The 57671-nt window shown below is 63.8% G+C and carries 50 protein-coding genes (1 of these 50 running past the window's edge); 17 read left to right on the forward strand and 33 right to left on the reverse strand.

Annotation, left to right across the window (positions count from 1 at the left end; genetic code table 11):
* Nucleotides 1-266: 266 nt before the first annotated feature.
* From ABID26_RS28020 to ABID26_RS28070, 11 genes are all read right to left on the reverse strand, one after another.
* Nucleotides 267-896, reverse strand: a complete 630-nt coding sequence (locus ABID26_RS28020) for a sarcosine oxidase subunit gamma (RefSeq protein ID WP_354417179.1) — start codon at nt 894-896, stop codon at nt 267-269.
* Nucleotides 889-3834: a sarcosine oxidase subunit alpha family protein gene (locus ABID26_RS28025; protein WP_292375178.1), complete on the reverse strand. Its 2946-nt coding sequence runs from the start codon at nt 3832-3834 to the stop codon at nt 889-891. The genes ABID26_RS28020 and ABID26_RS28025 overlap by 8 nt, the downstream gene beginning before the upstream one ends.
* Nucleotides 3835-3947: 113 nt before the next feature.
* Nucleotides 3948-4256, reverse strand: a complete 309-nt coding sequence (locus tag ABID26_RS28030; protein ID WP_126085532.1) for a sarcosine oxidase subunit delta — start codon at nt 4254-4256, stop codon at nt 3948-3950.
* Nucleotides 4257-4272: 16 nt separating this feature from the next.
* A complete protein-coding gene (locus ABID26_RS28035) occupies nt 4273-5526 on the reverse strand; it encodes a sarcosine oxidase subunit beta family protein (protein ID WP_126101808.1) in 1254 nt (417 codons plus the stop codon).
* Nucleotides 5527-5603: 77 nt separating this feature from the next.
* A complete protein-coding gene (glnT, locus tag ABID26_RS28040) occupies nt 5604-6947 on the reverse strand; it encodes a type III glutamate--ammonia ligase (protein WP_292375170.1) in 1344 nt (447 codons plus the stop codon).
* 26 nt (nt 6948-6973) lie between these two features.
* Nucleotides 6974-8302 (reverse strand): FMN-binding glutamate synthase family protein, encoded by a 1329-nt coding sequence (locus ABID26_RS28045; protein ID WP_126101810.1) that lies wholly within the window; start codon nt 8300-8302, stop codon nt 6974-6976.
* 8 nt (nt 8303-8310) lie between these two features.
* Nucleotides 8311-9048, reverse strand: coding sequence for a GltB/FmdC/FwdC-like GXGXG domain-containing protein (locus ABID26_RS28050; protein WP_459077269.1), 738 nt, complete (start codon nt 9046-9048; stop codon nt 8311-8313).
* A 5-nt stretch (nt 9049-9053) separates the two neighbouring features.
* Nucleotides 9054-9953, reverse strand: a complete 900-nt coding sequence (locus ABID26_RS28055; RefSeq protein WP_292375167.1) for a class II glutamine amidotransferase — start codon at nt 9951-9953, stop codon at nt 9054-9056.
* A 488-nt stretch (nt 9954-10441) separates the two neighbouring features.
* Complete coding sequence (locus ABID26_RS28060; RefSeq protein ID WP_435528616.1) at nt 10442-11185, reverse strand: helix-turn-helix domain-containing protein; 744 nt, start codon at nt 11183-11185, stop codon at nt 10442-10444.
* A 228-nt stretch (nt 11186-11413) separates the two neighbouring features.
* On the reverse strand, nt 11414-12976 hold the full coding sequence (gene guaA, locus ABID26_RS28065) for a glutamine-hydrolyzing GMP synthase (RefSeq protein ID WP_292371921.1): 1563 nt from the start codon (nt 12974-12976) through the stop codon (nt 11414-11416).
* Between the two features lie 56 nt (nt 12977-13032).
* The gene (locus ABID26_RS28070) at nt 13033-13515 is read right to left on the reverse strand and encodes a MarR family winged helix-turn-helix transcriptional regulator (RefSeq protein ID WP_292371923.1); all 483 of its coding nucleotides are present in this window, start codon (nt 13513-13515) and stop codon (nt 13033-13035) included.
* 87 nt (nt 13516-13602) lie between these two features.
* Between ABID26_RS28070 and ABID26_RS28075 the strand changes: the two genes are divergently transcribed.
* Nucleotides 13603-13920 (forward strand): hypothetical protein, encoded by a 318-nt coding sequence (locus ABID26_RS28075; RefSeq protein ID WP_292371924.1) that lies wholly within the window; start codon nt 13603-13605, stop codon nt 13918-13920.
* Nucleotides 13921-13932: 12 nt separating this feature from the next.
* On the opposite strand, the gene ABID26_RS28080 is transcribed toward ABID26_RS28075, so the two are convergent.
* The 3 genes from ABID26_RS28080 to ABID26_RS28090 form a co-directional block, all read right to left on the reverse strand.
* The gene (locus ABID26_RS28080) at nt 13933-14568 is read right to left on the reverse strand and encodes a 5'-methylthioadenosine/S-adenosylhomocysteine nucleosidase (protein WP_292371925.1); all 636 of its coding nucleotides are present in this window, start codon (nt 14566-14568) and stop codon (nt 13933-13935) included.
* A 3-nt stretch (nt 14569-14571) separates the two neighbouring features.
* Nucleotides 14572-15030, reverse strand: a complete 459-nt coding sequence (locus ABID26_RS28085) for a PaaI family thioesterase (RefSeq protein WP_126101892.1) — start codon at nt 15028-15030, stop codon at nt 14572-14574.
* 96 nt (nt 15031-15126) lie between these two features.
* Nucleotides 15127-16416, reverse strand: a complete 1290-nt coding sequence (locus tag ABID26_RS28090; protein WP_292371926.1) for an RsmB/NOP family class I SAM-dependent RNA methyltransferase — start codon at nt 16414-16416, stop codon at nt 15127-15129.
* A 339-nt stretch (nt 16417-16755) separates the two neighbouring features.
* Between ABID26_RS28090 and ABID26_RS28095 the strand changes: the two genes are divergently transcribed.
* Nucleotides 16756-17433, forward strand: coding sequence for an MIP family channel protein (locus tag ABID26_RS28095; protein WP_292341416.1), 678 nt, complete (start codon nt 16756-16758; stop codon nt 17431-17433).
* 68 nt (nt 17434-17501) lie between these two features.
* Here the strand turns inward: ABID26_RS28095 and katG are convergent, their stop codons facing one another.
* Nucleotides 17502-19715, reverse strand: coding sequence for a catalase/peroxidase HPI (gene katG, locus ABID26_RS28100; RefSeq protein WP_292341415.1), 2214 nt, complete (start codon nt 19713-19715; stop codon nt 17502-17504).
* A gap of 140 nt (nt 19716-19855) precedes the next feature.
* On the opposite strand from katG, the gene ABID26_RS28105 reads away from it, so the two are divergent.
* From ABID26_RS28105 to ABID26_RS28120, 4 genes are all read left to right on the forward strand, one after another.
* The gene (locus ABID26_RS28105; protein WP_292371927.1) at nt 19856-20764 is read left to right on the forward strand and encodes a hydrogen peroxide-inducible genes activator; all 909 of its coding nucleotides are present in this window, start codon (nt 19856-19858) and stop codon (nt 20762-20764) included.
* Between the two features lie 101 nt (nt 20765-20865).
* The gene (locus ABID26_RS28110) at nt 20866-21690 is read left to right on the forward strand and encodes an N-formylglutamate amidohydrolase (protein ID WP_292371928.1); all 825 of its coding nucleotides are present in this window, start codon (nt 20866-20868) and stop codon (nt 21688-21690) included.
* Nucleotides 21687-23555 (forward strand): flavohemoglobin expression-modulating QEGLA motif protein, encoded by a 1869-nt coding sequence (locus ABID26_RS28115; RefSeq protein WP_435528617.1) that lies wholly within the window; start codon nt 21687-21689, stop codon nt 23553-23555. The genes ABID26_RS28110 and ABID26_RS28115 overlap by 4 nt, the downstream gene beginning before the upstream one ends.
* Before the next feature lie 13 nt (nt 23556-23568).
* Nucleotides 23569-24615, forward strand: a complete 1047-nt coding sequence (locus tag ABID26_RS28120; protein ID WP_292371929.1) for a glutathione synthetase — start codon at nt 23569-23571, stop codon at nt 24613-24615.
* Between the two features lie 90 nt (nt 24616-24705).
* Here ABID26_RS28120 and ABID26_RS28125 read toward each other — a convergent pair whose 3' ends face one another.
* The 5 genes from ABID26_RS28125 to ABID26_RS28145 all read right to left on the reverse strand — a co-directional run bounded on the left by ABID26_RS28125 (nt 24706) and on the right by ABID26_RS28145 (nt 29833).
* Nucleotides 24706-25809, reverse strand: a complete 1104-nt coding sequence (locus tag ABID26_RS28125) for a calcium:cation antiporter (RefSeq protein ID WP_292371930.1) — start codon at nt 25807-25809, stop codon at nt 24706-24708.
* A 161-nt stretch (nt 25810-25970) separates the two neighbouring features.
* On the reverse strand, nt 25971-26777 hold the full coding sequence (locus ABID26_RS28130) for an amino acid ABC transporter ATP-binding protein (protein ID WP_292371931.1): 807 nt from the start codon (nt 26775-26777) through the stop codon (nt 25971-25973).
* On the reverse strand, nt 26774-27715 hold the full coding sequence (locus ABID26_RS28135) for an amino acid ABC transporter permease (protein WP_354417185.1): 942 nt from the start codon (nt 27713-27715) through the stop codon (nt 26774-26776). Before ABID26_RS28135 ends, ABID26_RS28130 begins: the two co-directional genes overlap by 4 nt.
* A 151-nt stretch (nt 27716-27866) precedes the next feature.
* Entirely contained in the window at nt 27867-28724 is an 858-nt protein-coding gene (locus tag ABID26_RS28140; protein WP_126101903.1) for an ABC transporter substrate-binding protein, read from the reverse strand.
* Between the two features lie 95 nt (nt 28725-28819).
* Nucleotides 28820-29833 (reverse strand): isopenicillin N synthase family dioxygenase, encoded by a 1014-nt coding sequence (locus ABID26_RS28145; protein WP_292371933.1) that lies wholly within the window; start codon nt 29831-29833, stop codon nt 28820-28822.
* A 92-nt stretch (nt 29834-29925) separates the two neighbouring features.
* Here ABID26_RS28145 and ABID26_RS28150 point away from each other — a divergent pair, with 92 nt between their 5' ends.
* The 4 genes from ABID26_RS28150 to ABID26_RS28165 all read left to right on the forward strand — a co-directional run bounded on the left by ABID26_RS28150 (nt 29926) and on the right by ABID26_RS28165 (nt 35256).
* Nucleotides 29926-30870 (forward strand): nucleoside hydrolase, encoded by a 945-nt coding sequence (locus ABID26_RS28150; protein WP_292371934.1) that lies wholly within the window; start codon nt 29926-29928, stop codon nt 30868-30870.
* Nucleotides 30871-31077: 207 nt separating this feature from the next.
* Entirely contained in the window at nt 31078-31752 is a 675-nt protein-coding gene (locus ABID26_RS28155) for a TetR/AcrR family transcriptional regulator (RefSeq protein WP_292372226.1), read from the forward strand.
* Nucleotides 31753-32162: 410 nt separating this feature from the next.
* Complete coding sequence (locus tag ABID26_RS28160; protein ID WP_292371936.1) at nt 32163-33932, forward strand: type I secretion system permease/ATPase; 1770 nt, start codon at nt 32163-32165, stop codon at nt 33930-33932.
* On the forward strand, nt 33919-35256 hold the full coding sequence (locus ABID26_RS28165) for an HlyD family type I secretion periplasmic adaptor subunit (protein ID WP_292371938.1): 1338 nt from the start codon (nt 33919-33921) through the stop codon (nt 35254-35256). The genes ABID26_RS28160 and ABID26_RS28165 overlap by 14 nt, the downstream gene beginning before the upstream one ends.
* Nucleotides 35257-35302: 46 nt before the next feature.
* Here ABID26_RS28165 and ABID26_RS28170 read toward each other — a convergent pair whose 3' ends face one another.
* The 6 genes from ABID26_RS28170 to ABID26_RS28195 form a co-directional block, all read right to left on the reverse strand.
* Nucleotides 35303-36670 (reverse strand): calcium-binding protein, encoded by a 1368-nt coding sequence (locus ABID26_RS28170; protein ID WP_292371940.1) that lies wholly within the window; start codon nt 36668-36670, stop codon nt 35303-35305.
* Between the two features lie 404 nt (nt 36671-37074).
* On the reverse strand, nt 37075-38835 hold the full coding sequence (locus tag ABID26_RS28175; RefSeq protein ID WP_292371942.1) for an AMP-binding protein: 1761 nt from the start codon (nt 38833-38835) through the stop codon (nt 37075-37077).
* A gap of 230 nt (nt 38836-39065) precedes the next feature.
* Nucleotides 39066-39767, reverse strand: coding sequence for an ATP phosphoribosyltransferase (gene hisG / locus ABID26_RS28180; RefSeq protein ID WP_292371944.1), 702 nt, complete (start codon nt 39765-39767; stop codon nt 39066-39068).
* Nucleotides 39764-40885 (reverse strand): ATP phosphoribosyltransferase regulatory subunit, encoded by a 1122-nt coding sequence (locus tag ABID26_RS28185; protein WP_292371946.1) that lies wholly within the window; start codon nt 40883-40885, stop codon nt 39764-39766. The genes hisG and ABID26_RS28185 overlap by 4 nt, the downstream gene beginning before the upstream one ends.
* Before the next feature lie 178 nt (nt 40886-41063).
* A complete protein-coding gene (gene hisS / locus ABID26_RS28190) occupies nt 41064-42569 on the reverse strand; it encodes a histidine--tRNA ligase (protein ID WP_292371948.1) in 1506 nt (501 codons plus the stop codon).
* Nucleotides 42570-43161: 592 nt separating this feature from the next.
* Entirely contained in the window at nt 43162-43800 is a 639-nt protein-coding gene (locus ABID26_RS28195; protein ID WP_292368978.1) for a DNA-3-methyladenine glycosylase I, read from the reverse strand.
* A 218-nt stretch (nt 43801-44018) separates the two neighbouring features.
* On the opposite strand from ABID26_RS28195, the gene ABID26_RS28200 reads away from it, so the two are divergent.
* A complete protein-coding gene (locus ABID26_RS28200) occupies nt 44019-44762 on the forward strand; it encodes a L,D-transpeptidase (RefSeq protein ID WP_354417188.1) in 744 nt (247 codons plus the stop codon).
* A gap of 359 nt (nt 44763-45121) precedes the next feature.
* Nucleotides 45122-46042 carry a bifunctional 5,10-methylenetetrahydrofolate dehydrogenase/5,10-methenyltetrahydrofolate cyclohydrolase gene (locus ABID26_RS28205; protein ID WP_292371952.1) on the forward strand — a complete coding sequence of 307 codons (921 nt, stop codon included), beginning with the start codon at nt 45122-45124 and terminating at the stop codon, nt 46040-46042.
* 151 nt (nt 46043-46193) lie between these two features.
* Here the strand turns inward: ABID26_RS28205 and glcF are convergent, their stop codons facing one another.
* The 5 genes from glcF to ABID26_RS28230 form a co-directional block, all read right to left on the reverse strand.
* Entirely contained in the window at nt 46194-47519 is a 1326-nt protein-coding gene (glcF, locus tag ABID26_RS28210) for a glycolate oxidase subunit GlcF (RefSeq protein WP_292371954.1), read from the reverse strand.
* A gap of 10 nt (nt 47520-47529) precedes the next feature.
* Nucleotides 47530-47919, reverse strand: a complete 390-nt coding sequence (locus ABID26_RS28215; RefSeq protein ID WP_292371956.1) for a DUF4870 family protein — start codon at nt 47917-47919, stop codon at nt 47530-47532.
* Complete coding sequence (gene glcE, locus ABID26_RS28220; protein ID WP_292371958.1) at nt 47916-49172, reverse strand: glycolate oxidase subunit GlcE; 1257 nt, start codon at nt 49170-49172, stop codon at nt 47916-47918. The genes ABID26_RS28215 and glcE overlap by 4 nt, the downstream gene beginning before the upstream one ends.
* Before the next feature lie 239 nt (nt 49173-49411).
* A complete protein-coding gene (locus tag ABID26_RS28225; RefSeq protein ID WP_292371959.1) occupies nt 49412-50908 on the reverse strand; it encodes an FAD-linked oxidase C-terminal domain-containing protein in 1497 nt (498 codons plus the stop codon).
* Between the two features lie 286 nt (nt 50909-51194).
* Nucleotides 51195-52517, reverse strand: coding sequence for a DUF3422 family protein (locus ABID26_RS28230; protein ID WP_292371960.1), 1323 nt, complete (start codon nt 52515-52517; stop codon nt 51195-51197).
* Nucleotides 52518-52731: 214 nt separating this feature from the next.
* On the opposite strand from ABID26_RS28230, the gene ABID26_RS28235 reads away from it, so the two are divergent.
* From ABID26_RS28235 to ABID26_RS28245, 3 genes are read left to right on the forward strand one after another with little or no spacing between them, the layout of a single operon-like run.
* Nucleotides 52732-53535 carry an FCD domain-containing protein gene (locus ABID26_RS28235; RefSeq protein WP_292302143.1) on the forward strand — a complete coding sequence of 268 codons (804 nt, stop codon included), beginning with the start codon at nt 52732-52734 and terminating at the stop codon, nt 53533-53535.
* A gap of 22 nt (nt 53536-53557) precedes the next feature.
* Complete coding sequence (locus tag ABID26_RS28240; RefSeq protein ID WP_292302145.1) at nt 53558-54694, forward strand: alpha-hydroxy acid oxidase; 1137 nt, start codon at nt 53558-53560, stop codon at nt 54692-54694.
* A 60-nt stretch (nt 54695-54754) separates the two neighbouring features.
* Entirely contained in the window at nt 54755-55525 is a 771-nt protein-coding gene (locus tag ABID26_RS28245) for a metallophosphoesterase (protein WP_126101926.1), read from the forward strand.
* 52 nt (nt 55526-55577) lie between these two features.
* Here ABID26_RS28245 and ABID26_RS28250 read toward each other — a convergent pair whose 3' ends face one another.
* Complete coding sequence (locus tag ABID26_RS28250; protein ID WP_275955501.1) at nt 55578-55709, reverse strand: hypothetical protein; 132 nt, start codon at nt 55707-55709, stop codon at nt 55578-55580.
* A gap of 295 nt (nt 55710-56004) precedes the next feature.
* Nucleotides 56005-56703, reverse strand: a complete 699-nt coding sequence (locus ABID26_RS28255) for a type 1 glutamine amidotransferase (protein WP_292371961.1) — start codon at nt 56701-56703, stop codon at nt 56005-56007.
* An 86-nt stretch (nt 56704-56789) separates the two neighbouring features.
* Here ABID26_RS28255 and ABID26_RS28260 point away from each other — a divergent pair, with 86 nt between their 5' ends.
* Both ABID26_RS28260 and ABID26_RS28265 read left to right on the forward strand, forming a co-directional pair.
* On the forward strand, nt 56790-57452 hold the full coding sequence (locus tag ABID26_RS28260; RefSeq protein ID WP_292302151.1) for a hypothetical protein: 663 nt from the start codon (nt 56790-56792) through the stop codon (nt 57450-57452).
* Between the two features lie 31 nt (nt 57453-57483).
* On the forward strand, nt 57484-57671 hold the start of the coding sequence (locus ABID26_RS28265; protein ID WP_292371963.1) for a 16S rRNA (uracil(1498)-N(3))-methyltransferase. 547 nt of this gene lie beyond the right edge of the window; 188 of the gene's 735 nt are visible here — the first part of the coding sequence; it begins with the start codon at nt 57484-57486; its stop codon lies off the right edge, out of view.

A 57671-nucleotide genomic window follows, 5' to 3' on the forward strand; every position in this document is an offset into this window, starting at 1 on the left:
AGCCGCAAAAGCCAAAATCCAGCCCGATCAGACAAAACCAATCCGATAAATGTCATCAAAATCGAAAAGGGCGCGACTTTTGCAGCGGCCTGTTAAGTCTTGGCACATCGTGCCAAGACTTTCTTGTTGGGGTGGTTGCCAGGATGTCGGCTAAGTCAGATCAACACAACAACAGCGAAACCACCGCTGCGCGGTCAATGCGCAACGGCGAATCGCCGCGTCGAAATGGGTTTTGTCTCAGCCGAGGTGCAAACGGCTCAGCAGGACTATGCGGCGTGAGCCGAGGATGCCTGAACCCCATATTCAAGGGAAGAGTCCAGGATCGTGTGCCAAAGGCTGTCGGCGAAGCTGGTGAAGACGAGCATGTTGAGGACGGGGTGTCCATCCAAGCCATCAGCCCCGCGCCAGATATTCATCGCCGTATGGTCGATCGAGGTTGTCGCCGCGGCGCCCAGCGGAAACGCCTTGTCATCTAGGTCCAACGAGCAGAACTTCGCAAGCGCCTGGCGAGCGCGAGGTCCGCCAATCCGGATGAGGCAGCGACCGTCCGACTGATCGGAGAGCGACGCGATGCCGGCAAACGCCTTTGACACTTTGGCAAATTGTCCGTCTGCCTGTCGTGCAGAGAAGACAATGAACTGGTCTGGGCCAGACCAGATCAGCGTAGCATTCCGGGCCACTGCTGCGCCGGGAGCACGGGGCGGCTCAATGCCAAATAGCTTCTTGGCGGCCTTTGCGGTCTCGGCCGCTCTGCCGCGCCGCGCCATCACCTGAACGAGGCTGATGTCGCGCACTTCCTCCAGCGTGACGCCTACCTGCGTGCCGGCCACGCCGTGACGACCGGGGACGAGCGCCTTCTCCAGCGCCGATTGGGTGTTCCAGGAAAAATCAGCCACGCTGACGCACTCCTTCGGGATCGTAGAAGACCGGGCTGCAGATCTCGGCCTCGTAGTCCTCGCTCCGCAGCGGATCAAGGATGCGAACGATCTCGCCGATGCGCTCGCGCCCGCGCTCGACCAGACCAAGGCCGATCCACTGGTCAAGCACCGGCGAGAAGCAGACCGAGGTGACATAGCCTTGATCCGTTTTCGGCCCAGGGGTCTCGCCCCTGGGGACAACGTGCGCGCCGGAACGCAGGCGCCGCGCCTTGTTCGTGGGCTTGACGCCGACGACCACCTGCCGGTTCGGCGCAATCAGCGCTTCGCGCCCGGCCATGACACGGCCGATAAAGTCCTTCTTCTTCGACATCATCTTACCAAGGCCAAGGTCGTCAGCGGTGGTCGTGCCGTTGAGCTCGGGCCCGGCGACATGCCCCTTTTCGATGCGCATGACGCCGAGCGCTTCAGTCCCGTAAGGCGTTACGCCATAGGGCTTGCCAGCGATCATCAGGTTCTCGGCCATCGCCGCGCCGTAGCGCGCCGGCACCGAAATCTCGAAGGCCATTTCGCCGGAGAACGAGATGCGGAACAGCCGAGCAATCACGCCACCGCGCAGCTTGACTTCACGGGCGCCCATGAATGGGAAGCCTTCGTTGGTGAGATCTTCCGACGGGTCGACCAGATCCTGCAGCAGCTTGCGGGCGTTCGGCCCAGCGATGGAGAACTGCGCCCACTGGTCAGTGGCACTGGTCAGCTGAACATCGAGGTCCGGGAACAATACCTGCCGGCAGAATTCCAGATGCTGCATCACCAGACCGGCCTTGGCAGTGGTGGTGGTGAGAAAATAGTGATCCTCGGCGAGCCGCGAGGTCGTGCCGTCGTCATAGACGATGCCATCTTCGCGCAGCATGAGGCCATAGCGCGCCTTGCCCACGGCGAGAGAGGAAAAGGCGTTGATATAGACGCGATCGAGGAACACACCTGCATCCGCGCCGCGGACGTCGACTTTGCCGAGCGTGGAGACGTCGCAGAAGCCGACGCCGTTGCGCACGGCCAGCACTTCGCGGCTTACCGATTCCAGCCAGTCCTTCTCGCCGGCACGCGGGTACCATTGCGCACGCTTCCACAGCCCGGTGTCGACGAACACCGCGCCTTGCTTGGCGGCCCAATGATGCGACGGTGTCAACCGCCAAGCATGGAAGTTCTCGTCGCGATGATGGCCGGCGAAGGCGCCTATGGCGACGGGTGCGTAGGGCGGCCGGTAGATCGTCGTGCCGGTTTCCGGGATCGTGCGGCCGGTCGCTTCCGCCATGATTGCGAGGCCGTTGATGTTGGACGTCTTGCCCTGGTCGGTCGCCATTCCGAGCGTGGTGTAACGCTTCAAATGCTCGACGCTCTCGAAGCCTTCGCGCTGCGCCAGCGTCACGTCGGACGCGGTAACGTCGTGCTGGAAGTCGACGAACGCCTTGCCCTTACCTTTGACATGCCAGAGCGGCGCGATTCCGTAGCCCTCTTCGTCGGCTTTCGATGCCTCCCCCGGCTTTCCGGCGGCACCGCATTCGGCGGCCGCCTTGGCACCCGCGCTATGCCCGTCGCGAAGGCAGGCGCCGAGTGAGAGCTCGCCATTGGCAGCACCAGCCGTGGCCATCCCCTTTGGCGCACCGCCCGGCACGAAGGCCGCGATGTCCTCGCGCCAGATCGGCTTGCCACGATGGAAGCAAGATAAGCCGACATTCGGATTCCACCCTCCCGAAACGGCAAGGCAGTCAGTTTCGACCCGTTGCGTCTGGCCATTTCTGTCGTTGGTCACGACGATGCTGCGGACGCCGTCAACGCCACCCTTTACATCGGACACGACGCCAGCAAGCACGCGCAGATCGTAAGTATCGACAAGCCTCCGGTGCTGCGCCGGCACCTCGCGGCGGGGGTCGATCACCGCCACGATGTGGGCGCCAGCCCGCTGGATGGTCTCGGCCGTGCGCCAGCCATCATCATTATTGGTAAACAACGCCACACGCTTGCCTGGCAGAGCCGCGAAGCGATTGACATAGGTGCGGACGGCGGAGGCCATCATGACGCCTGGCCGATCATTGCCAGGAAAGACGATCGGTCGTTCAATCGCACCGGCGGTCACCACCGATCGCCTTGCGACGATGCGCCAGAGCCGCTGTCGCACCTGATGGCGATCCGGCATCGCGACGTTGTCGCTGACGCGCTCGAGCGCGGCGTAGGTACCACCATCGTAGACGCCGAACATGGCCGTCCTGTTCATGATCCGGACATTGGGCAGAGAAACGAGTTCGCGTGTTGTGCTACGCAGCCACTCCCTGGCATCCATGCCATCGATCTCGCCGCCGTCACCGAGCAGACGACCGCCCAGCAAGGTATCCTCTTCCACGAGAATGACACGCGACCCGGCGCGGCCGGCAGCAAGCGCCGCCGACAGGCCGGCGGGACCGCCCCCGACAACCAGCACGTCGCAATGAGCCCAGGCCTTGTCGTAGTGGTCTGGGTCAGGCAATTCGGCACTCTTGCCGAGACCGGCGGCGCGGCGGATCATCGGCTCGTAGATCGATTCCCAGAACTTCGCCGGCCACATAAAGGTCTTGTAGTAGAATCCGGCGACGAAGATCGGCGCGAACAACTGGTTGATCGACATCAAGTCGTGACGCAGCGATGGCCAGCGGTTCTGGCTGTTCGCGATCAACCCGTCATACAGTTCCTGCGTGGTCGCCCTCGTGTTCGGCTCGCGTCGGGCGCCGGTGCGCATCTCTACCAGCCCGCTCGGCTCCTCAGAACCGGCGGTGACGATGCCGCGCGGGCGATGATACTTGAACGACCGCGCCACGAGCTTGACGCCATTGGCGACGAGTGCGGAAGCCAGTGTGTCGCCGGCAAATCCGGTCATGGCCTTGCCGTCGAAGGAGAACCGGAGCGGCGACCGTCGGTCGATCATGCCGTCACCGGGCAGCCGGTGCGACTGGCTGGCGGACGTGACCGCCGTGCGGATGCTGGCCTCCTCCCGCGCTGTTCTGGCGAGCGGCTCGGATTGCGAATACCCCGACATGGTCATTCTCCTGCCCGCGCCGCCAAGGCAGCGCCCGCACCCGGTGCCGCCGTCACGGAAACAAATTCATGGGTGACGGTGTTGCGCTCGGCCACGAGCCAGGAACGGCAGCCGCCGCCGTGGTACCAATACTCGCGCATCACACCCGCCAGATTGTCGCGCAGGTAGACGTAGTCGTGGAAAGCATCCTCGACACGTTCGGGGCTCTCCCCGCCATCGACGGCGAAGTTGGGCCGCTTGGGCGAGGCATCGCCAAGATAGGTGAACTCGCCGTTCTCACGCTCACCGCAGAAAGGACATGCAATACGCATTCAACCGGTCTCTCTTTCAGTGAAGGTTCGGCTGGGCGCCCTGGCCCTTTTCATCGATCGTCGCGCCACGGCGGAACCGGTCGAGGCGGAACAGCGCGGCCTCCGAATGCGGTTCGTCGCGCGCCAGAAGATGGGCGAAGACGAGTCCCGATGCCGGCGTTGCTTTGAAGCCGCCATAGCACCAGCCGGCGTTGAGATAGAGGCCGTCGACCGGTGTCTTGTCGATGATCGGCGTGCCGTCCATCGACATGTCCATTATGCCACCCCACTGCCGCAGCATGCGCACGCGGCCGATCATCGGCATGATGGCCATGCCGCCCTCGCAGACATCCTCCATGACCGGCATGTTGCCGCGCTGGGCATAGGAATTGTAGCCGTCGAGGTCGCCGCCGAAGACCAGCCCGCCTTTATCCGACTGGCTGACATAGAAGTGGCCGGCGCCGAAGGTGATGACACCCGGGATGAGCGGCTTGATAGCCTCGGAGACAAAGGCCTGCAGCACGTGGCTTTCGATTGGCAGCTTCATGCCGGCCATCGCCGCGACCCGCGACGAAGAGCCGGCGACCGCCATACCGACCTTGCCGGCGCCGATCCTGCCGCGCGAGGTCTCGACACCGGTCACCCTGCCGCTGGCGTCGCGCACGAAACCGGTGACCTCGCAATTCTGGATGATGTCGACGCCGCCTTCACTGGCGGCGCGCGCATAACCCCAGACGACGGCATCATGGCGAGCGGTACCTGCGCGCCGCTGCAAGAGACCGCCCATGATCGGGAAGCGGGCATTGTTATAGTTCAGGAACGGCAATTCCTTGCGGATTTGCTCGGCGTCGAGCAACTCGGCATCGATGCCGTTGATTCGCATGGTGTTGCCGCGGCGGGCGAAGGCATCGCGCTGCGCGTCGGAGTGGTAGAGGTTGATGATGCCGCGCTGGCTGACCATCGTGTTGTAGTTGAGGTCCTGCTCCATGCGCTCCCACAGCTTCATCGACAATTCGTAGAAGCCGGTATTGCCGGGCAGGCCGTAGTTGGAGCGGATGATGGTGGTATTGCGGCCGGCATTGCCGGAGCCGATCCAGCCCTTCTCCAGCACGGCGACATTGCGGATGCCGTATTCACGGGCGAGGAAATAGGCCGTCGCCAGTCCGTGGCCGCCGCCGCCGATGATGACCACGTCATACCGGCTCTTGGGTGCCGGATCGCGCCACGCCCGCGTCCATCCCTTGTGTCCGGACAGTGCCGCCTTGGCGAGCGAAAAGATCGAATATTTCATCGCAGTTGTTCCGGCGAAATGTCATGTGGTGCGCCCAGCGCCCAATTCGTAGATCGGACGCTGGGCCTGGCAAACAGCTAGACGTCCAGCGTGTTGTCGCGCTCCCACTGGGTGAAGTGCGAGGCGTAGGCGTTCCACTCCTGGGTCTTGAGCTTGATGTAGGCGGCGGAAAATTCCTCGCCCATAGCAGCCTTCAACTCGGCGTCATCGTCATAAGCGCGAAGCGCGTCGAGCAGATTGAGCGGCAGCTTGGCGCCATGCGTGACGGTGTGTCCGTCCTTGTACATGTCGATGTCGCTGCGTTGACCTGGATCAGCCTTGGTGCGGATGCCGCTGAGGCCGGCGGCGATGATGGCCGCCTGCATCAGGTAGGGGTTGGCCGCGCCGTCGGGCAGGCGCAGTTCGAAGCGGCCGGGACCGGGCACGCGCACCATGTGGGTGCGGTTGTTGCCGGTCCAGGTCACCGTGTTGGGCGCCCAGGTGGCGCCCGAAACGGTGCGCGGCGCATTGATGCGCTTGTAGGAATTGACCGTCGGGTTGGTGATCGCGGCCAGCGCCGAGGCATGCTTCATGATGCCGCCCAGGAAGTGTCTGCCCTTTTCCGACAGACCCAACTCCATTTCCTTGTCGGCGAAAGCATTGGTCTTGCCGCTGAGATCCCATACCGAGATATGGGCATGGCAACCGCTACCCGTGAGGCCCTGGAAGGGCTTCGGCATGAAGGTCGCTCGCAGGCCGTGCTTTTCGGCAATCGACTTGACCATGAATTTGAAGAAGGAGTGCTTGTCGGCTGTGGCCAGCACATCGTCAAATTGCCAATTCATCTCGAACTGGCCGTTCGCATCCTCATGGTCGTTCTGATAGGGCTGCCAGCCAAGGTCGAGCATGGCGTCGCAGATTTCGGCGATAACGTCATAGCGACGCATCACCGCCTGCTGGTCGTAGCAGGATTTCGAGGCCGTATCGTACTCGTCGCTGATCTGCTTACCGTCGGGCGTGACAAGGAAGAATTCCGGCTCGACGCCAGTCTTCACGCGCATGCCTTCCTTGGCGCCTTCGGCAACGAGCCGCTTGAGGGTATTGCGCGGCGCCTGAGCGACGCCCTTGCCCTCCATCAGGCAGTCCGAAGCGAGCCAGGCGACTTCCGGCTTCCACGGCAGCTGTATCACCGAAGAGGCATCCGGCACCGCCAGCATGTCGGGGTGCGCCGGCGTCAGGTCAAGCCAGGTGGCGAAGCCGGCGAAGCCGGCGCCCTCCTTCTGCATGTCCCCAATGGCCTGCGCCGGCACCAGCTTTGCGCGCTGGCCGCCGAACAGATCCGTATACGAGACCATGAAATACTTGACGTTGCGAACCCTTGCGAACTCTTGGAGATCAGTCCCCTCAGACTGATCGATTTTGGCTTCAAAGGCCTTATTCATTGTCTACTGCTCCCATTCGTCTGGTTTTAGAAGCCACCCTGCCCTGGTACCCAATTCGTCCCCGCGAGCGGCACACCGGCCATGGCCGCTGCTTCGATCGAAAGAGCACAGAGATCCTCGGGCTCGAGATTGTGCAGGTGATTTTTGCCGCAGGCACGTGCGATGGTCTGCGCCTCGAGCGTCATGACCTTCAGGTAATTCGCCAGCCGCCGTCCGGCGACGACCGGGTCGACCCGCTTCATCAGCTCGGGGTCCTGTGTGGTGATGCCCGCCGGATCCTTGCCCTCATGCCAGTCGTCGTAGGCGCCGGCGGTCGTGCCAAGTTTTTGGTATTCGTCCTCCCAATGTGGATCATTGTCCCCGAGCGCAATCAATGCCGCGGTGCCGATCGATACGGCATCGGCGCCAAGCGCCAACGCCTTAGCGACATCGGCCCCGTTGCGGATGCCACCGGAGACGATGAGCTGGACCTTGCGATGCATGCCGAGGTCCTGCAGCGCCTTCACAGCGGGCCTGATACAGGCGAGCGTCGGCTGGCCGACATGTTCGATGAATACTTCCTGCGTGGCGGCCGTGCCGCCTTGCATGCCATCGAGCACCACGACATCAGCTCCGGCCTTAACCGCAAGCGCGGTATCGTAATAGGGCCGCGCGCCGCCGACCTTGACGTAGATCGGCTTTTCCCAGTCGGTGATCTCGCGGATTTCCAGGATCTTGATCTCAAGGTCGTCAGGGCCGGTCCAGTCGGGATGACGGCAGGCTGAGCGCTGGTCAATGCCCTTGGGCAGAGTGCGCATTTCCGCCACGCGATCGGAGATCTTCTGGCCAAGCAGCATGCCGCCGCCGCCGGGCTTGGCGCCCTGGCCAACGACGATCTCAATGGCGTCGGCGCGGCGCAGGTCACGCGGGTTCATACCGTAGCGCGACGGCAGGTATTGATAGACCAGTTGCTTGGAATGGCCGCGCTCTTCCTCGGTCATGCCGCCGTCGCCGGTGGTGGTCGAGGTGCCGGCGATGGTTGCGCCGCGGCCGAGAGCTTCCTTGGCCGGACCGGAAAGCGAGCCGAAGCTCATGCCGGCAATGGTGATCGGGATCTTCAGTTCGATCGGCTTCTTGGCGTGGCGCGAGCCTAGCACAACTGAGGTGTCGCAGCGCTCGCGATAGCCTTCCAGCGGATAGCGCGAGATCGAGGCGCCAAGGAACAGCAGGTCGTCGAAATGCGGGACCTTGCGCTTGGCGCCGGAGCCACGGATGTCGTAGATGCCGGTTGCCGCGGCGCGGCGGATTTCCGACATCGCGTAGTCGTCGAAGGTCGCTGACTTGCGCGGCGTCGTTGGAGGATTGTGGTAGGTCATGGTCGCCCTCAGTATGCGTCAGCGTTGTCGATGTTGAAGTTGTAAAGCGTACGGGCCGAGCCGTAGCGAGTGAACTCTTCCGGCTTGGCATCCTTGATGCCGGCACGGTCGAGCAGATCCTGCAGGAGCGCGATGTGCTCGGGACGCATCTCCTTTTTGATGCAATCCGCGCCCAGGCTCTTGACCTTGCCACGGACGAACAGCCGCGCCTCATAGATCGAGTCGCCGAGCGCATCGCCGGCATCGCCCAACACCACCAGATTGCCCGACTGGGCCATGAACGCCGACATATGGCCGATATTACCGCGGACAACGATAGTGATGCCCTTCATCGAGATGCCGCAGCGCGACGAGGCGTTGCCCTCGATGACCAGCAGACCGCCGCGGCCGGTGGCGCCGGCGTATTGGCTGGCATCGCCTTTGACCACGATCGAGCCCGACATCATGTTCTCGCCGACGCCCGGGCCTACGGAGCCGTGCACGGTTATGGCGCCGCCGGCATTCATGCCGCCGCAATAGTAGCCGACGCTGCCGCGCACATCGATAGCGACCGGCTGGTCGACACCGACGGCGACGGAATGGCTGCCTTTCGGGTTGAGCACTTCCCAGGAGGTTTCGTTCGAGCCGGGGCCAAGATTGTGCAGCGCCTGATTGAGCTCGCGCAGTGAATTTTCGCCAAGGTCGAAGACACGCCGCGCGAAGTCCATTTCACGCGATGGCGCCGTGGCAACATTCGAAATATTCATGATCCTCAGTGCTCCCAGAAATAGACGGTGGACGGCTCCGGTTCCCAAACCCTCGCATTGTCAATGCCGGGCAGGTTGGCGAGCGCGCGGTATTCGGACCCGAAGGCGACATACTGGTCGGTCTCGGCCATGACGGCGGGCTTGCAGGAGATCGGATCGCGCACCACGCCGAAGCCGTTCTTGGTGCCGACCACGAAGGTGAAGAAGCCGTCGAGGTCGTCGAGGCTGCTCTGCAGCGCCTCGCCGAGGTTCTGACCATGAGCGATTTTGGACGAGAGATAGGCGGCGGCGACTTCGGTGTCGTTTTCGGTCTCGAAGCGCATGCCGTCGCGGATCAGTTCACGGCGAAGATTGTTATGGTTCGACAGCGAGCCGTTATGCACCAGGCATTGGTCCGGGCCGGTCGAGAAGGGGTGCGCGCCCAGCGTGGTTACGGCGGATTCGGTCGCCATGCGCGTGTGACCGACACCGTGGCTGCCGGTCATCTTGGTCACGTCGAAACGCTTGACCACTTCGGCCGGCAGGCCGACCTCCTTGTAGATCTCGATCGCTTCGCCGGCGCCCATGACACGCACATTCGGGCGCAGTTCGGCGATCGCGGCACGGGCTTCGTCGAGCTTGCCGGCAGGGATGTCGAGGACGGCGTGGGTAGACTTCACCGTCGACGAAACTTTGGCTTCTATCTTCTTGCCAAGCTCGGCTTCGAGACCAGGGAAATCCACTGCGGGAGCCGAAGACTGAATGGTGATCCTGGCACGCCCCTTCGCTGCTGCGCCGTCATATATGGCTATGCCGGCGCTGTCGGGGCCGCGGTCGGTCAATGAGACCAGCATTTCCGACAGGAGGGCGCCCAGTCGCGGCTCAAGTGATTTGTCTTTCAGAAAGAGTCCAACAATCCCACACATATCCCGGTCACCTCGATTGATTGTTACCCATGGCAATGCCTAGCAGGTTCCCAGTCACAATTCAACTGTCATGAATTTTTTTTTCCTGTAGAAAAACATCGTCGCTTGAGGTGGAAGGAGGCCCGGGTAATCCTTTTCAACGGCCGCAGGTCTTGCCGACGCGCGCGGCATGTCGGCGCGGAGCCACGCCAACTATAAAGGAAGCCATGGAAATCGAGGCGCCTGGCGACGATCGTCCAAATGCGCAAAGGCGCCCAAATTGGTGGCCAGTCGAGCACGCTTGAATGGCGGTCGCAACAGCGCCGACCGCGCTCTTGGACGCCAGGGATGTTGTAGTGCTTGATTTTTGCGCATGATCTTTTCCGAACCTCCGGCTCGAGGTCATGCGCTAATCAGAGTCATTCGCCGGTCGCAGAGATCAATCCGTTGAGGCCAAGGCGATCAATACCTCAGCATGGTCCTGCGGGGGGAATCGCCCCTGGCGGGCTTCAGCCTTTTCCGCGCCCGCCGGGATAGGAGATGATCGACAGGTATCGCATCGGCAAGTGCGTCAGTTCTTCGGGACCGTGCGGTGCATCGGCGTCGAAGAACAAACTATCGCCTGGGGTCATGCGATAGAGATTGCTGCCATGGCGGTAAACCACCTCGCCTTCCAGCATGTAGAGGAACTCCATGCCATCATGCTGAAAGGTTGGGAAGACGTCCGAGTCTTCAGTCAGCGTAATAAGGTAGGGTTCAACAACGACGTTGGTGTCCGAAGCGATATGGCCTAGCAATGTATACTGGTGTCCCGCGCGCGTGCCGCGCCGTTCCACATCCACGCCCGATCCGGCCTTGACGAAGACGGCCTTACGCTCTTCCTCGAAGCTGCGGAAGAATGCGGTGAGCGGTACTCCGAGCGCGTGCGACAACAACTTCAGTGTCGTCAATGACGGCGAGGTGATGCCATTCTCGATTTTGGACAGCATGCCGAGCGAGAGGCCTGTGGTCGCGGCAAGGTCGGCAACGGTAATGCCGAGCTTCTTGCGAAAGGCGCGAACCTCGTGGCCAATCGCGACTTCGAGCACGTTCTCGCGCATGTCGCGAACGGCGTGGGGATCCTGAATGAGGGGAGTGCTGCGCGGCAGCGCGCTAAGTGTCGCCGCGCCCGATGTTTTGACGGGAGCCGGCGATCTGCCATTTTTCCTTGCTGCTTGAGTCTTCGCCATGTCGCCGCCACCCGCTGATTCCATTTTATTTCCTAACAGTAAACATTTTCGACGCGCGGCACAACTACGGATATTCGGGGCAGACCATGCGATAAATCGCAAGCACCCGGCATGGCCGGGTAAGTGGGTGCCTTGAGCGGGCTATTACATCAGCAATATTTGCAGGTCAGCGACATTGATACCGGTAGAAACCGCCAGGCAACAAGTCACCGAACGACGCCTGCACATAGGCGGCGTTTGGGTGGGCCTGAATCATTCCCACTCGATCGTCCCAGGCGGCTTCGACGTTACGTCGTAGACGACGCGGTTGATGCCTTTCACCTCGTTGATGATGCGGGTGGCGGCGGCGCCGAGGAAGTTCATGTCGTAGTGGTAGAAGTCGGCCGTCATGCCGTCGACGGAGGTCACGGCGCGCAGCGCGCAGACGAATTCGTAGGTGCGGCCGTCGCCCATCACGCCCACGGTCTGTACCGGAAGCAGCACGGCGAAGGCTTGCCAGATGGCGTCGTAGAGGCCGGCCTTGCGTATCTCGTCGAGATAGATGGCGTCGGCCTGGCGCAGGATCTCCAGCTTCTCGCGGGTGATGCCGCCCGGGCAGCGTATGGCAAGGCCGGGGCCCGGGAACGGATGGCGGCCGATGAAGCTTTCGGGCAGGCCGAGCTCCTTGCCGAGCGCCCTCACCTCGTCCTTGAACAATTCGCGCAGCGGCTCGACCAGCTTCATGTTCATGCGCTCGGGCAAGCCGCCGACATTGTGGTGCGACTTGATCGTCACCGACGGGCCGCCGGAGAAGGAGACGCTTTCGATCACGTCGGGATAGAGCGTGCCCTGCGCCAGGAAGTCGGCGCCGCCGAGCTTCTTCGCCTCTTCCTCGAACACCTCGATGAACAGCCGGCCGATGGTCTTGCGCTTCGTTTCCGGATCGGCCTCGCCTTCGAGCGCCGAGATGAAGCGGTCGGAGGCGTCGACCAGGATCAGCGGCAAGTTGTAGTGCTGGCGGAACATCTCCACCACGCTCTGCGCCTCGTCCTTGCGCATCAGGCCATGGTCGACAAGGATGCAGGTCAACTGATCGCCGACCGCTTCGTGGATCAGGAGCGCGGCGACCGAAGAGTCGACGCCGCCCGACAGCGCGCAGATCACCTTGCCCTTGCCGACCTGCTTGCGGATCGCCTCGACGGCATGGTCGCGATAGGCGGCCATGGTCCAGCCCTTGGCGAGGCCGGCGATGTGGTGGACGAAGTTGCTGAGCAGCTTCGCGCCATCCGGAGTGTGGACGACTTCGGGATGGAATTGCACCGCGTAGAACTTGCGCGCCTCGTCGGCAATCGCGGCAAAGGGCGCGCCGGTGGAGGTGCCGACGATCTTGAAGCCGGCGGGAATGGCGGTGACGCGGTCGCCATGGCTCATCCAGACCTGGTGACGCGTTCCCCTGGCCCAGATGCCGTCGAATAGCGCGCAATCGTCCTCGATCTCCAGGAAGGCCCGGCCGAACTCACGATGATGGCCGGCCTCGACCTTGCCGCCGAGCTGGGCGCACATGGTCTGCTCGCCATAGCAGATGCCGAGCACCGGAACGCCGGCCGAAAACACCTCGTCGGGCGCGCGGGGCGAACCGATGTCGACGGTCGAATGCGGGCTTCCCGACAGGATGACGGCTTTCGGCCGAATGCGGCGGAAGCCCTCGGCGGCGGACTGGAACGGCACGATTTCACAGTAGACGCCGGCTTCACGCACGCGCCGCGCAATCAGCTGCGTGACCTGGCTGCCGAAATCGATGATGAGAACGGTGTCGGGATGATTGGCTGTCGTCATGGCGAGCCTTTAGAGAAAGAAACGAGTCGACGCAATGGGTTGCTGGGTCGCACCGCTCACTCCGGTTCCGATGCTTCTTCCGATGCGTCGGCCCGTCCGGCGTCGAGCGAGCGCAAGGCGTCCATCAGCGCCGCGAACCGCTGCTCGCCGATACGATCGATGTAGCCGCGCTCGATCTGAAGCTTGATGCGGTCGCCGTCGCGCAAGGCATCCAGACCCTTGCGCGTATAGCGCACAAGCTTGCCGCGCCCATCCCGTGGGTCGGGAAACCGCTCCAGCACGCCTTCCGCCTCCAGCCCGTCGAGCAATTGCTGAACCGCCTGCTTGGAGGTGGCCGCGCGCTCGATCAATGCCGACTGGCGGGTGCCGTTGCGGGGGATGTGCCCGAGCAACCCGGCGCGCGCTTCGCTGAACCAGGCGTGGCCGGCGGCCCGCATGGCCGCAGCGAATTCCGCCTGCCAGGCGCGGCTCGCCTGCCATAGCCGCCAGCCGACATGATCGGCCAACGCCTCGATTTTTTCGTCAAGCTCCTTGACCACCTGATTCAAGCTCCATATAGTCAAGATACTTGACGATACTCGCGCCGTCGAGGCTCTTTCGAAAACGCGAACCCGCGGACAGGGACAATGACGATACTGAACAGGGACACGCTGGCCATTATCATGGTCGGAACCACGCATGTCATCGACATGGGCGGCAAGAACGCCTTCATCCACTATGAAACCGACGATCGAGCGCACATGCTCCTGCCGGATGGCACGCGCTTCCACGGACTTTGGACGCTGTTGGACGACGGCTACAGGGTCGAATGGAAAGACGGACCCGCCGGCGCGTGGAAACTGGACCATACACCGGGAGCGATCGACTATCTCGATGCGACCGGCGCCGTCCGTGGACGCATTGCACGCATCGATTTCGGCGATCCGCAGCGCCTGGCTGCTTGATCCGGGCAGCAATCAGCCGTCCAGCAGACCACCGCCGATCGCCTGCTCGAGCAGACCTATTGCCGCAGCCAGCTTCGCGTCGATGATATGGAGATATTCCGTCCAGTCGCCGACATGCCTGAGATCGGCGGCGCCATCGGAAATGCCGCGCAGGCCGATCAGCGGCACGCCGAACAACTGGCAGGCGCGCAGGCAGGCGAAGGTCTCCATGTCGACCATGTCGGCGTCGATCGCGTCATAGGCGATGCCGGTGACGATCGCGCCGCCGGTCGAGAGCGTGGCGCTCTTGATGCCCGGGATGACGAACGGCAGCGGCACGGTCACCGGCAGGTCGAGGAAGGGCGTGGCGCCCTTCTCGAAACCGAGCGGCGAAGCGTCCATGTCGCGATAGCCCACCGACACGGCCTGGTAGATTTCGGTCTGCTCAAGCGTGCGGCTTCCCGCGGAGCCGAGCGAGACGACGAGGTCCGGCAGCGCGCCCTCCGCCTTCAGCGTCGCAAGCTCGGCACCAAGCCGAACGGCGGCCTCGACCGGACCGACCCCGGTCATCAGCGGCGTGAACAGTTCTTTGAGGTGCGGGCCGTATTCGGCCTCCGCCGCCATGACGAAAAGAATGGATTTTCCCCCTGTCCGCGCAGCGCTCGCCATGGATCATCCCTCTATGCCGTCGCGGCCGACCACCGTCATCATCGTGCCGGTCATGGTGGCGATAAGCTTGGCCTCGCCGTCGGCGGCAAAGGCGTAGGCCTGGCCGTCGGCAACGATGATGGTGCGGCCGGGCTTTGTCACCGAGCCGCGAAACAGGAAGCGCTCGCCCCTGCCCGGCGCCAGCAGATTGACCTTGAATTCGATGGTCAGCACGCCGGAATTTTCCGGCATCAGCGAGAAGGCGGCATAACCGCAGGCCGAGTCCAGCGCGGTCGAGATGACGCCGGCATGCAGGAAGCCGTGCTGCTGGGTGAGCGAAGGCGCATAGGGCATCTCGATCTCGATGATGCCGGGCGTGACCAGCGTCAGTTCCGCGCCGATGGTGGCCATCGCCTTCTGGCGGGCAAAGGAAGTCCTGACGCGATCCTCATAGTCGGGGGCGGGTACGATCTTGGCTGCCATGGCCCTTCGCCTTCACTTTTGCTGGCGAAGCTTATTGCAGAGGCTGGCAGGACAGGCAATCTCTTATGTTGCAGCGCAGCAAAACACCGACTGCCCTCAGGCCACCCTGCGCAAGGCGTGAAAATAAAATCCGTCGGTGCCGCTGAGCGCCGGCGACAGCGAGATGCCGCCGGTGCCGGCGATGCGCGCGGCGCCTTCATGGCCGGGGAAATGGACATCCCAAAGCTCTCGATGGTCGACGGGCGCAAAATCGCCGTGGCGCTCGCGGAAGGCCGCGACCTGCTCGCCGTTTTCGGCATCGAACACCGAACAGGTGATGTAGACAAGCAGCCCGCCGGGTTTCACGAAGGCCTGCGCCGTGTCGAGGATCGCCAGTTGCTCGCCCTTGCGGGCGTCGAGCTGCCTGTCGGTCAACCGCCATTTGGCGTCGGGCCGCCGCCGCCAGGTGCCGCTGCCGGTGCAGGGCGCGTCGATCAGCACGATGTCCATATGACTGGACAGCGGCGCGAGTTCCGCAGGCTTGCTGACGATCTGGACATTACGGCTGTGCGCGCGGCGGATGCGCTCGAAGATCGGCGCCAGCCGCACCTTTTCCGCGTCATGGGCGAACACCTGGCCTGTATTGCCCATCTCGGCCGAAAGCGCCAGCGTCTTGCCCCCAGCGCCGGCGCAATAATCGAGCACCTGCATGCCGGGCGCGGCACCGGCAAGTGCCGCGGCAAGCTGCGAGCCCTCGTCCTGCACCTCGAACCAGCCCTTCTGGAAGGCGGGCTCGGCCTGCACGTTCGGATGCCTGCCGTCGCCGTCGATCGGCGGGATGCGGATGCCGTGCGGCGCGATCGCGGCAGGTGCCGCACCCGTGCCCTGCAGTTCCGCCAGCACCTTGCCGCGGTCGGCCTGGAGCGCATTGACCCTGAGATCCAGCGGCGGGCGCATCGCGAGCGCCGCCCCTTCCCTGACCCAGGCATCGCCATAGGACTGCTCCAGCAGCGGCGCGCACCAGTCGGGCACGTCCGCGCGCACGGCATCTGGCGCATCGGCGAACCGGCGCCCCGCGACCGCCTTCAATTCGGCGGCGCTGAGCAGCGGCGGCGCGAACTTGTCGCCGTCAAGCGCATCGTTGAGCGACTGCGCCGTCTGGCCCCATTCGAGCAGCAGCGCGCCGAAGCCGATGGCGCGCGGCGTGTCTTCGCCGAAAAACCAACCGGCCGAGCGCTTGCGGCGCAGCGCGTCGTAGACGATGTTGCCGATCGCCGCCCGGTCGCCGCCGCCGGCAAAGCGGTGCGACAGGCCCCAGTCGCGCAAGGCGTCGGCCACCGGCCGGTGGCGCCGGCTAATGTCTTCCAGAACTTCGATGGCCGCCGCCAGCCTTCCGCCCAGTCGCATCCTGTCTACCTGCAAATTGTTTTCCGGCCCGCTCTTAAAGCGTTTCCGGCCGAGAATGAAACAGTTCTGTTGCAGCCATCGCGCCGAATCTTGCCGAGGGAAGCGACCACCGGCGCCGGAAAGTCAGGCCCCTTCGACATGAAAAAATCCCGATCTACAAGAAGGCCCGGAACAATTCCATCAGTACATGAACGGCCTCTAATGCAATTAACTGGCGCGACAAGCAAGCAGCGTGGCTTAACCGCTCTGCTTTCCAAGCTTTCCGGCTGGGAATACTCTTTCGCTTGTGATTCGCGGCGCGGGAAACGCGGTTTGGCGGATTCCAATGAGGAGAGGGCAATGAAGACTTATCTGGCGGAAGTTCTAGGCACGTTTTTGTTGGTGTTCATCGGCACGGCCTCCGTGGTCACGGGCGGTTTCGGCGGCGCGCTGCCGCTCGGCCAGGAAGGCATCGGCCTGGCGTTCGGCATCGGCCTGATCGCCGCGGCCTATGCGATCGGCCCGATCTCGGGCGCGCATCTCAATCCGGCGGTGACGCTCGGCGTGTTTCTTGCGGGACGGATGCCGGCCAAGGATGTCGTCCCTTACTGGATCGCGCAGATCATCGGCGCCATCATCGCTTCGCTGGCGCTGTGGATTATCGTCACCGGCCAGGCCGGCGGCCACACCGGCGGCTTCGGCGCCAATGGCTGGGACGAGGCGAAATGGGCCATGAGCTCTGCCTTCCTTTGGGAGCTGATCGGCACCTTCACCTTCGTCACCGTCATCCTCGGCGTCACCAACGCCAAGCACACGACGGCCTTTGCCGGCCTGGTCATCGGCCTGACGCTGGCGGCAATTCACTTCGCCATGATCCCGGTCACCGGCACCTCGGTCAACCCGGCCCGCTCGATCGGCCCGGCGCTGTTTTCGGGTGGCGCGGCGCTCGGCCAGCTCTGGCTGTTCATCGTCGCGCCGCTGATCGGCGGGGCGATTGCCGGCGTCGTCGCCAAGGCGGGCATCTTCGAGAAAGATTGATCCTCGCGCGGTTGAATCAAAAGGCGCGGGGAAAGCCCCGCGCCTTTTTACTTGGGAGGATGAGACCCTTACTTCGAGGCGACCTCGAAGCGATCGAGGTTCATCACCTTGGTCCACGCCTTGACGAAGTCCTTGACGAACTTCGCCTTGGCGTCGGCAGAGCCGTAAACTTCCGAGAAAGCCCGCAGCTGCGCGTGCGAGCCGAAGATCAGGTCGGCGCGGGTGCCGGTCCACTTGACCGCCTTGGTCTTGCGGTCGCGCGCCTCATAGACCTCATCCGAGCCCGGCTCAGAGCCCGCAGCCGGATCCCAGACCGTCGCCATCGAGAGCAGGTTGACGAAGAAGTCGTTGGTCAGCGTGCCGGGTCTGTCGGTGAAGACGCCGTGCCTGGAGCCGCCGGCATTGGCGCCGAGCACGCGCAGGCCGCCGACCAGCACCGTCATTTCCGGCGCGGTCAGCGTCAACAGCTGCGCCCGGTCGACCAGCATCGCCTCGACCGACATCGGCTGCCTGCCTCTGGTGTAGTTGCGGAAGCCGTCGGCCCTAGGCTCGAGTGCCGCGAAGGACTCGACATCGGTCTGCTCCTGCGACGCGTCCATGCGGCCGGGGGTGAACGGGACCTTCACCTCGTGGCCACCGTCCTTCGCGGCCTTCTCGACCGCGGCGACCCCGCCGAGCACAATGAGGTCGGCCAGCGAGACCTTCTTGCCGCCGGCCTCAGCCGCATTGAATTCCTTCTGGACGGCTTCGAGCTTCGCCAGCACCTTGGCGAGCTGTGCCGGCTGGTTGACGTCCCAATCCTTCTGCGGGGCAAGACGGATGCGACCGCCATTGGCGCCGCCACGCTTGTCGGAGCCGCGGAAGGTTGAGGCCGATGCCCAGGCGGTCGAGACCAGCTCGGATACCGCGAGGCCGGACGCCAGGATCTTCGCCTTCAGCGCGGCGATGTCCTGGTCGCTCACCAGTTCATGGTCGATCGCCGGGATCGGATCCTGCCAGATCAGCTCTTCCTTCGGCACGAGCGGGCCGAGATAGCGCACGACCGGGCCCATGTCGCGATGGGTGAGCTTGAACCAGGCCCGGGCGAAGGCGTCGGCGAACTGGTCCGGGTGCTGGTGGAAGCGCCGCGAGATCTTCTCGTAGGCCGGGTCGAAACGCAGCGACAAGTCGGTGGTGAGCATGGCCGGGGCATGGCGCTTCGACGCATTGTGCGCGTCCGGCACCGTGCCCGCGCCGGCGCCGCCCTTCGGCGTCCACTGATTGGCGCCCGCCGGGCTCTTCGTCAGCTCCCATTCGTAATTGAAGAGGTTGTCGAAGAAGTTGTTGCTCCATTTGGTCGGCGTCGTGGTCCAGGTCACCTCGAGGCCAGACGTGATGGCGTCGCCGGCAATGCCGGTGGCATGTTTGCTCGACCAGCCGAGGCCCTGCGCCTCGATGCCGGCACCTTCCGGCTCCGCGCCCACAAGTGCTGCATCGCCGGCGCCATGGGTTTTGCCGAAGGTGTGGCCGCCGGCAATCAGCGCCACGGTCTCTTCGTCGTTCATGGCCATGCGGCGGAAGGTTTCGCGGATGTCGCGCGCCGCGGCGATCGGGTCCGGCTTGCCGTTCGGCCCTTCCGGGTTGACGTAGATCAGGCCCATCTGCACGGCGCCGAGATGGCCCTGCAGTTCGCGGTCGCCGGAATAGCGCTGGTCATCCAGCCACTTGGTTTCGGAACCCCAGTCCACATCCTGCTCCGGCTCCCAAACGTCGGCGCGGCCGCCGGCGAAGCCGAAGGTCTTGAAGCCCATCGATTCCAACGCGACGTTGCCGGCGAGGATCATCAGGTCGGCCCAGGAAATCTTGCGGCCGTATTTCTGCTTGACCGGCCAGAGCAGCCGGCGGGCCTTGTCGAGATTGGCGTTGTCCGGCCAGCTGTTGAGCGGCGCGAAGCGCTGCTGACCGGCGCCGGCGCCGCCGCGGCCGTCGCCTATGCGGTAGGTGCCGGCGCTGTGCCAGGCCATGCGGATGAAGAGCGGCCCGTAATGGCCGAAGTCGGCCGGCCACCAGTCCTGCGAATCCGTCATCACCTTGTGCAGGTCCTTGACCACCGCGTCGAGGTCGAGCGACTGGAATTCCTTGGCGTAGTCGAAGTCCTCGCCCATCGGGTCCGAGAGGTTCGACTGCTGGTGGAGAACGCCAAGGTCGAGCTGGTTCGGCCACCAGTCGCGGTTGGTCCGGCCGGCGGATCCATGCGCCACGGGGCATTTGCCAGCGCTGTTGTCGTCGGTTTTCGCGTCCATCTTACTCTCCGATTTTGCCGAGTTTTGAATTGAGTTTCCGGGGCGGCCAGCGGCCGCGCCAATCTGGAACGATTCCAGACTAGGGCGGCTTGCCGATAAAGACAAATTGCCTTTCCTGTTTTTTCCGATAGGATTTCCTTATGATCGGTCTCACCGTCAGGCAGATGCTTTATTTCGACGCGCTGGCGCAGGCGCTGCATTTCGGCCGCGCCGCGAAGCTCGCCGGCGTCAGCCAGCCGGCGCTCTCCGCGCAGATCGCCGAAATGGAAGAGCGGCTGAACTGCCTTCTGTTCGAGCGCGGCGGCAAGACCGTGCGGATGACCGACGAGGCGCTGGCGCTCCAGCCGCGCATCGAGCGCATTCTGGCCGACATACGTGACGTCGAGACGACTGCCCGGCGCGGCCGTCCAGCGATGGAGGGGCGCTTCCGGCTGGGCATCATCCCGACGGTTGCGCCCTATCTCCTGCCGCGCGTCCTGCCGGAACTGAAGCGGCATTTCCCGGCCCTGCAACTCGAGCTGCGCGAGGCGGTGACCGCCTCGCTGGTCGAGGACAATGTCTCGGGCAAGCTCGACGCTTTCATCGCCGCCTTGCCGATCGACCATCCAGGGCTCGTCACCGAGGAGCTTTTCCCGGACCGCTTCTTCCTTGCGGTGCCCGCCGGCGATCCGGCTTTCGCCTCGCCGCCTGTGCCGCCGGAAAGTCCGGCGCTGGAGCGGCTGATGCTGCTCGAGGAAGGCCATTGCCTGCGCGAGCAGGCTTTGGCCGTCTGCGGCAATGTGCGGCCGGTGGCCATGGCAAGCTATGGCGCGACCAGCCTGACCACGCTCCTGCAGATGGTGGCGCACGGACTGGGCGTCACGCTGGTGCCGGAGATGGCGGCAAGTGCCGCCGGCGTCATGCCGGACTTGAGGATCGTGCCGTTCCAGGAACCGATGCCGCAGCGCGTGATCTGTCTCGCCTGGCGGAAGAACAAGGTGCGCCAGGACGAATGCGTGGAACTGGCGAAGATCATCCGCGGGCTGGATCAGGCAGTGCTGGCGGCGTGAGGTGCCGGGCGAAGCCGGTTCTTCAGCGAGACGATGTGGCCCGGTGCAAGCCTCAACCGGCTGAACCCGGAACCGTCCGCTCTCTCCACGCATTTCGATGGATGGTGAGCAAGCCTATTTTCAACAACGCTGCGAGCGGGTTACCGGCAGGCTGGACGATCAAGCTTGGCGATTCCCCCGTCATTGGCACGGCGATCCACAGCGGCTCGGACGTTGGGCGCGCTTGCCAATCGCTCATGTGCATCCCCGACCCTGATCGGCTGCGGGAGGAGGATCCCTTCACCGAGCACTTCATCGCCGATTTCCCAACCCAGATCATCGTTCATCGATCGCGCTTTCAGGTCGATCTGAACCGCGCGCGCGAGGCTGCGGTCTATCGGTCGCCGGACCAGTCCTGGGGCCTGCACGTATGGCGAGAGCCACCGGCCGAGGACATTGTGGACGAGTCTCTCGCCTTTCACGACGCGTTCTACGGCGAGCTCAGGCGTGTCCTCGCCGATGTCGAGAGACGTTACGGCAGGTTCGTCCTTGTCGACGTTCACAGCTACAACCACCGGCGTGCGGGGCCGAAAGCAGCGCCTGCTTCGCAAGGCGGCGCGCCTGATATCAATATCGGCACGTTCTCGATGGACCGCGCGCGCTGGGCTCAGGTCGTAGACGCCTTCACGGAGGCGCTGAGCGGCCAGGATTACAACGGCGAGCCGATCGATGTGCGCGAGAATGTGTCATTCCAGGGCAAGGGCGAGCAGACCCGTTTCGTCCATGCCAATTTCCCAAAGACCGGGTGTGCCATAGCGGTCGAGTTCAAGAAGATCTTCATGGACGAATGGAGCGGCGAACCCGACTGGGCAGCGATCGAACGGCTGCGTGCCATGCTTGGGTCCACGGTGCCAGTTCTCGAGGCTGCGTTGCGGGGCATGACATGAAGCCAAAGCTCATTGAGGCTATGTCTCCGTTGGCCAAGATCGAAGCGGACCTGGACGCGCTTTTCCAAGAGGGCAAGCCAATCCGCCGCGAGTTCGGCGACGGCAACCGCTTGCACATCGATCGGCCGCTGCCGTTTCTCTGCGTCCATGTCGGGTCGCAGCAGGATACGGCGTTCCAAATTGTTTCCGCCAACGCCTCCTATCTGATCGCTGCCGATAGCGACCTCGCCGGTGGGGTCGCGCGGCTGGTGGCGCGAAGGATGCGCGACCATTGCGGCGCATTCCTCGTGCTCGACATCGGCGAGTTGGCCGAAGATCGGTTTCTGGCGGAGGACATACCGTTCCTGCCGCCTTTCGAGATTGCATTGGCTAGCGGCGATACCGCGGCGGAGAAGGCGGCGCTCAAGCGCTTTGCCACTGCGGCGTCCGGACGCGAAGCGAAATACCGCACGCCGCGCGTGGACGAATTCGTTCCCACGACACGCGCCGAAGCGCGGCTCTCGGATCATCTCGACGATGTAGCGGGCCTGACGGTACGCTTCGCGCCGATCTACAGGGTGCCTGGCAGCGAGCGCATCTATCCTGAACTGCGCGATCTTGTCGTCGCCAACATGGTGGATTCCGCGCTCCAGGCGGTCAGCGCCTTTCTGAAGGCATCAAAGCTGGAACCGCCGGCAACCCATCGTTCGCTGGGGCGGCGCGCCTACATCGACGCTGTCGTGCGCGCCGACCGGGCACTCGACAGCGTCGCGTCGACATTCGATTTTCTGCTTGCCGTTACACCGATCAACGCCGAACCCGCCTGGCTGGAATTCCAGGCAGGCGGCTTCGAGCATGTCCCAGCACTGCTCTACAGGCCGCTCGAATTCGAGGTCGCCGCGCAGAAGCGGAAGCTCTATTCGGTCTCGCTCGATCATCTGGAAGATCCGCTGCTGACCACGCTGTTCTCGCAAAAACAGCAGGAACTCGATCTGCAGCTGTCGATGCTCGCGGCACGCGAGACGCCCCGCTTCGTCGAGCTCGGACGAGCACTCTATGGCAGCGTCGAGCCGAGTCTGGCGACGCGAGCACGCGCCATTGTCGAAAAGGCGCCTGGCGCTGCGTCGGCGGTGAGGCAGAAGGGATTGGGCGCCGACGCTATCGCCGCAGCCGCGCGAGACATGATCGCCGGATATCGTGCCGCCTATTCCGATTTCGATGCTTCCGTGGAGATCCGCGGCGACCTGCCGGCCGGCCTCCTCGTCTCTCGGAACCAGTTGCTGGTTTCGCGCGATACCAACCTTCCACCGGAGCGTCTGACCGCGCTGCTCAGTCACGAGATCGGTGTCCACCTGGTGACCTATTTCAACGGCGATGCGCAGGGGCTTGCCATCTTCCGCAACGGGCTCGCCGGCTACGAGGGCATGCAGGAGGGACTGGCCGTGCTGGCGGAATATCTGGTCGGCGGCATGACCGCGGCGCGGCTGCGGCTGATCGCGGCCAGGGTCCTTGCGTGTCAGGCGATGCTCGACGGCGCGACATTCGAGGAAACCTTCCGCATTTTCCATAAGGATTTCGGTCTCGATGATCGCAGCGCCTTCAACGTCGTTCTGCGTGTCTTTCGCGGTGGTGGCCTGGCAAAAGACGCCATCTATCTGCGCGGCGTGGTGCAGGTCCTCGATCACCTGAGAGGTGGCGGCAGCCTTACGCCGTTTTGGATCGGCAAGATCTCCGCCGCGCATTTCGGCGCAATCCAGGAACTCAATGCGCGCGGCTTGCTGCGCGCGCCGCGCCTCGAACCTGCATTCCTTTCTTCCGACGCGGCGCGTCCGCGGCTCAAGAAGGCGATGGCGGGAATCGATCCGATCGATATGGTTGAGACTTGAGGGAGCATCCCCGATGCGCATTGCGTTCTTCGTCAATTCGATCGAGAGCGAGACGCCAGGCTACACGACGACAACGCTGGCGCTGGCTGCAGTCCAGCGCGGACATTCGGTTGTCTATGTCGAACCCGGCGACTTCATACTGCGTCCGGATGACAGCCTGGCTGTCAGCGTCGCAGTCTTGCCGGACGCTTCCTACAAGACGCCCGACAAGCTGCATGCGGCCCTGAAGGATGCCGCGAAGCAGAAGAAGACCTTCGCGATAAGCGATATCGACATTCTGTTTCTGCGCAACGACCCGTCACTCGATGCCACCGATCGACCATGGGCCGCCAACGCAGGCATCATGTTCGGACGGCTCGCAGCGGAACAGGGCGTCATCGTCGTCAACGATCCGGATGGTCTGGCACAGGCACAGAGCAAGCTCTACCTGCAGACCTTTCCCGAAGCGGTTCGGCCGGCGACCCTTATATCGCGCAGCATTGCCGAGATCCGCGCATTCATCGACAAACACTCGAAGGGCTGCATCGTCAAACCACTGCAAGGGTCGGGTGGCAAGAACGTCTTCCATATTGCGACGCCTACCGATTCCAACCTCAACCAGATTTTCGAGGCGGCCAGCGGTGACGGCTATCTCATCGCGCAGGCCTACATTCCGGAGGCCAAGGCTGGTGACGTGCGTCTTTTCCTGATGAACGGCCTGCCGCTGCTGCGCGACGGCAGCTACGCCGCCTTTCGCCGCATCCCAGCCAAGGGCGACGTCCGCTCCAACGTCCACGCCGCCGGGACCGCCCGCAAGGTCAAGGTAACTGACACGATTTTGCGCATTGCCGAGATGGTACGCCCCAAACTGGTCAGCGACGGCATGTTTCTGGTTGGGCTCGACATCGTCGGCGACAAACTTCTGGAGATCAATGTCTTCACGCCAGGCGGACTGGCACGGCTCGCGGAGATGTACAAGACCGACTTTGCCGCACGTGTCATCGTCGCGCTGGAGGAGAAGGCGACGCTGCGCCGAGCCTATGGAAAGACCATGCCGAATTCGCGGCTGGCGACGCTTTAGGAACGCGGACAAGTCGGATAGCGACTTCCTGCCGGTCGCCGTCGTCCCATCCCTGCGTCCGATTGCCAAAATCAGCTCGCGCCTAAGCCTTCACGGCACAAATATCAGAAATACGTAGGTAAAAAACACCACGATATGAACCATGCCCGTCAGGAACGTCGTTCTTTCGGTGCTAAAGCTGACGCTGCATATGAAAAGCGCCAAAGACAAAAGCACCGCGTCAGCCGCCGGAAGCCCTAAGGTCAATCCTCTGCCCGTCAGCAGGCTGGCGGCCGCGACCGCCGGTATCGTCAAACCGATCGTGGCGCAAGCCGAACCCATCGCAACGTTCAAGCCGCGCTGCAGCTCATTGTTGAGCGAAGCGCGAACCGCCGAAATGGCCTCCGGCATCAAGACCAGCCCCGCGATCAACGCCCCCACAATGCTGTCGGCCTGGCTCACCTGGTAGGCAACGAGCGTATCCTCGACACTTGCGGCGACCTGCTCGGCGAGCATGACGATTCCGATCAGCCCGCTCAACAGCAGCAGGACGCCGACGGAAATGCTTTCGTGGGAAGCGATTCTCATCGAAACGTCGTGCGCCTCTCCTTGGACGAAGTCCTCCCGGTGGCGGACGGTCTGGGCGAATACGAAACTTGCATAGAGCAGCACTGAAAGGACGCTGACAAACCCAAGCTGAGCTGCCGAAAACGTGCCGGGATCCGTGGCTCGAGTGTAGGTCGGCAGAATAAGCGTCATGACGGTCAGCGCGATCAGGACCGCAAGATACGCGCTGGTCCCTTGCCGAAGGATCGCCTGCTTGCGGTGAAGCCAGCCGCCAAGCGTGAGACACATGCCGACAACGCCAGTGGAGGTAATCATCACCGTCGAGAAAACGGACTCACGCGCCAGCGTCGGGTTGTTCGCTCCATGCAGCATCATGGACACGATGATCGACACTTCGATCGCCGTCACGGCGAATGTCAGCACCAATGTTCCGTACGGCTCTCCCACCCGCCGGGCCACGGCCTCGGCGTGGTCGAGCACCACGAAAATGGTGGTGAACATGATCGCGCTCGAAAGTACTCCAACAACAATCCTGACGTTCAGCGAACCTTCATCCACCGAAAGGCCGCTGGCCCTGACCGCGACAGCCATCACCAGGGCGGCCAACGGCATCGTGTAGGAAATCACCGACCGTCCGAATCCAGCCATTGAAGCCCCCTGCGTTTCCGCGAATTTAGCGGAAAAGCCCAGGGGAAGCACCTCGGCCAATATCAGTGCGAAGCGGGCAAGCCCATCGCCCGGCGCTCGAGTTCTTCAAGCGATGCGGCGCCGCACTTGTGGCGGGCGATTTGGCCGGCTCACGAGCGATCTCAAAGAACCCGCGACAGGAACCCGCGCGTGCGCGGCGATTGTGGGTCGGCGATCATCTCGCGCGGCGCGCCGCGCTCGACGATCACGCCGCCGTCCATGAAGACGAGATGGTCGCCGATCTCGCGGGCAAAGCCGATCTCGTGGGTGACGACGACCATGGTCATGCCGCTCGCTGCGAGATCGCGCATCACCTGCAGCACCTCGCCGACGAGCTCGGGGTCGAGCGCCGAGGTCGGCTCGTCGAAGAGCAGCACCTTCGGCTTCATCGCCATGGCGCGGGCGATCGCCACGCGCTGCTGCTGGCCGCCCGACAATTCGCGCGGATAACGGTCGACCTTGTCGAGCAGGCCGACACGCTTGAGCAGGATCTCGGCCTCGGCCTTCGCCTGGTCGGTCGCGATGCGCCGCACCTGCGTCGGCGCCTCGATGACGTTCTCCATCACGGTCATGTGCGAGAACAGGTTGAAGGACTGGAACAGCATGCCGATCTCGGCGCGCCGCTGGCAGAGCAGATCGTCCTTCACCTCGTAGAGCTTGTCGTCCCGGAGGTCGTAGCCGACGAATTGGCTGTCGACGAGCAGGAGCCCGCCCGTGATCTTCTCCAGATGGTTGATGCAGCGCAGGAAGGTGCTCTTGCCGGAGCCCGACGGGCCGATGATGCAGGCAACCGATCCTGCCGGCACATCGAGATCGATGCCCTGGAGCACTTCCAGTTGGCCATAGGATTTGCGCACGCCGCGCGCGAACACCATGGAATCGGCGGGCACACCAAAGCGGGCGCGGTTTTCGGACTTCACGTCGCTCATCGGGCGATGCCCGCCAAGCTTACGGCATTGCGCAGCGCGCGCATCGTCAGCGGGTCACGGCGCGTGTCGCTGCGGCCGAAATGGCGCTCGAGGAAATGCTGCCCGACCGACATGATCGAGACCACCGCGAGGTACCAGAACGCCACCACGATCAAGAGTGGGATCGTCTCGAAGGTGCGCGCATAGATGCTCTGCGCGGAATAGAACAGATCGTCGACCGCGATGAAGGTCACCAGCGACGTCATCTTGAGCAGGTTGATGGCCTCGTTGCCGGTCGGCGGCAGCACGAAACGCATGGCCTGCGGCAGCGTGATGCGCTTCAGGATCATGCGGTAGGGCATGCCGAGCGCGCTCGCCGCTTCCGCCTGGCCCGACGGCACCGATTTGATGCCGGCGCGGATGATTTCGGCCATATAGCCTGCCTCGCAAAGCGAAAGCGCGACGACAGCCGAGAAGAACGGCGTCATGAAATCATTGGTGCGGGCGGAGAAGATCGTGCCGAGGAACGGCAATGTCAGCGAGACCTCGCGCACCAGCAGCGACAGGTTGAACCAGAAGATGAGCTGGATCAGCGCCGGCACACCGCGGAAGAACCAGACATAGACGCCGGCGAAGCCGCGCAGCACCGGGCTCGGCGACTCGCGCATGATGGCGATGACGGTGCCGATGACGATCGCCAGCGCCATGATCACCACGGTGAGGATCAAGGTGTTGGAAAGGCCGCGCATGATCGAGGGATGGAACAGATAACCAGCAGCCGTGCCCCAGGCGAAGGCCGGGTTGCTGGCGAAGGCCCGCACGATGAGGAAGGCCAGCAGCAAGGCGAATGCCGTGCCGACCCAGATGCCATAGCGGCGCTGCGGCACGACGGTGAGCCGCGCCACAGCGGCGGCGGCGCCCGGCTCGACGCTCATCTCTGTCGGGTGGGCCGTGCCCATCGCTCATCTCCTGATACCAACCGGCGCCTGGTACAGGACCGGGCGCCGGATCTCCGCTCACCACGCCGCAAGCCCAACGGGCATGCAGGCGCGCCTGCTAATTCTGCGCATGATCCCTCCCGAAAATCGATTCCGATTTCGGGTCGGTGCCTTAGTCGGCGCGCAGCGCGTCCATGCTGTTGACGAAATACGGTTCCTTGATCGCATAAGCACCCATGCCGTATTTCTCGAGAACGGCCTTGTAGGCGCCGTTCTTGAACAGCTCGGCCAGCGCCGCCACCATCATGTCGGCGGTGCCTTTGTCGTCCTTGGCGATGGCGAGACCCAGCGGCGCGACGTCATAGAGGGTCGGCAGGACGACGAGCTGGCCCTTGCTGGTCACCTCGAAGTAGCTCGATGCGGTCGCATCGTCCATGCGGGCGTCGACGCGGTCGGAGAGCACCGCCTGGACGATGTCGGTCGAGGAGTTGAACACCGATTTCTCGATCGCCGCCTGGCCCTTGTCGGCACATTCCTTGCTGAGCTTGTCGACCAGGAAGTCGGACGCGCTGCCGGCCGAGACGCCGATCCGCTTGCCGCAAAGCGGCGTGTCGCCGCTGAAGCCAGCCTTCTTGTCCGGCGAGGTCGAGACGGCGAGGCCTGCCTTCAGGAACATGACGAAGTCGACCTGCTTGAGGCGCTCGGGCGTAGCCGAGAAGGTCTCCCAGGCGATCTTGAAGCGGCCGGCCGCCAGGCCGGGGATCATCGACGGGAACGGCGTGCGCTGGATGTCGAGCTTGGCGCCGACCAGCTTGGCAACCTCGCCGGCAAGCTCGATGATGATGCCGGTCTGCTTGCCGTCGGCGTCGAGATATTCGAACGGCGCGTAGTCCAGCGTGTTGGCGACGTCGAGCATGCCTGTCTGCTGGACCTCCGCCGATTTCGAGATTTCGGCCGCCTTCGAAAGGCTGCTCCAGGCCGTGGCAAATGCAGCCAGCGCCAGGCCGGCCATGCGCAGATTTGTTCTCATCGTCGTTCCCCTTTTGCTTGCTCGGTGATTGCAGTTTCTCAACCGCCTCGCCACCGCACCGCTCGGGCCGGCGCCGATCCGGACCGTCGGTTCGCTTACGCGCTTGCCGTCTCCGCGGCCTTCTTCTTGCGGTAGTGGTAGTTCTTGTCGATGCGCTCCATCAGGTAGTCGCCATAGAGCACCGGCTCGTATTTCGGCTTGGCGCCGGCCGGCACGCAGACCGGCAGCGCCTCGATCGTCTCGTCCATCGACGGGTCGAAGAAGAAGGGCTGCGAGTAGCGCTCGCGTCCGGACCGGTTGATGACGCGGTGCGGCGTCGAGACGAACTGGTCGTTCGACCAGCGCGCCAGTATGTCGCCGACATTCATCACGAATGAATCCGGGATCGGCGGCGCCGGCACCCATTCGCCGGCCTTGTTCTTGACCTCCAGGCCGCCGACATCGTCCTGCGCCAGCAAAGTGATGAAGCCGTAGTCGGTGTGCGGAGCCGAGCCGAACAGCCCCTCCTCCTGCGGCTGCGTCGGATAATGCAGCAGCCTGAGGAACGTGGTCGGCTGTTCGAAATAGCGGTCCAGGCTGCCGGCAGGCAGGCCAAGCGACAGCGCGATGGCGCGGACCATCTTGCGGGCGAGCGTGCCCATCTCGTCGACATAGCGCTCGATCGTTTGCCTGAAGCCATTCAGCGCAGCCTCGTCCGGCCACTGGTTCGGGCCCTGCAGCGGCTTTTCTGCGAGCGCCCGCGGATCATCTTCGCCGACCTCGTGCATGAAAAAGATCGACTCGCTCTGGTTCGGCTTGCTGACGGTCGCTACGGAAGAGGTGACGATGGTCGAGCCGGCAAAGGGCAAGTAGCCGCGGAAATTCCTATCGATCTTGAGCTTGAGCTTCTCTTCCTCGGGCAAGGCGAAGAAGCGCTTACTCGCTTCGCGCACCGCCTCGACATCGGCGCGCGGGATCGGATGGCCGACGACATAGAGGAAGCCGATCGTCTCGAGATAGCGGCGCAGCGTTGCCGCGGTCGCCCCGATCGCGCCTCGGTCGGTGCCGTAAAGAGCCGACACGTCGAGGATCGGAATTTCGGAAAAGTCGCCGCGCTCTCGTTCGCCCATTTTTGATCACCCTGTCTTGAACATAAGATACAGTACTGTATTTCTACACATCCGAACGGGCTCATCAATAGGCATTCGAAGGCAGGCACTACATGGCACCACGCAAGATCATCATCGACACCGATCCCGGCCAGGACGACGCCTTCGCGATCCTGTTCGCGCTCGGCTCGCCGGCCGAGATCGAGGTGGTGGGCATCACCACGGTCGGCGGCAACGTGCCGCTGCCGCTGACCTCGAAGAACGCGCTGAAGGTGGTCGAGCTCGCCGGACGGCCCGACGTGCCGGTCTATGCCGGCTGCCCGGGGCCGATGGTGAAGACGCTGATGACGGCCGAATATGTGCACGGCAAGACCGGGCTCGACGGCGCCGACCTCCCCGAACCGGTGACGCCGCTGCAGAGCGAGCACGGGGTGAACTATCTCGTGCGGGCGATCATGGATGCGCCGGAGGGCGAGCTTACCGTCTGCACGCTGGGCCCGATGACCAATCTGGCGATGGCCATGACCATGGAGCCGAGGATCATTCCGCGGCTGCGCGAAGTGGTGCTGATGGGCGGCGGCTTCTTCGAGGGCGGCAACGCCACGCCCGCCGCCGAATTCAACATCTTCGTCGACCCGCATGCGGCGCACAAAGTGTTCGACAGCGGCGTGCCGCTGACCATGGCGGGCATCGACTGCACCTACACCGCGATGATGACGCTGGAATGGCTGGACCGCTTGCGCGCCACCGGCAGCAGGGCCGCGATCGAGGCCGCGAACCTCGCCGATTTCTATCGTCAGTACGGCAGCCACAAGTTCGGCACGCCGGGGCGGCCGATCCACGACGCCTGCGTCACCGGCTATCTCCTGGCGCCGAAGATCTACGAAAAGCGCCAATGCGCGGTGACGGTGGAGATCGTCTCGCCCGAGACGATCGGCATGACCGTCGTCGACTGGTGGCACGTCACCGGACGGCGCAAGAATTGCAACGTACTGCGCCGCATCGAGCCGGCGCCGTTCTTCGAACTCATGCTGCAGCGGATCAGCGCGTTGCCCTAAAGCGCGTCGCGCAGAAACGGATTCAGGCGACGCGCTTTAAGTCCTTGCTTTGATGCATGTCGTTGTCCGCACACTTCCGGGCGACATGCAATAACATCAGGTTCCACAGTGGACAGCGGCGGTAGCGGGTTGCGAAGCGGGCAAACATCGGCTTGATCAGGGACGGCTCGCGAATTGCCGCCGGCCGCCATGGAGGCCTGGAAGCAGTTGAAAGCGGATGCCGCCTTGGCGAAAACGAAACGATCGTCCGGAACGCGAGCCAGATCGACGACCGCCCGGCAGACGCTGAGCCGCGAGGCCTGGATCGCCGCGGCGCGAAAGGTGCTGGAAAAGCGCGGCATCGCCGAGGTCAAGATCGACCGCTTGGCCAAGCAGCTGAAGGTCACGCGCGGCAGTTTCTACTTCCACTTCACCAGCCTCGCGGACCTCCGCGATGGGCTCTTGCAGGAATGGCGCAACATCAACTGCGCGCCGTTCTGGGCGATGCGCGACATGCACGACGTGGTCGGCCTGCAGTTCTTCACCGACATCGTGCATGTCTGGGTCGACGAGGCGCCCTTCAGCCCGCTGCTCGATCTTGCCGTGCGCGACTGGTCGCGGACGTCGAGGAAGCTGGCGCAGGAAGTGAAGGATATGGACGACCTGCGTATCGCGCTGCTCGTCCGCTCCTTCCGGGCCATGGGCTATTCGCCGGACGAAAGCCTGGTCAGGGCGCGCATCACCTATTTCCACCAGATCGGCCAGTACGCGCTGTCGTTCAAGGAGGATCCGGCCGTGCGCCGCAGCTACCAGCCGCTGTTCGGCGAAGTGCTGCTCGGCCCGCTCGTCCAGGAACCCGGTTCGGCGCCGAGGCCGTCGGAGGGACGAAGCGGAAGGCGCTAGCGGTCGGCGGGGCGCTTCTGGCCTTTAGGTCCGGTTGGCATCGGCGCGCTGCTCTCTTGCCCTCCTACAGATATCATCCAATTTTTCGCGGACCCGGTCGTTATCAAACAGCAACTTGGCGCGTGGGAATCCTCTGCTGCGAAGCTCCGATTCGATGGCAAGCCATCCTTCATAGTCGCCAGAGGCCGCGAGTTTCCCGGCTTCGCGCCACATATGCACGTCACGCTCTCGGGACACACCCTTTCCCCCCGCGCTTTTGCGCTGAGCATATAGAAGGTCGGGCCGATATGTGAATGCATATTGCATTTCGGAGAATCTCAAATTGGGACACTACCGATAGCGCGGCTGCCTGGCATGATATATAAAGATTGCCTAATATGATCGCTTAGCCAAAAGAGACGATTTCGGGGATGCCCAGTTATACGAACAGAGGGGTGCTATCGAAGAGCGTGGTCGAAATGGGCCTGTTCTCCGCGGTGATGAACGCCCTGCTGCTGGTTCTGCCTCTCTACATGCTGCAGGTATATGATCGGGTTTTGCCCGCCGCCAATTTGGACACTCTCACCTACCTGACATTGCTTGCGCTTTCGTCGCTCTTGCTCTTCGGCGTGCTCGAAGTCGTGCGGGGTGTATATGCAAGCCGGCTCGCCGCGCGACTGGATGTCTCTTTGGGTGCATCGTCTTTTCTCGCTGCAATGAGCGGCCCCCGCGCTGGCCTCGGCGATGTCCAGGCCTTGCGCGACTTGGCCACCCTGCGAAATTTCATCGCTTCGAGAACCATCTTCTTTCTCTTCGACCTTCCTTTCGGGCCAATCTTCGTGGGCCTGCTCTATTTCATCCATCCGTTGCTCTTCCTGGTGACGGTCGTCGGGGCGGTTCTCATGGTCGCCATCGCCATGCTGAACCAGATCGCGAGTTCGCGACCCGGCAAGGAAGCGGCGGAGAGTCTCAACGCCTCAATGAATTCGGCGCAGGCCTTCGCCCGAAACTTCGAAACTGTTCGCGCGCTTGGCATGGTATCCAACGCGATAGAGTTCTGGGGGACCCGTTTTTCCGGCTCTCTACACGCCTCGGATGGGCTCGCTCGCATCAATTCATTTTATGGCGGTGTATCGCGCACCACCCGTTCGACACTGCAGATCGCGATATTGGGGGTCGGCGCTTATCTGGTTCTGCACAACGAGATGACCGCCGGTATGATATTTGCGTCCTCGATGATTTCGGCGCGCGCTCTGCAACCTCTCGATCAGATCATCGGGAGTTGGCGGCAGATCATCGACGCCAATCTTGCGTGGAAAAGGCTTTCGGCTCTCCGATCCGGACCCGACAACCAGGAAAACGTGGCATTGCCGACTCCTGAAGGAGCGTTAAGCGTGGATCAAATCGTCTATCATCTTCCGGGCGCGGCCGACGGGTCGCTGCCGCTGATAAAGCGCTTGACCTTTGAAGTCGCCACCGGCGAGACAGTCGCGATTGTGGGGCCGAGCCAGGCTGGAAAATCGACTCTGGCGCGCCTCATCGTCGGTGCGATCGAGCCCCGCTCGGGGGCGATCCGGATCGACGGCGGCGATATTCGAAACTGGGATCCGGAAGAACTCGGCCGCCATATTGGTTACCTCCCGCAAGATGTGGAACTCTTCCCGGGAACCATTGCCCAAAATATCACGCGTTTCGAACCGGATGCGCCCGACGAGAAATTGGTCCAAGCAGCCCAGCGGGCGCAAGTGCATGAGCTTATCCTGGGTCAGAGGGATGGCTATTCGACGCTGATCGGTCCGACCGGCGTTCGCCTTTCGGGTGGCGAGCGTCAGCGCATCGGGCTTGCTCGCGCCTTTTACGGCGATCCCAAGGTGCTGGTTCTCGACGAGCCCAATGCAAATCTCGATTCCAACGGCGAAGCCGCGCTCGAGCGGGCGATCATCGGGGCGCGTTCACGAAAAACGACCGTGCTTGTCATAACCCATCGGCCCTCTCTCGCTTCCAAATGCGATCGCATATTGATGCTGCGCAGTGGCCAGATCGAGGTCTACGGTTTCACCACGGACGTGCTCGATAGACTTGTCACGCGACGGGGCCAAGCGGCGCGGCCCGCAGCCTCTCAATCGCGTGGCAGCGAAGGAGTGGTGCCTTTCCCGTCATCTGCGCGCGGGGAGATGAAGGTCGCCAATGACGGTTCCTAGCCAAACCATCGGCGCCAAGACGTATCGCTGGCAGCGTAACGTCGATACACGCACGGATCGGATCACGCTGGCGGGGTATGCAAGCGTGTCCGTCTTCTTGCTTGGCTTCGGATTCTGGGGCGCAACGGCGCCGATTGCCGGAGCAACGATCGCGCCAGGAGTGGTCGCAGCAGCTGGACAGAATGTCATGATCCAGCATCTCGAAGGTGGCGTGGTCAGCAGCATCAAGGTCCGAGAGGGTGACAGAGTCCTACGAGGCCAGGCCCTGATCGTGCTCGATCCAACGGTGGCGCAGTCCCAGCTCAACCGGGTCCTCAAACAGTGGGTCGCACAAAAAGCTGAAATCGCGCGGCTCGAGGCAGAACGGGACGGCCTGGAGAAAATCGTCCTGCCCCGCGATCTAGGCGCCTATTCAGGCGCGCCCGAATTCAGTGACGTCTTTGCAGAGCAAACCAAGGAGTTCCAGGCTCGGCTAGCGCGCTATGCCGCAGAACAGGAGATTCTGAGGGAACGGGCAGCAGCCCTTCAGGAAGCCGTCGCCGGCTTGAGGGCGCAGAAGGATGCTGCGGAAAACCAGCTCGCGATCGTCAATGCCGAGACGGAACGCAAAAGGCACTTGCTGGAAAAGGGACTGACAAATCGTTCTGAATACACCGATCTTCTGCGTAGCACCGCCGAGCTGGTAGGTCAGGCGGGGTCGCTGGAGGCGCAAATCGCCAGCTCGGCGACCCAGACCGTGGAAGCGCGTCAAGAGATTGAAAGACTTACAACCAGCCGGGTCGAAGATGCCGTCACGGAACTGAACAAAGCCCGGGCACAGGTGGCGGACCTTGAGGAACAAATCAACGCCGCCCGATCGGTCCTGGTGAGGACGACCATTCGTGCCCCGGTGGACGGCATCATCGTCCGCTCGCTCTACAATTCCGAAGGCAGCGTCATCCGTGCCGGCGAGGTTGCAATGGAGCTTCTGCCGACCAATGAACTTATCGTCGAGGCAAAGATCAAGCCTGAAGACATTGATTCTATCCGGGTCGGCCAAGGCGCGAACATGATGTTGACAGCCCTCAACGCACGGACAACACCAAAAGTGTCCGGAAAAGTGTTCTACATTTCGGCGGACCGGCTGATCACACCCAGCACTGGACAGCCGTATTACACCGTGCGGCTTAAGATGGCCGACAAGCTGCCACCGCAGGTCAAGCCCGAGCAAATCTACCCAGGCATGCCGGTCGAAACCTTCATTTCAACCGGCGAGCGAACCTTTCTGACCTATCTGACCAAGCCGCTGGTGGATTCGTTCCAGCGCGCCTTTCGGGAAAGATAGGCCCGCGCCCGCCCTTCGCCGTGCCATGGTGCGATCGCATGATCGATCAAACGACGAACACGTCGTGATAGGTCAGGGCCGCCCCGGGCTCCAGGTGGGCGATTTCCACCTGGGGGGTCGATTTCGAGCCGTCGGGATCATAGTACAGAACGCCCGTGGCCCGGTTGTAGAGCAGGTGATCGTTGCTGTGTTCGGCGTGTTCTCGCAACTCGAAATACCCCGAGTTCACCTGCGTCGGGCTGGACCAGGAACCGGAGCCGAGCTTGGTGAAGACGGCATTGTCGAGATAGAGCGCGTCATGTTCCGCGTCGAAGTCGGTGAGTGTGTCGACATTGCCGGGGCCATAGGCCGTGTCGAACACGAAGGTGTCCTCGCCCCTGCCACCGGTCAGCACGTCGTTGCCACCCTCGCCCCGCAGTGAGTCGTTGCCAGCCAGGGCATCATAGGTATCGGCCGCGCCAGTGCCGACAAATGTATCGTTCCCGGTCGTTCCTTGGGTCGGGTCGGTCGGCGGGATCGGGTCGGTCGGCGGGGTCGGAGGTGACGGTGTCGGGTCGGTCCCGTCATGGGCTGCATGCCAGGCCGCCTTGGCGTTGGCCCAATAATCGCGGGCCGCCTGGCCTTGAAGCACCGTCCAGCCGGCGGGCGGCACTGGATAATCCGACGGCAGCGGCGTGTCAGAGAGGTTGAGATAGTAATTGCCGTGCGACTCGACCGTCTTGTCCCAGGCATGCTGCAGCCGCTCCTGGCCGTTGTGGTGAACGTCGGTGATCGCCACCACGCAGTCGATAAAGTGCAGGCTGGGCACGACATCGTTAGAGCCTGTGCCATTGTCGAGTTTGAATGGCGAACCGTGGGTCACCACGCCTTTGCGAAGGTACTCTCCCATGCCTAAAAGCATGCCATCCATGGTGACCGTGTTGTCAGACCCATCCACGTCACCGTCGCCAAGGCTCACTCCGGAAAACACGTGGTCGAACAGGGAATCCCGGATGGTGCCGCCGATCACGTCGTCGTCCTCGACCGCGTCGTCTCGTGAGTTGCCGACATAGGAATCTTCGATGAGGAAGGTGCCGGTGCCGCCGACACGGATGCCATCCCAGGGCTGGGTGATCGTCCAGTCGTCGATGGCAAAGCTGTGGGCTGAATTTATACGGACTGCGGCGGAGTTGACGTAAATGTCCTCCCAGTCGCCGGTTTGGGAAACCGTGCCGTTGATCGTGCCGCCCAAAGCCAGGAGGTTGTCGCCGGGGTTGACGACCGCGAAGGGATAGAGGTTGGTGGGGCTTCCCTGATTGGCGACGATCCACGAGGCGTTGGTGGCATCGATAAGGGTGTCGGCGGGCAGACCGGATGCTTTATATTGGCGGTAGCCATAGTCACCGGTCAAGACAATGGTATTTGTATAGGCCATGCTTGGCCCCCTTTCACACCCCCGTCCCTTTTCGCCCAAACGCCTGAAGCCAGAAAGGCCTGGATCCACCAGAGCCCCGTTAGCGGTATCGCGCAAATCACAAAATGTAAAAAAAATCTCAAAATGTAAAAAATATGTCCCTCGCAGAAACGCTATGCCGCAGCGATTTCAGCGCGGCTTCTTTTCAGCGGTCTCAACGCGGCTTTCACGTCCTTTGCCCCCCAAAACCAACGACCTCGCACGAGCACAAAGCTCGCCGACCATCATTATTGATTTTTGGGGTACCAAGCCTAGACGAGCAGGCCGGACCGCGGAATACATCATTTGTAGCTAGAACGCAGTCCGTTTTCTGTCCGTTAGCCCTGACGTCGGCTCATCCGTAAGGCGTATTGCCGGGCAGACCCTCATGCCGTCTTCTGCGCTACCAGTCCCAGTTCCTCGACCATCGCCTCCCGCATCAGGAATTTCTGCGGCTTGCCGGTCACCGTCATCGGCAATTCGGTGCGGAAGCGGATATAGCGCGGCACCTTGTAGTGCGCGATCTGGCCAGCGCAGAAGGCCTTGATCTCGTCAGCGGTGGCGATCTGGCCGGGTTTCAGCACGATCCAGGCGCAGAGCTCCTCGCCATATTTGTCGTCGGGTATGCCGAAGACCTGCACTTCCTTGACCTTCGGATGACGGTAGAGGAATTCCTCGACCTCGCGCGGATAGACATTCTCGCCACCACGGATGACCATGTCCTTCACCCGGCCGACAATGTTGCAATAGCCTTCGGCGTCTATTGTTGCGAGGTCGCCGGTATGCATCCAGCCGTCGGCGTCGACCGCCTCGCGCGTCTTCTCCGCGTCGTCCCAATAGCCCTTCATCACCGAATAGCCGCGCGTGCAGAGCTCGCCCGGCTCGGCGACCGCGACGGTCGCGCCATCGGCGCCGATCGCCTTCACCTCGACATGCGGATGGATGCGGCCGACGGTGGAAACGCGCTTTTCCAGCGGATCGTCGACGCTGCTCTGGAAGGAGACAGGGCTGGTCTCGGTCATGCCATAGGCGATGGTGACCTCCGACATATTCATCAGCGAAACGACCTTCTTCATCACCTCGATCGGGCATGGCGAGCCGGCCATGATGCCGGTGCGCAGGCTCGAAAGATCAAAGGTCGAGAAATCGGCATGGTCGAGCATGGCGACGAACATGGTCGGCACGCCATAAACGCCGGTGCAGCGCTCCTGCGCGATCGCCTTGAGCGTCGCGCCGGCGTCAAAACCTTCGCCCGGGAAGACCATGGTCGCGCCCTTGGTGACGCAGCCCATCGTGCCCATCGACATGCCGAAGCAGTGGTAGAGCGGCACTGGGATGCAGAGCCGGTCGTCGACGGTAAGCCTGATCGCCGAGGTGACGAAATTGCCGTTGTTGACGATGTTCGCGTGGGTGAGCGTCGCACCTTTCGGCGCGCCGGTCGTGCCGGAGGTGAACTGGATGTTGATGGCCTCACCCGGCTTCAGCCCCTCCGATATGCGGTCGAGGCTGTCGTGCTCGTCGCGGCCGGCCATGGCGAGCACATCGCCGAAATTGAACATGCCGGGCGAATTGTCGTCGCCCATGCGGATAACGATCTTCAGCGCCGGCAGCTTTTTCGCCTTGAGCTTGCCGGGCTCGGCGGTGGCGATCTCCGGCGCCAGCGTCTCGATCATGCCGAGATAGTCGGAGGTCTTGAACTGGACCGCCGTGACCAGTGCCCGGCAAGCGACTTTGTTCAGCGCATATTCCAGCTCGGTCAGCCGATAGGCCGGGTTGATGTTGACCAGGATCAGGCCAATGCGCGCGGTGGCGAATTGCGTCACCAGCCATTCCCAACGGTTCGGCGACCAGATGCCGACGCGGTCGCTCTTCTCCAGACCCAGCGCCAGGAAGCCGGCGGCCAAAGCGTCGACCGCGTCCGACAGCTCGCTCCAGGTGAAGCGCTTGTCCTGGCCGACGAAGATGGCGGCGTCGAGCGTGGCGTATTTGCTCACCGTGTCGGAAAACAGTTCCGGAATGGTCTTGTCGAGCAAGGGCACCGAGCGGTCGCCCGAGACATGCGCCCTGCCGTCCACCGGAGCAATGAAGGTGCCTCCGCGCCCCCGCAGATTGGTGGCGTTCATGAGCTCGTCGAGTTTGATCGCCATCGCCGTCTCCTCCCGGGATGAGCCAGCCTATCAGCCGATGGCGGTGGTGGAAATCCGCCAAAGGTCCCCCTCCCCCTCGAGGGGAGGGTGGCCCGTAGGGCCGGGAGGGGTCCTCGGCGAAACGCTCGACTCTTTTGGTTACGGTCGAGGCCGGTGAGTTCAGTTGAGGTTGAGTACTGCCGCGGCGACCCCTCCCGTCCATCCGCCTTCGGCGGCTGTCCACCCTCCCCTCAGGGGAGAGGGAGGGCGCTCATCTTCGCCGCAATATCGCGCAAGACGGCTTCGTCCGCCACATCTCGTCTCTTCCTGGATGCCACCAGGCAGGCCTGTGACTTCAGGATCACGCCGTCGCCCAGCACCTTGAGGTGGTTGGCGCGCAGCGTCGAGCCGGTGGTGGTGATGTCGACGATGACGTCCGCCAGGCCGGCCGCCGGCGCGCCTTCGGTGGCGCCGAGGCTTTCGACGATGCGGTAGACCTGGATGCCGTGCTTCAGCGAGAAAAACTGCTGCGTCAGCCGCCAGTATTTGGTGGCGATCCTGAGCCGCCGGCCGTGACGCTGGCGGAAATCGGCGGCGACATCGTCGAGATCGGTCATGGTGTCGACGTCGAGCCAGATGTCGGGCACCGCCACCACGACATCGGCATGGCCAAAGCCGAGGCGGGCGACGATCTCGGCGCGCGCTTCCCAGTCGGCAAGGTTCTCGCGCAGCAGGTCCTCGCCGGTGATGCCGAGATCGACCGCGCCTTGGCCGATCTCGCCGGCAATCTCGGAAGCCGAGAGGAAGGCCACTTCGACATTGTCGAGCCCGTCGATGCGTGCGCGGTATTTGCGGTCGTCCTGCGGCAGCGTGACCGCGAGGCCGGCCTTGGCCAGGACTTCCAGCGACTGCTCCTTGAGACGGCCTTTCGACGGGATTGCCAGCGTGATCATTTCGCGCCCTCCCGCAAGGCTTCGATGCGGTCGAGCCAGACCGAGAAGCCGACGCCGGGGATCGGCTTCTTGGCACCGAGCAGCGTCAGCAGCCGATCGTAGCGGCCGCCGCCGACCAGCGGCCGGTCAGCGTTTTCGGCCGCGATCTCGAAGACCAAGCCGGTGTAATAGTCGAGCGGGCGGCCGAAGGCGGCGTCATAGCGGATCTTTTCGACCGGCAGGCCATGCGCTTCGATCGCCTCGGCGCGGGCGGCGAAATTCTCCAGCGCGGCGCCCAGCGACAGGCCGGCATCGGCGGCGAATTTTTCGAGTGCTGCGGTCGCGCCACCCAGCGCGACGTCGATCTCGAGAAAGCCTTTCAGCGCCGAGAACGCTTCGTCGGACAGCCGGACGCTGCGCAGTTGCGCCTTCTCGATCAGCCGCCGCGCGATATCGGCCGGCGAGCGGCCGGATGAAGCAGACAGCCCGGCCTCCTCCATGCCGGCGGCGATATGCTCGGCAAGAGCTTCCGCATCGCCATCGAGCACCAGCGTGGCCACCGGACCCGAGAGCTGGCTGTTGCGCGGCGGGTTGGCGAGGTCGGCAAGAGCCGCCTCCAGCATCGCCACCGAGCCGAAGGCGCGGGCGAGGCGCATGCGCCAGCCGCGCGGCAGGCCGAGTGCGGCCAGCACTGCCTCGAACAGGGTCTGGTCGCCGAGCGTGATGGCGAGCGGCTGTCCAGGCAGCACCAACGAGAGCAGAGCATGGGCGTCGGCCAGCGAGCGGGCATCGGCCGCTGCGATATCGCGGTCGCCGAGATCCTCGATGCCGGCCTGGAAGAACTCGTTGCCGCCCTCGCGGCGCTGGCGGAACACTTCGCCGAGATAGGAGTAGCGGCGCGGCGTGCCGGCTTGGCTGGCGATATGGTCGAGGCAGACAGGAATGGTGAATTCCGGTCTGAGGCACAGCGTCTTGCCGATCTCGCTTTCGGTGAGGAAGATGCGGCGGCGCAGGTCTTCGCCGGCCATGTCGAGGAACGGATCGGCCGGCTGCAGCACGGCGACTTCGACGGCGTGGGTGTCGCGCGCGGCGAAGAGTTTTACGATGTCGGCGGCGATGGCGGGGTAGCGGGAGGTCATTGATAGGCTGGGCGCGAGGCACCCCCCTCTGGCCTGCCGGCCATCTCCCCCTCAAGGGAGGAGATTGGCAGCTCTGCCGGCGGCGCTTGTTGTGCAACGTCGGCGATTGGCGAAAGCATACGCGACATCCAATCTCCCCCCGTGAGGGGGAGATGTCCGGCAGGACAGAGGGGGGTGCTCAAGCGCCACCCTTCGCGCGATCGGCCGCCTGCGCCGCCAGGATCTTCTTCACCTCGCCAACCAGTTCACCCTCCGCCACCGTCACCTGCGCCGGCCTTGCGGCGCGCCATTCGGCGTTGTCGGTGATTTCGGCCGACATGCGGGCGCCTTCGATCAGGTCCTTGATCTGCACCTCGCCCTTGGCGCGCTCGTCGCCGCCCTGGATGATGGCGATCGGGCTGCCGCGGCGGTCGGCGTATTTCAACTGCGCCTTCATGCCGGCGCCGCCGAGATACATTTCGGAGCGGATGCCGGCGGCGCGCAGGTCGGCGACCATCTTCTGGTAGCGGCCTAGGCTTTCCGTATCCTTGTCCATGACGAGAACGACGACCGGAGCAATCACGTCCGAGGTGTCGAGCTTGCCGAGATTCTTCAGCGCCGTCATCAGCCGGGAGACGCCGATCGAAAAACCGGTCGCCGGCACTGGCTCACCGCGGAAGCGCGAGACCAGCCCGTCATAGCGGCCGCCGCCGCCGACCGAGCCGAAGCGTACGATCTGGCCGTCCTCGTTGGGGATCTCGGTCAGAAGCTCGGCCTCGAAGACCGGGCCGGTGTAATATTCGAGGCCGCGGACGACGGAACGGTCCATCGCAACGCGGTCCTCGCCATATCCTGCAGCCCTGACCAGAGCTTCAATCGTTGCAAGTTCGCCGACGCCCTCCTGATACACAGAGTTGGCGCCGACGCTGGAATCCTGGCCAGCCTGTCCGTTCCTTGCCGTTGCGAGAAGAACCGCTTCGGCCTGTGCGTCATTCAGCGCGGCGCCCTTTGCGAAATCGCCTTCGCCTTCCTTGCCGCCATCCCATCGTCCCGGGCCAAGCAGGAGCCTCACCCCTTCGGGCCCGAGCTTGTCCAGCTTGTCGATGGCGCGCAGCACGGTCAGACGGCGGCCGGCGTTCTGATCGCCGCCGAGGCCGATCGCCTCCAGCACGCCGTCCAGCACCTTGCGGTTGTTGACGCGGATGACGTAGTCGCCGCGTTTGATGCCGAGCGCCTCCATCACGTCGGCCATCATCATCGCCATTTCAGCGTCCGCCGCGACGCCCGGCGTGCCGATCGTGTCGGCGTCGAACTGCATGAACTGGCGGAAGCGGCCGGGGCCGGGCTTCTCATTGCGGAACACCCAGCCGGAGCGGTAGCTGCGATAGGGCTTCGGCAGACGGTCGTAATTCTCGGCAACGAAACGCGCCGTCGGCGCGGTCAGGTCGTAGCGCAGCGACAGCCACTGGTCGTCGTCGTCCTGGAAGGAGAAGACGCCCTCATTCGGCCGGTCCTGGTCGGGCAGGAATTTTCCCAGCGCGTCGGTGTATTCGATCATCGGCTGGTCGACCGGCTCGAAGCCATAAAGCTCATAGACCGACCGGATGGTCGCCATCATCTTCTCGACGGCGCGGATGTCTTCGGCGCTGCGGTCGGCAAAACCGCGCGGCAATCGCGCTTTCGTCTTTTCCGATTTGTCGGCCATGGTTGGGGTCTTTTCGCTAAGTAAACGCTGACTTTTTCGAGCGGGCGTGTCCTAGACGATACAGCGTTGGGCGGCAAGGGTTAGCGCCCCTTCCCTTCTCCCCTTGTGGGCCCACAAGGGGAGAAGGAAAGGTCGCGCCTTCGAAACAATTCCGCCATCGGCGCGGCATGCTGCAGACACAATCGAAGGCCATAAAGCGCGCCGAAACAAGGGGTTCGGGGTTATGACCACGGCGCAAGACATCATCGAGAGCGGTAAGCCAGCCGCCAGGCTGCGGCCTGCCGACAGTTTCGCGCCGAAGCAGGCGTAACAGCCAGCCGGGCCGTTCGAGGTTGCGGCGGAAGCGCGCAAGCCGACGGTGCGCGACGCGCTGGTGACCGGGTTGCTGGTGATCTACCCCGCCTTCGCGGCCGTGGCGGCCATCATTGCCGGGCTGTTCCTGGCCGGCGCCGGCGGCGTCTGAGTTTTCCCTACCCTCCCCCTTGAGGGGACGGTCGACGCGCAGCGTCGGGGTGGGGGTCGCAAAGAGACCCTATTACCCCCACCCGCGCCTTCGGCGCGACCTCCCCACAAGGGGGAGGTAGAGGTGACGCTACTTCGGCCGCTTGAACGTCTCCCTTTCCTTCTCCACCTCCGCCCGGCATGCACAGCCTTCGAGATGGTCGTTGACCAGCCCCATCGCCTGCATGAAAGCGTAGACGGTGGTCGGGCCGACGAAGCTCCAGCCGCGCTTCTTCAATTCCTTCGATATCCTGACCGAGACCGCCGTCGTCGGATTGGCGCGCAGATGGGCGAGGTCGACGATTTCCGGCCGTTCGTCGGAGCCAGGCTCGAATTTCCAGAACCACGCCGCCAGCGAGCCGAATTCATCGACCATTTCGCGGGCGCGCCTGGCATTGTTGATGGTCGAGACGATCTTGCCGCGATGGCGGATGATGCCGGCATTGCCGAGCAGGCGTTCGACGTCCTTGTCGGTGAAGGTAGCCACCTTGTCGAAGTCGAAATTGGCGAAAGCCTCGCGGAAATTCTCGCGCTTGCGCAGGATGGTCAGCCAGGAGAGGCCTGATTGGAAACCTTCCAGGCAGATTTTTTCGAACAGCCGGCGATCGTCCGCCACCGGCCGGCCCCATTCCTGATCGTGATAGTGGAGATAGTCCGGCAGATTGCCGTGCCAGAAGCAGCGCGCGATACCGTCGGGGCCGTCTAGCAGGCCGGCATTTTCTTGTCCCATCGCCACAAATCCGTTCGTTAATGCGCTTCAGCACCCGTTTTACCGTGGCTTTACCAGATTCCTGAACCGGCCGGTAACCACACCGAAATGTTTACTGACAAGTCGGCATTTTACGCATTCCGATTCACGTTTTGCTTGCCGCTCCGCGCCAAGGATCGCGAAATCCGAGGGCTCCTTCCCCGCCCTCGGCACGAGTTCGACGATCAAGGTGCGTTCCGATGAAGACAGCGTTTTGTTCCCTGCTTGGCGCGGCGGCGGTTCTTGCCGCCGGCGCGACGACCTCTTTCGCCAATGACCGTTATGCCGACAGACCGCCGGTGATGGTGAGCCCCGATCTTTCGGCGCCCTGGGTGCTGCAGCTCGGCCACGCGCCGGGCATCGTGCGCCCGAGCCGTCAGGCAACGACACAGCAGCCGCTGCGGCGGCTTTTCCAGGCGCAGCCCGACCGGCAGCGCACAGCGGCCGTGCAGCGGCCTGCCAAACGCATGGTGATGCGGCCGCAGATGAACCCGCTCTACTTGCCGCAGGAAGTCGCCTATGACGGCCCGCAGAAGCCGGGCACCATCGTCATCGATACCCACCAGAACTTTCTCTTTCTGGTCGAAAAGAACGGCAAGGCGCGGCGCTACGGCGTCGGCACCGGCAAGCCCGGCTTCGAGTGGTCGGGCACGCACAAGATCACCGACAAGAAGGTGTGGCCGGACTGGCGCCCGCCGGCGGCGATGATCGCCCGCGAGGCGGCCAAGGGCCGCTACCTGCCCACCTACCTTGCCGGCGGCATCGAGAACCCGCTCGGCGCGCGCGCTCTCTATCTCGGCACCACCGAATACCGCATCCACGGCACCAACCAGCCATGGACGATCGGCGGCGCGGTGTCTTCCGGCTGCATCCGCATGCGCAACGAGGACGTTGTCGATCTTTACGAGCGTGTGAATGTCGGAACGACCGTCGAGGTGATATAGTGAATGCGAATCAGTCGGTTAGGCAGCGCCAAGCTGTTTTGGCGCATACTGTTGCCCTCAAGCCATAGCGCGCTTTTGGGAGACGTGCTTAGACTGGCAATGAGTTAACGGGGGACGGGCCGTGTGGGGATACGGCCAGTCACGAAAGGGCAGCACGGGAGACCGCGCTGCCCTTTTCGCTTTCATGCAGGTGCGACCTGGTCGTCACCAAGGTGCGAGTTGGTCGTCACCCAGGTGCGATCTGGTCGTCACGACTGCGACAGGTCGCCCCGGAAGCACGGTGTTTTCGTTTTCAGGGCTGATTTCCGGGCCATGCTCTGCTATTGCGGCGCACAATTCCCATGCCAAAGGTCCCAGCCATGTCCCGGTCCGACGACAGCCGCTACCTCAAGGGTGGCCCGGTCGCGCAGCGCATCATCGCTTCGGTGCGCGAAGACGCGGCAATCGCCACGGCCGAAGGTTTTTCGCCGAAGCTGGTATCGATCACCGTCGGCGATACCGACGCGGTCGATGTCTATGTTCGCAACCAGCGCGCCAAGGCCGGGCTTGCCGGCATCGGCTTCGAGGAACGGCGTTTTGCCGCCGACATCACAGCGGGTGAGCTGGAGGCCGCTATCCACGGCCTCAACGCCGACCCGCGCGTCACCGGCATCATCATCCAGCGGCCGGTGCCGACGCATATCCCGATTAAGACGCTGCAGGCGGCGGTGCATCCGCTGAAGGATGTCGAGGGCATGCACCCGGCCTCGATCGGCAACATCGTCTACAACCAGCTCGATCTGGCGCCCTGCACGGCGGCCGCCTCGGTCGAGCTGCTCAAGGAGACCGGCCTCGACCTCAAGGGCCTCGAAGTGGTCGTCGTCGGCCATTCCGAGATCGTCGGCAAGCCGATCGCCTTCCTTTTGATGAGCGAAGGCGCGACGGTGACGGTCTGCCATCACATGACGCGTTCTGTCGCGGCGCACGCACGGCGCGCCGACGCGCTGTTCGTCGCCGTCGGCAAGCCGCGCCTGATCAAGGCCGACATGGTGAAGCCGGGAGCCTGCGTTATCGACATCGGCATCAATTCGGAGATCGGACCGGACGGCGAAAGCCGTATCGTCGGCGACGTCGACACCGAAAGCGTCAAGGAGGTCGCTTCCTGGATCACGCCGGTGCCGGGCGGCGTCGGCCCGCTGACGGTCGCGATCCTGCTGCGCAACACGATGGTGGCGCTCAACCGCCAGCGCGCGCTCTACCGCGCGACCTACGGCGTGCCGGACCAGCTCGCGGCGGAGTAGCGCGGCACGCCCCCTCACCCAGCCTCCGCTTCGCTCGGCTGACCTCTCCCCGGGGGGAGAGGAGATTGTCGGCGCCGGCGCCAACCTCTTCTCCCCTCGGGGAGAAGGTGGCCGCGAAGCGGCCGGATGAGGGGGCTGCCAGCGGCGAAGTTCACTCCGCAGCGATCAAACCGCTGTCGGCAACGCCTTCCGGCTTCGGGCCGCCATAGGCCCAGTCGAGCAGCTTGATCGTATGCACTACCGGCAGGCTGGCGGCGGACGCGATCTGGGTGATGCAGCCGATATTGCCGGTGGCGACAACTGAAGCACCCGTCGCCTCGATATTCCGGACCTTGCGGTCGCGCAGTTTTGCCGAAATCTCGGACTGCAGGATATTGTAGGTGCCGGCCGAGCCGCAGCAGAGATGCCCCTCCCGCGGCTCGCGCACGACGAAGCCCGCCCTGGCGAGAAGCTCCTTCGGCTGACGGGTGATCTTCTGGCCGTGCTGCATCGAGCACGCGGAGTGATAGGCGACGATCGTGCCCGGCTTGCGCACCGGCTCGGGCAGATCGAGCCCAGCGAGATATTCGGAGATGTCCTTGGCCAGCGTGGAGACCCGCGCCGCCTTTTCCGCATAGGCCGGATCGAGGCGCAGCATGAAGCCGTAGTCCTTGATCGTGGTGCCGCAGCCCGATGCGGTGATGATGATGGCGTCGAGCTCGCCCTGGTCGACGGCGCGCGTCCAGGCGTCGACATTGCGCCTGGCCGACACAAGGGCCTGATCCTCGCGACCCATATGATGGACCAGCGCGCCGCAGCAGCCCTCGCCTTCCGGCACCACGACCTCGACGCCCAGCCTTGTCAGCAAGGAGATAGTCGCCTCGTTGATGGCCGGATCGAGTACCGATTGCGCGCAGCCGGTAAGAATGGCGACACGACCGCGCTTGGCGCCCTGCCCGGCATGCACGCCGGGCGAAGCCATCGGCGATGCCGGCGGGATCGAGGACGGCGCGAGCTTCAGCATGGCGGCGACCGGTTTCAGCGCCGGCAATTTTTCGAACAGGCCGATGAAGGGCCGGCCGAGCCCGGCAAGCCTCAGCGCGGCGCGGAAGCGGCTTGGATAGGGCAGCACGAAAGCCAGCGCGGCGCGCGTCAGCCGGTCGAGCAACGGCCGCCTGTAGGTCTCCTCGATATGAGCGCGGGCATGATCGACCAGATGCATGTAATTCACGCCCGAGGGGCATGTCGTCATGCAGGCAAGGCAGGAGAGACACCGGTCGATATGGGTGACGATCTCCTTGTCGGCCGGGCGGCCGTTCTCCAGCATGTCCTTGATGAGATAAATGCGGCCGCGCGGGGAATCGAGCTCGTTGCCCAATGTCACATAGGTTGGACAGGTGGCGGTGCAGAAGCCGCAATGCACGCATTTGCGCAGGATCTTCTCCGATTCCGCGACATGCGGATCTGTAAGCTGCGCGGCTGTGAAATTGGTCTGCACGAAAAATGTCCTATTGTCCGAGAAGCCAGCTTTGCGGGTCCTTGACCGGCTCGCCGCGCTGCAGCGCCTGCAGCCCGAGGATGCAGCGGACGATGAACCAGACAGCAACCGCGAACATCAGCAGGAAGCCGATCGCGAGCATCATCAGGACGACGGAGATCAGCGCATAGAGGAGGCCGATCCAGAACGTCCTGATCAAGAATGTATAGTGGCTTTCGACAAAGCCGCCCGCCTTGCCGCGATTGATGTAGGCGAGCACGATTCCGATAATGCCGGTCACGCCGATGACAAGGCTGGCGAGGTAAAGAATGTAGATGACCAGCGCGTTGGTCTGACCCGGCTCGAGCCAGCGGTCGGTCTGGCGCGCCCCGGTGTCCGGGCCTGGATTGGTATTGCTCATAGATCTGCTCCCTCCATTGATCGAGGAAGAGTAGCAGAGCCGGAACCCTGCGCCATGCGGCCGGGGTTGAGAATGTGCTTCGGGTCGAACTCGGCCTTGAGCCGCGCCGACAGCGCCGCAAGATGGGGCGGCTGCGGCTCGAAAACAGGAAGCGCTGCGCAATGCGGAGCCGAGGCACGCACCAGCGTCGCATGGCCGCCGCCGTATTTGCGGATCAGCCCGCGCAGCAGTTCGGCCTCCGGGTCGTCCTCTCGCATCGACAGCCACACCAGCCCGCCCTGCCAGTCGTAGAACGCGTCGACTGCCGCCTGCATGCGCAGCGCCATCACCATGTGATGCGCCTCAGACGGCGCCATCGAGACGCGCCAGACCGGCCTTGCGCCACTATCGGCGAAAGGCGCGCAATCGCGGATGTCGCGCCAAATGGTTTTCGACGCTTCGCCGGCGATTTCTTGCAGCGGTCCGGCCTTGGCGAGCAGCTGCTTCAACGCCTCGATACGATAGACGACCGACGGTCCAAAGCCTTCGACGCGCAGCAGCGTCGCGGCATCGCTGCCGAGGTGGCCGGCCGCGACGCGCGCGGCGATCCGCTCCGGCAGATGCGCCGCGCTCGACACTTCGGCGCTGGAGCCAAGCGCCAGCGCCATGGCGGCGACGGCGGCATCGTCGAGCAGGCCGCGGATGGCCAAACTCACCTCGGTCTCGGCCGCGGGCACGACCTTGAAGGTGACGTCGGTGAGCACCGCAAGCGTGCCCCAACTCCCCGCCATCAGCTTGGAGAGATCGTAGCCGGTGACGTTCTTGACGACGCGGCCGCCCGACTTGAAGGCCTCGCCGCGGCCCGAGACGGCGGCGATGCCGAGGATATGGTCGCGCGCGGCCCCCGCCTTGAGACGCCGCGGACCGGACAGGTTCGAGGCAAGCACCCCGCCGATGGTGCCCCTGCCCGGCTCGCCGCCGAGCAGCGGACCATAGTCCATCGGCTCGAATGCGAATTGCTGGCCGTTCTCGGCAAGCAGCTTTTCGATTTCGGCGAGCGGCGTGCCGGCCTTTGCCGAAAGCACCAGCTCGGCCGGCTCGTAGAGCGTGACGCCGGTAAGCTTGGACAGGTCGAGCGTGTGCTCGGTCTGCAGCGGGCGGCCGATGCCACGCTTGGAGCCATGGCCGAGGATTTCGAGCGGCGATTCCTCCGCTGCCGCCCATTGGATGGTGGAGAGGACTTCGGCGGAAGTGGACGGGGTGAAGGTGGTCATGGGTAAGCGCCTTTCCTCGCCCCCGCAAGGCGGGGGAGAGGTAATAGGTCGCGTTCCTTCACACCCCCCTGTGTCCTGCCGGACATCTCCCCCGCAAGGGGGGAGATTGGACGTCCTCGCGGCTTTCGCCAATCTCCGGCGTTGGCGGGAAGGCGGGGCGCCAAAGCTGCCAATCTCCCCCCTTGCGGGGGAGATGTCCGGCAGGACAGAGGGGGGTGTTCAAGCGCCAGCGTATCCACTCAAAACCTCGGAATGTCCGGAAACGCCACCTGCCCGCGGTGCACATGCATGCGCCCCAGCTCGGCGCAGCGGCGAAGCTGCGGGAAGACTTTTCCGGGGTTGAGCAGATGGTTGGGGTCGAAGGCGCATTTGACGCGCATCTGCTGGTCGAGGTCGATCTGGTTGAACATTTCGGGCATCAGGTCGCGCTTCTCGATGCCGACGCCATGCTCGCCGGTGAGCACGCCGCCGACCTCGACGCAAAGCCGCAGGATGTCGGCGCCGAAGTTCTCCGCCTTGTCGAGCTCGCCCGGCACGTTGGCGTCGTAGAGGATCAGCGGATGCAGATTGCCGTCGCCGGCGTGGAAGACATTGGCGACGCCGAGCCCGTATTTCTCGGAAAGGCCGCGCATGCCGGCAAGCACGCGCGGCAGTTCCTTGCGCGGGATGGTGCCATCCATGCAGTAATAGTCGGGCGAGATGCGGCCGACCGCCGGGAACGCCGCCTTGCGACCGGCCCAAAAACTCAGCCGCTCCTCTTCCGATTGCGAGATGCGGCAGGTGGTCGAGCCGTTCCTGTAGGCGATCGCCTCGACGAGGCCGATCAGGTGGTCGACCTCGACGCTAGGCCCGTCGAGCTCGACGATGAGCAGCGCCTCGACGTCGAGTGGGTAGCCCGCATGGACGAAATCTTCCGCGGCGTGGATCGCCGGCCGGTCCATCATCTCCATGCCGCCCGGGATGATGCCGGCGCCGATGATGTCGGCGACGCACTGGCCGCCCTGTTCGCTGGTCGGAAAGCCGATCAGCAGCGCGCGCGCCGTCTCCGGCTTCTTCAGGATGCGGACCGTCACCTCGCTGACGACGCCGAGCAGGCCTTCGGAGCCGGTCATGACGCCGAGCAGGTCATAACCCGCCTGGTCGAGATGGCTGCCGCCGAGCCGCACCACCTCGCCATTCATCAGCACCATCTCGATGCCGAGCACGTTGTTGGCGGTGAGCCCGTATTTCAGGCAGTGCACGCCGCCGGAATTCTCCGCGACATTGCCGCCGATCGAGCAGGCGATCTGGGAGGATGGATCGGGGGCGTAATAGAAACCCTCCTGCTCGACGGCGGTGGTGATGCCGAGATTGGTGACGCCCGGCTGGGCGACGACGACGCGGTTGGGATAGTCGATTGCGAGGATGCGGTTGAAGCGGCTCATCACCAGCAGCACGGCATCCTCGAGCGGCAGCGCGCCGCCGGAGAGCGAGGTGCCGGAGCCGCGCGGCACGACTCGGATGTTGCGCTCGTTGCAATACTTCAAAACGCGCGAGACCTGCGCCACAGTTTCCGGCAGCACCACGACCAGCGGCGATTGCCGGTAAGCGGTGAGGCCGTCGGTTTCGAAGGCGCGCATTTCGTTGGCCGCATCGACGACGCCCTCGCCCGGCACGATGATGCGCATGTCGGCGACGATCTCGGCGCGCCGGCGCATCGTCTCGGCGTCTGGCTTAGGCATGGCAAGGCCGGACATGGGCAGCCTCATCTGGCTTGACTGGTCAAAATCTTTTACCAGCTAGGGCCAATCCTTGCAAACGCTGCTTTGGTCGGAATGGGCTGGCGAACGATGGCCAGGGTTCCGCAGCGGCAATCTGCCGCTGGCTTTCTCCCCCCTCGAGGGGGAGATGTCGCCGAAGGCGACAGAGGGGGTCGCCGCGCGTGAAGCGCCAGCTTCCCGTAGCCCCGCAAGCGTCGGCGCTCTATGTGAGACGACCCCCTCTGGGCTGCCGGCCATCTCCCCCTCAAGGGGGGAGATTGCTTTATTCGCCGGGGTACTTTGCCGGCTCGGAGTGCATGCGCCGCACGCGGCGCACGCCCCACCAGACGAGCAGGATGGCGACCGGCACGGAGGCCGCGGTGACGATTTCCGGCGCAAAGGCATGGCCGAAGACCGAGGCGCCCTTGGCGACATAGCCGATGAGGCCGACGACATAGTAGGAGACGGCGGCGACCGAGAGGCCTTCGACGGTCTGCTGCAGGCGCAGTTGCAGCCGGGCGCGGTTGTTCATCGAGGCGAGCAGGTCGCGGTTCTGCTTCTCGACGTCGACATCGACCCAGGTGCGCAGCAAAGTGGTGGCGCGGGTGAGTTTTCGCGACAGGTTGGCCTGCCGCTCCTCGACCGAGCGGCAGGTGCGCATGGCCGGCGCCATGCGCCGCTGCAGGAAGCCAGCCCAGGTGTCGTAGCCTTGCACCGGCTCCTCCTCCAGCGCCCCTAGCCTCTCGGTGACGATGCCGTCATAGGCGCGGCTGGCGCCGAAACGGTAGAGGCTGGAGGCGGCATCGGCCTCGAGTTCGGCGGCGAGCCCGGTGAGGTCGGCGAGCAGCGTCTGGCTGTCGCGGGTCTCGGCCGCCTTCATTTCCAGCGTCGTCTGCGCCAGCCGGTCCTCGATGCGGCGGGCGCGGCCGGACAGCGTCAGCGCCAACGGCAGGCCAAGCATGGCAAGCGTCCGGTAGGTCTCGATGTCGATCAGCCGCTGCGAGAGGGCACCGGTGCTGGCCGGCGTCAGGCCGCGGTCAAGCACCAGCATGCGGGTCAGGCCATCGCCATCCTGGCGGAAGTCGGTGACGATGGCCGCGGCACCGCGCTCGACCAGCGAATAACAAAGGCTGGTCGGATCGAAATCGGCGATCAGCTTCTCGCTCGCCTGCGTCCATTTGCGTATTTCGAGCCGGATTCCGGAAATCACGGTTCCCGGCGGCGAAAAGCCATTGCCGAAGGGAGAATCCTCCTGGCCGCGGCCGTTTTCGGCAAGCGGCCCCTCCCACAGATAGGTGGAAAATTCCGTATGCCGTTCCCAGCGCAGCGTGCCCTTGCCCCACTTCATGGCGTGATGGCGGGCGTAACGCTCGGGGACCGCAATGCCAAGGCGCCGCGACAGTTCCGACAGCACGGCATGGTCGACGCCGGAGCCGCCCTCGGTCATGAAGGAAAGCTGGATGAGCACGCGCGGCTTCTCGACGAGCGGATGCGGCCGCGCATGGACTTCGCCCAATGCGCCGGGGCGGCCCTCATGCGCCGGAAAGCCCATGACACTGCCCTGGGCGCGCGACTGGAATTCGAGATTGGACGTCTCGTCCGACACGTCTGGTCCCCCTGGTTTCGACCACCCTTCGTGCAATGGCGTTCTCCCTGCGGCAATCGGCAAGGCACGTAAACAGCAAATTTTAGCAGCCGCCGATGCAAGGGCGCCGCGCTGGAACCGACCGGATCCGGCGAATTGGATAAATAATTTGACCAGTTGGCGACAGAGGCTTTAATCTGCGCGACATCCGTCCCCGTTCCCAGGCACCCCTCCGTTGAGCGATATCTTCTCCAGGATCGAGCATTCGCGCACCGCCGACGAGGTGGTGCAGCAGATCGAGAACCTGATCCTCGAAGGCGTGCTGCGCACCGGCGACCGGCTGCCGGGCGAGCGCGAGCTGGCGCGCCAGTTCGACGTGTCGCGGCCGATCCTGCGCGATGCGCTGAAAGCGCTGGAGGGACGCGGGCTGCTGACGACCAGGCCAGGCGGCGGCACGCATGTCGCCGACGTCATCGGCCAGCTTTTCACCAGGCCGGTGACCGATCTCATCTCCACGCACCGCAAGGCGGTGACCGACTATCTGGAATACCGGCGTGAGATCGAGGCGGTGGCGGCCGAATATGCGGCGCGGCGCGCGACGCCGGAGGATCTGGCGCTGCTCGACCGCATCATGGCGCGCATGGACGAGGCGCACCGGACCGGCGATTTCGACGACGAAGCGGAAATCGACGTCGAGTTCCATCACGCGGTCTGCGAATGCGCGCACAACATCATCCTTTTGCACACGCTGCGCTCCTGCTACCGGCTGCTCTCCGAGGGTGTGTTCCAGAACCGGCTCCTGGTGTTCACCGTTCCCGGCGCCCGCGAGGCGCTGCTTCAGCAGCACCGGGCCATCCACGCCGCGATCAAGGCCGCAGACCCGATCGCGGCGCGCAAGGCGGCGATGGACCACATCACCTATGTCGAGCGCTCCATGGCGGAAGCCGAGCGCAGTGGCGACTGGCAGCGTGTCTCACGGCTGAGGCTAAGGCAGCGCTCGGAAGCCGGCGACATCGAACCCACACGCAAACGCTCCTAAGCATCGATCAGCGGGGACCACCATGAGCGAAATCCTCACCATCGCCGACCTCAAGGATCTGGCGCGCCGCAAGGTGCCGAAGATGTTCTTCGACTACGCCGATTCCGGCGCGTGGACAGAGAGCACCTACAGGGCCAACGAGGAGGATTTCGGCAAGATCAAATTCCGCCAGCGCGTTCTGGTCGACATGAGCAACCGCTCGCTGGAATCGACCATGATCGGCCAGAAAGTGGCGATGCCGGTGGCGCTGGCCCCGACCGGACTGACCGGCATGCAGCATGCCGATGGCGAGATGCTGGCGGCGCAGGCCGCGGAAGAGTTCGGCGTGCCGTTCACGCTGTCGACGATGAGCATCTGCTCGATCGAGGACGTCGCCTCGGTGACCAAGAAGCCGTTCTGGTTCCAGCTTTACGTGCTGCGCGACAAGGATTTCGTCTTCAACCTGATCGACAGGGCGAAGGCCGCGAAATGCTCGGCGCTGGTGCTGACACTCGATTTGCAGATCCTCGGCCAGCGCCACAAGGATATCCGCAACGGGCTGTCGGCGCCGCCCAAGATGACGCTCGCCAACATCATCGACCTGGCCAGCAAGCCGCGCTGGTGCCTGGGCATTGCCGGCACTAAGCGCCGCACCTTCCGCAACATCGTCGGCCACGCCAAGGGCGTCGGCGACGTCTCTTCGCTGTCGTCCTGGACGACGGAGCAGTTCGACCCGCAGCTGTCGTGGAAGGACGTCGCCTGGATCAAGGAGCGCTGGGGCGGCAAGCTGATCCTGAAGGGCATTCTCGACAAGGAGGACGCGCTGATGGCGGCCGAGACCGGCGCCGATGCGATCGTCGTCTCCAACCATGGTGGGCGGCAGCTCGACGGCGCCGCGTCGTCGATCTCGGTGCTGGAAGAGATCGCCGATGCGGTCGGCGACAGGATCGAGGTGCATATGGATGGCGGCATCCGCTCTGGCCAGGACGTGCTCAAGGCCCTCTGTCTCGGCGCCAAGGGCACCTATATCGGCCGGCCCTTCCTCTACGGCCTCGGCGCGATGGGCAAGGCGGGCGTTACCAAGGCGCTGGAGATCATCCGCAAGGAAATGGATATCACGCTGGCGCTGTGCGGTAAGCGTCTGGTAACCGACATGGGCAAGGACCAGCTGCGGCGCTAGGGCCTTATTCACCGATCCGCCCTAGTTTCCCGTGATGATCGACACGGGAAGACGTAAGCCTTGACCGAGACCGGCATCCACTATCTCGACGCGCGCGGGCCGGAAGGCTTGCGGGTCTATGCGATTGGCGACGTGCATGGCCGCCACGATCTTCTCGCCGCCATGCACCGCCGGATCGAGAGCGAACTCGAATATTCGTCATCGTCCGACTGGCGCGTCATCCATCTTGGCGACTATGTCGACCGCGGACCGGACTCCAAAAGCGTCATCGATTTCCTGATCGAGGCCCGAGAACGGGATCCGCGCAACGTGATGCTTGCCGGCAACCACGACATCGGCTTCCTCGATTTTCTCGACCGTCCGGACCCGGACGGGCTGTTCATGCGCTATGGCGGGGTCCAGACCGCGGCGTCATACGGCGTGAAGCTTTCGACAGGCAGCAGCTGGTTCGGCAGGCCGGACGAGGTGCTGGCGCACGGGCACGCGGCATTGGTCGAAGCGGTGCCGCAAGCTCATATCGACTTTCTGAAGTCGCTGTCCTTTTCGGCGGCCTTCGGCGATTTCTTCTTCTGTCATGCCGGCGTCAGGCCCGGCATTCCGCTCGAAAGCCAGAGCCCGCAAGATCTGATCTGGATCCGCGATGCCTTCCACGATCACCCCGGCCTTTACCCGAAGGTGATCGTGCACGGGCATACACCCGTGCCGGAGGCCGAGGTGATGGCCAACCGCGTCAATGTCGACACGCTCGCCTGGCAATCGGGAACGCTGAGCGCGCTGGCCATCAATGGCGGCGACAAGCGTATCCTGGCCGTGCAGGGAAAAGCGTTCTAGCCATGATCCCGACTGTGGGATCGGCTTTCCGTTTCTCGGAAAGGATCAGGCCTTAGCGAAGCGCGGCGGTGACGCCGTAGCCGTCAACGGCCTGATGATTGTTGGCCGCGTCGGCGGAATAAATGCCGAGGCCGCACACGACTATGGCAGACAGCATGACAAAGGACAAAAGCGCTGCTTTCACGGACGTCATCTCTGGTTGAGCTTTCTGCATCTGTGCACGAGGCGGTTACCAATGCGTTGAAACGATAAAATGCGTCTCAATGTTTCGACGATTTCGCGCTTCTAGGCAGATTCTGTATCGCCGGTGTGTCGCTTGGATCACACAAGAGGTTCATCGCGGTTGCACGGACGATACAGAGCGCGCGCCTTCTAGGATGGCGAGCGAGCACAGGCCAAGGACGAAGCAGGTTTTCCCCAGGCGGAACCGCCGTCGCGTGCCAATTATGTCACGCTTGGCGAAGCGGTCGGCGAGACGATCAGATCGTCGCCACCCAGGCGCGGGCAATGGCGAGCCCCGCGGCGTCGGCATCGGGCCCGTTGCGAGCCATCTCGTCGTCGAGCTTGCCGGCCCAGTCGGGATGACGATCGGCGATCAGCGTTGCGAAGGAGGTGCTCCAGTCGCGTACCAGCGGGCGGTCCGCCTCGAAATGGAACTGGAAGCCGTAGACGGCGCGGCCGATGCGAAAGGCCTGGTTCTGGGCGACATCGTTGCCGGCAAGCCGCACGGCCTTTTCGGGCAGGTCGAACGTATCGTCGTGCCATTGGAAGATCGGGAATTTTTCCGGCAAGGCGCCGAGCACCGGATCGGCCTTGGCTTCCGCCGTCAGCGACACGCCGTGCCAGCCGAATTCAACCGCCCTGCCGATATGGTTCTCGGCCCCGAAGGCGCGGGCGACGAGCTGGCCGCCCAGGCAGATGCCGAGCACCGACCGGTCCTTGCCGGCGAAATCGCGCGTCAGTTCGAGCAATGCTGGAAAATAGGGATAGTCATGGTCGTCCAGCGCATTCTGCCCGCCGCCCAGCAACACCAAGGCATCGTGACCGTTCGCGTCCCGCGGCAGCGGGTCGCCCTGGTAGGGGCGGCGCAGGTCGAGTTCGGCGCCGGCCTCGGCAAGCGCGGCGCCGACCTGGCCGAGGCCGGTATTGTCGTAGTTCTGGACCACCAGCACCCGCATCGGAAATCCTGCTGACATGGAAATGCTGGGGCGAGCGATATCATGCCGCCTCTATTTCAGCCAAGCTGCGCGCCGGAGAGAAAGCTATGCCACTGCAGAACCGGGTCGATCCGTTCGGCGCCATCCACGCCGTGCCCGAGCGCGGCCTGTTCATGGGCAATCGCGGCATCATCCACGATCCCGCAACGAAGACGCTTCTGAGGAAGCGCTGGGCCTTGTCGGCCTGGATCATCTGCGCCTGCGAGTTTCGCAACGTGCGGCGCGAGCCGATGGGTCGCAACCGCCAAAGTGACGACCAATTGGGTGGAAAGGCGGGCTGGACCGAACTGTTCTTCCTCGACGAGGTGACGGCGCTGGCCGCCGGCCACCGGCCCTGCTTCTTCTGCCGCCGCGAACGGGCGAGCGATTTCGTGCGGCGCTTCGGCGAGGCGTTCGACATTGCCGCGCCCCGCGCACCGATGGTCGACAAGCGGCTGCATAAGGAACGACTGGCTTCGGGCGGGCGGCCGCCAGCCGTGTCCGTCGCTGAGTTCGGTGGCTTGCCCGATGGAACAATGGTCGCTGACGGCGACACCGTCTACGCTTTACGCGCTGGCAAAGCATTCGAATGGTCGTTCGCAGGCTATGCCGATCCCATAGTCTTCGACCACCTAGCGGGGCGGTCTCTGCGGCTACTCACGCCTGCCACGAGCGTTTCAGTGCTGGGGCAAGGCTACGCGCCGGTCTGGCATCCCTCCGCCGATACTTGACGCCATCCCGCGCCTCGCCCATTGCTCGGCGATGCGCGCCAATTACAAAATGCAGCGACTGTTCGTGCCGGACGATCTTGGGCCGGGCCTCGAATTCGAGGCGGGACAGCAGCAGAGCCATTACCTCGCGCATGTGCTGCGGCTCGGCGAAGGCGCGGAGCTTCTTCTCTTCAACGGCCGCGACGGCGAATGGTCGGCTTCGATCGCCGGCAAATCCAA

It is taken from the genome of Mesorhizobium shonense (assembly GCF_040545255.1).
Lineage (GTDB): Bacteria > Pseudomonadota > Alphaproteobacteria > Rhizobiales > Rhizobiaceae > Mesorhizobium > Mesorhizobium shonense.

Excerpts from the sequence above, each read along its gene's own strand:
- ABID26_RS28025 (WP_292375178.1), bottom strand. The coding sequence starts at position 3,834 with ATGATCGACCGACGGTCGCCGCTCCGGTTCTCCTTCGACGGCAAGGCC.
- ABID26_RS28030 (WP_126085532.1), bottom strand. The coding sequence starts at position 4,256 with ATGCGTATTGCATGTCCTTTCTGCGGTGAGCGTGAGAACGGCGAGTTC.
- ABID26_RS28035 (WP_126101808.1), bottom strand. The coding sequence starts at position 5,526 with ATGAAATATTCGATCTTTTCGCTCGCCAAGGCGGCACTGTCCGGACAC.
- glnT (WP_292375170.1), bottom strand. The coding sequence starts at position 6,947 with ATGAATAAGGCCTTTGAAGCCAAAATCGATCAGTCTGAGGGGACTGAT.
- ABID26_RS28045 (WP_126101810.1), bottom strand. The coding sequence starts at position 8,302 with ATGACCTACCACAATCCTCCAACGACGCCGCGCAAGTCAGCGACCTTC.
- ABID26_RS28050 (WP_459077269.1), bottom strand. The coding sequence starts at position 9,048 with ATGAATATTTCGAATGTTGCCACGGCGCCATCGCGTGAAATGGACTTC.
- ABID26_RS28055 (WP_292375167.1), bottom strand. The coding sequence starts at position 9,953 with ATGTGTGGGATTGTTGGACTCTTTCTGAAAGACAAATCACTTGAGCCG.
- ABID26_RS28060 (WP_435528616.1), bottom strand. The coding sequence starts at position 11,185 with ATGGAATCAGCGGGTGGCGGCGACATGGCGAAGACTCAAGCAGCAAGG.
- guaA (WP_292371921.1), bottom strand. The coding sequence starts at position 12,976 with ATGACGACAGCCAATCATCCCGACACCGTTCTCATCATCGATTTCGGC.
- ABID26_RS28075 (WP_292371924.1), top strand. The coding sequence starts at position 13,603 with ATGACGATACTGAACAGGGACACGCTGGCCATTATCATGGTCGGAACC.
- ABID26_RS28080 (WP_292371925.1), bottom strand. The coding sequence starts at position 14,568 with ATGGCGAGCGCTGCGCGGACAGGGGGAAAATCCATTCTTTTCGTCATG.
- ABID26_RS28085 (WP_126101892.1), bottom strand. The coding sequence starts at position 15,030 with ATGGCAGCCAAGATCGTACCCGCCCCCGACTATGAGGATCGCGTCAGG.
- ABID26_RS28090 (WP_292371926.1), bottom strand. The coding sequence starts at position 16,416 with ATGCGACTGGGCGGAAGGCTGGCGGCGGCCATCGAAGTTCTGGAAGAC.
- ABID26_RS28095 (WP_292341416.1), top strand. The coding sequence starts at position 16,756 with ATGAAGACTTATCTGGCGGAAGTTCTAGGCACGTTTTTGTTGGTGTTC.
- katG (WP_292341415.1), bottom strand. The coding sequence starts at position 19,715 with ATGGACGCGAAAACCGACGACAACAGCGCTGGCAAATGCCCCGTGGCG.
- ABID26_RS28105 (WP_292371927.1), top strand. The coding sequence starts at position 19,856 with ATGATCGGTCTCACCGTCAGGCAGATGCTTTATTTCGACGCGCTGGCG.
- ABID26_RS28110 (WP_292371928.1), top strand. The coding sequence starts at position 20,866 with ATGGTGAGCAAGCCTATTTTCAACAACGCTGCGAGCGGGTTACCGGCA.
- ABID26_RS28115 (WP_435528617.1), top strand. The coding sequence starts at position 21,687 with ATGAAGCCAAAGCTCATTGAGGCTATGTCTCCGTTGGCCAAGATCGAA.
- ABID26_RS28120 (WP_292371929.1), top strand. The coding sequence starts at position 23,569 with ATGCGCATTGCGTTCTTCGTCAATTCGATCGAGAGCGAGACGCCAGGC.
- ABID26_RS28125 (WP_292371930.1), bottom strand. The coding sequence starts at position 25,809 with ATGGCTGGATTCGGACGGTCGGTGATTTCCTACACGATGCCGTTGGCC.
- ABID26_RS28130 (WP_292371931.1), bottom strand. The coding sequence starts at position 26,777 with ATGAGCGACGTGAAGTCCGAAAACCGCGCCCGCTTTGGTGTGCCCGCC.
- ABID26_RS28135 (WP_354417185.1), bottom strand. The coding sequence starts at position 27,715 with ATGGGCACGGCCCACCCGACAGAGATGAGCGTCGAGCCGGGCGCCGCC.
- ABID26_RS28140 (WP_126101903.1), bottom strand. The coding sequence starts at position 28,724 with ATGAGAACAAATCTGCGCATGGCCGGCCTGGCGCTGGCTGCATTTGCC.
- ABID26_RS28145 (WP_292371933.1), bottom strand. The coding sequence starts at position 29,833 with ATGGGCGAACGAGAGCGCGGCGACTTTTCCGAAATTCCGATCCTCGAC.
- ABID26_RS28150 (WP_292371934.1), top strand. The coding sequence starts at position 29,926 with ATGGCACCACGCAAGATCATCATCGACACCGATCCCGGCCAGGACGAC.
- ABID26_RS28160 (WP_292371936.1), top strand. The coding sequence starts at position 32,163 with ATGCCCAGTTATACGAACAGAGGGGTGCTATCGAAGAGCGTGGTCGAA.
- ABID26_RS28165 (WP_292371938.1), top strand. The coding sequence starts at position 33,919 with ATGACGGTTCCTAGCCAAACCATCGGCGCCAAGACGTATCGCTGGCAG.
- ABID26_RS28170 (WP_292371940.1), bottom strand. The coding sequence starts at position 36,670 with ATGGCCTATACAAATACCATTGTCTTGACCGGTGACTATGGCTACCGC.
- ABID26_RS28175 (WP_292371942.1), bottom strand. The coding sequence starts at position 38,835 with ATGGCGATCAAACTCGACGAGCTCATGAACGCCACCAATCTGCGGGGG.
- hisG (WP_292371944.1), bottom strand. The coding sequence starts at position 39,767 with ATGATCACGCTGGCAATCCCGTCGAAAGGCCGTCTCAAGGAGCAGTCG.
- ABID26_RS28185 (WP_292371946.1), bottom strand. The coding sequence starts at position 40,885 with ATGACCTCCCGCTACCCCGCCATCGCCGCCGACATCGTAAAACTCTTC.
- hisS (WP_292371948.1), bottom strand. The coding sequence starts at position 42,569 with ATGGCCGACAAATCGGAAAAGACGAAAGCGCGATTGCCGCGCGGTTTT.
- ABID26_RS28195 (WP_292368978.1), bottom strand. The coding sequence starts at position 43,800 with ATGGGACAAGAAAATGCCGGCCTGCTAGACGGCCCCGACGGTATCGCG.
- ABID26_RS28200 (WP_354417188.1), top strand. The coding sequence starts at position 44,019 with ATGAAGACAGCGTTTTGTTCCCTGCTTGGCGCGGCGGCGGTTCTTGCC.
- ABID26_RS28205 (WP_292371952.1), top strand. The coding sequence starts at position 45,122 with ATGTCCCGGTCCGACGACAGCCGCTACCTCAAGGGTGGCCCGGTCGCG.
- ABID26_RS28215 (WP_292371956.1), bottom strand. The coding sequence starts at position 47,919 with ATGAGCAATACCAATCCAGGCCCGGACACCGGGGCGCGCCAGACCGAC.
- glcE (WP_292371958.1), bottom strand. The coding sequence starts at position 49,172 with ATGACCACCTTCACCCCGTCCACTTCCGCCGAAGTCCTCTCCACCATC.
- ABID26_RS28225 (WP_292371959.1), bottom strand. The coding sequence starts at position 50,908 with ATGTCCGGCCTTGCCATGCCTAAGCCAGACGCCGAGACGATGCGCCGG.
- ABID26_RS28240 (WP_292302145.1), top strand. The coding sequence starts at position 53,558 with ATGAGCGAAATCCTCACCATCGCCGACCTCAAGGATCTGGCGCGCCGC.
- ABID26_RS28255 (WP_292371961.1), bottom strand. The coding sequence starts at position 56,703 with ATGCGGGTGCTGGTGGTCCAGAACTACGACAATACCGGCCTCGGCCAG.
- ABID26_RS28260 (WP_292302151.1), top strand. The coding sequence starts at position 56,790 with ATGCCACTGCAGAACCGGGTCGATCCGTTCGGCGCCATCCACGCCGTG.